At 64.1% G+C, this 57,671-nt stretch carries 44 protein-coding genes and 1 tRNA gene (1 of these 45 running past the window's edge); 21 read left to right on the top strand and 24 right to left on the bottom strand.

Going from position 1 to position 57,671, the window contains the following annotated elements; translation table 11 throughout:
• The 3 genes in view from rutB to V9L21_RS23440 are tightly spaced (at most 51 nt apart) and all read right to left on the bottom strand, a layout consistent with a single transcriptional unit that may run on beyond the window.
• Nucleotides 1-410, bottom strand: partial view of a pyrimidine utilization protein B gene (rutB, locus tag V9L21_RS23450; protein WP_337315234.1) — the 5' portion only. The gene continues 382 nt to the left of window position 1, outside the view; only the first 410 of its 792 coding nucleotides appear in the window; it begins with the start codon at nucleotides 408-410; its stop codon lies off the left edge, out of view.
• Between the two features lie 14 nt (nucleotides 411-424).
• Nucleotides 425-1,537 carry a pyrimidine utilization protein A gene (gene rutA / locus V9L21_RS23445; RefSeq protein WP_337315233.1) on the bottom strand — a complete coding sequence of 371 codons (1,113 nt, stop codon included), beginning with the start codon at nucleotides 1,535-1,537 and terminating at the stop codon, nucleotides 425-427.
• Nucleotides 1,538-1,588: 51 nt separating this feature from the next.
• Complete coding sequence (locus V9L21_RS23440; RefSeq protein WP_337315232.1) at nucleotides 1,589-1,732, bottom strand: hypothetical protein; 144 nt, start codon at nucleotides 1,730-1,732, stop codon at nucleotides 1,589-1,591.
• Between the two features lie 23 nt (nucleotides 1,733-1,755).
• Here V9L21_RS23440 and V9L21_RS23435 point away from each other — a divergent pair, with 23 nt between their 5' ends.
• The 3 genes from V9L21_RS23435 to V9L21_RS23425 are packed head-to-tail and all read left to right on the top strand — an operon-like array spanning nucleotide 1,756 to nucleotide 3,821.
• Entirely contained in the window at nucleotides 1,756-2,208 is a 453-nt protein-coding gene (locus V9L21_RS23435) for a YybH family protein (protein WP_157616167.1), read from the top strand.
• Nucleotides 2,209-2,244: 36 nt separating this feature from the next.
• Nucleotides 2,245-3,237: a YheT family hydrolase gene (locus V9L21_RS23430; RefSeq protein ID WP_337315242.1), complete on the top strand. Its 993-nt coding sequence runs from the start codon at nucleotides 2,245-2,247 to the stop codon at nucleotides 3,235-3,237.
• A 35-nt stretch (nucleotides 3,238-3,272) separates the two neighbouring features.
• On the top strand, nucleotides 3,273-3,821 hold the full coding sequence (locus tag V9L21_RS23425; protein ID WP_337315231.1) for a DUF2946 family protein: 549 nt from the start codon (nucleotides 3,273-3,275) through the stop codon (nucleotides 3,819-3,821).
• A 67-nt stretch (nucleotides 3,822-3,888) separates the two neighbouring features.
• On the opposite strand, the gene V9L21_RS23420 is transcribed toward V9L21_RS23425, so the two are convergent.
• From V9L21_RS23420 to V9L21_RS23405, 4 genes are all read right to left on the bottom strand, one after another.
• A complete protein-coding gene (locus V9L21_RS23420) occupies nucleotides 3,889-4,506 on the bottom strand; it encodes a c-type cytochrome (protein ID WP_337315230.1) in 618 nt (205 codons plus the stop codon).
• 205 nt (nucleotides 4,507-4,711) lie between these two features.
• Nucleotides 4,712-6,127, bottom strand: a complete 1,416-nt coding sequence (locus V9L21_RS23415; RefSeq protein WP_337315229.1) for an efflux transporter outer membrane subunit — start codon at nucleotides 6,125-6,127, stop codon at nucleotides 4,712-4,714.
• Nucleotides 6,120-9,284 carry an efflux RND transporter permease subunit gene (locus V9L21_RS23410; RefSeq protein WP_337315228.1) on the bottom strand — a complete coding sequence of 1,055 codons (3,165 nt, stop codon included), beginning with the start codon at nucleotides 9,282-9,284 and terminating at the stop codon, nucleotides 6,120-6,122. The genes V9L21_RS23415 and V9L21_RS23410 overlap by 8 nt, the downstream gene beginning before the upstream one ends.
• An 18-nt stretch (nucleotides 9,285-9,302) precedes the next feature.
• On the bottom strand, nucleotides 9,303-10,592 hold the full coding sequence (locus tag V9L21_RS23405; protein ID WP_337315227.1) for an efflux RND transporter periplasmic adaptor subunit: 1,290 nt from the start codon (nucleotides 10,590-10,592) through the stop codon (nucleotides 9,303-9,305).
• A gap of 178 nt (nucleotides 10,593-10,770) precedes the next feature.
• On the opposite strand from V9L21_RS23405, the gene V9L21_RS23400 reads away from it, so the two are divergent.
• Together V9L21_RS23400 and V9L21_RS23395 are read left to right on the top strand one after the other, a co-directional pair.
• Complete coding sequence (locus tag V9L21_RS23400; RefSeq protein ID WP_443305476.1) at nucleotides 10,771-11,439, top strand: TetR family transcriptional regulator; 669 nt, start codon at nucleotides 10,771-10,773, stop codon at nucleotides 11,437-11,439.
• Between the two features lie 43 nt (nucleotides 11,440-11,482).
• Nucleotides 11,483-11,557: transfer RNA gene (locus V9L21_RS23395), tRNA-Arg, on the top strand.
• Nucleotides 11,558-11,874: 317 nt separating this feature from the next.
• Here the strand turns inward: V9L21_RS23395 and V9L21_RS23390 are convergent.
• From V9L21_RS23390 to V9L21_RS23375, 4 genes are all read right to left on the bottom strand, one after another.
• Nucleotides 11,875-13,407 (bottom strand): hypothetical protein, encoded by a 1,533-nt coding sequence (locus V9L21_RS23390; protein ID WP_337315225.1) that lies wholly within the window; start codon nucleotides 13,405-13,407, stop codon nucleotides 11,875-11,877.
• On the bottom strand, nucleotides 13,404-18,248 hold the full coding sequence (locus V9L21_RS23385; RefSeq protein ID WP_337315224.1) for an ATP-binding protein: 4,845 nt from the start codon (nucleotides 18,246-18,248) through the stop codon (nucleotides 13,404-13,406). The genes V9L21_RS23390 and V9L21_RS23385 overlap by 4 nt, the downstream gene beginning before the upstream one ends.
• Before the next feature lie 1,251 nt (nucleotides 18,249-19,499).
• On the bottom strand, nucleotides 19,500-22,832 hold the full coding sequence (locus V9L21_RS23380) for a hypothetical protein (RefSeq protein ID WP_337315223.1): 3,333 nt from the start codon (nucleotides 22,830-22,832) through the stop codon (nucleotides 19,500-19,502).
• 410 nt (nucleotides 22,833-23,242) lie between these two features.
• Nucleotides 23,243-23,485 carry a helix-turn-helix domain-containing protein gene (locus tag V9L21_RS23375; protein WP_337315222.1) on the bottom strand — a complete coding sequence of 81 codons (243 nt, stop codon included), beginning with the start codon at nucleotides 23,483-23,485 and terminating at the stop codon, nucleotides 23,243-23,245.
• Nucleotides 23,486-23,705: 220 nt separating this feature from the next.
• On the opposite strand from V9L21_RS23375, the gene V9L21_RS23370 reads away from it, so the two are divergent.
• Complete coding sequence (locus V9L21_RS23370; RefSeq protein ID WP_337315221.1) at nucleotides 23,706-24,380, top strand: hypothetical protein; 675 nt, start codon at nucleotides 23,706-23,708, stop codon at nucleotides 24,378-24,380.
• A gap of 32 nt (nucleotides 24,381-24,412) precedes the next feature.
• Here V9L21_RS23370 and V9L21_RS23365 read toward each other — a convergent pair whose 3' ends face one another.
• Complete coding sequence (locus V9L21_RS23365; protein ID WP_337315220.1) at nucleotides 24,413-25,300, bottom strand: LysR family transcriptional regulator; 888 nt, start codon at nucleotides 25,298-25,300, stop codon at nucleotides 24,413-24,415.
• Between the two features lie 111 nt (nucleotides 25,301-25,411).
• Here V9L21_RS23365 and V9L21_RS23360 point away from each other — a divergent pair, with 111 nt between their 5' ends.
• Both V9L21_RS23360 and V9L21_RS23355 read left to right on the top strand, forming a co-directional pair.
• On the top strand, nucleotides 25,412-26,044 hold the full coding sequence (locus V9L21_RS23360) for an FMN-dependent NADH-azoreductase (RefSeq protein ID WP_337315219.1): 633 nt from the start codon (nucleotides 25,412-25,414) through the stop codon (nucleotides 26,042-26,044).
• Between the two features lie 54 nt (nucleotides 26,045-26,098).
• Entirely contained in the window at nucleotides 26,099-26,827 is a 729-nt protein-coding gene (locus V9L21_RS23355; protein WP_337315218.1) for a glutathione S-transferase, read from the top strand.
• 2 nt (nucleotides 26,828-26,829) lie between these two features.
• Here the strand turns inward: V9L21_RS23355 and rsmI are convergent, their stop codons facing one another.
• The gene (gene rsmI, locus V9L21_RS23350) at nucleotides 26,830-27,792 is read right to left on the bottom strand and encodes a 16S rRNA (cytidine(1402)-2'-O)-methyltransferase (RefSeq protein ID WP_337315217.1); all 963 of its coding nucleotides are present in this window, start codon (nucleotides 27,790-27,792) and stop codon (nucleotides 26,830-26,832) included.
• A 45-nt stretch (nucleotides 27,793-27,837) separates the two neighbouring features.
• On the opposite strand from rsmI, the gene V9L21_RS23345 reads away from it, so the two are divergent.
• The 3 genes from V9L21_RS23345 (at nucleotide 27,838) to V9L21_RS23335 (ending at nucleotide 29,703) form a co-directional block, all read left to right on the top strand.
• A complete protein-coding gene (locus tag V9L21_RS23345) occupies nucleotides 27,838-28,203 on the top strand; it encodes a YraN family protein (RefSeq protein WP_258502590.1) in 366 nt (121 codons plus the stop codon).
• Nucleotides 28,204-28,294: 91 nt separating this feature from the next.
• The gene (locus V9L21_RS23340; RefSeq protein ID WP_337298862.1) at nucleotides 28,295-28,939 is read left to right on the top strand and encodes an SIS domain-containing protein; all 645 of its coding nucleotides are present in this window, start codon (nucleotides 28,295-28,297) and stop codon (nucleotides 28,937-28,939) included.
• The gene (locus V9L21_RS23335) at nucleotides 28,936-29,703 is read left to right on the top strand and encodes a BON domain-containing protein (protein ID WP_337315216.1); all 768 of its coding nucleotides are present in this window, start codon (nucleotides 28,936-28,938) and stop codon (nucleotides 29,701-29,703) included. The genes V9L21_RS23340 and V9L21_RS23335 overlap by 4 nt, the downstream gene beginning before the upstream one ends.
• A gap of 53 nt (nucleotides 29,704-29,756) precedes the next feature.
• Here the strand turns inward: V9L21_RS23335 and V9L21_RS23330 are convergent, their stop codons facing one another.
• The 3 genes from V9L21_RS23330 to V9L21_RS23320 are packed head-to-tail and all read right to left on the bottom strand — an operon-like array spanning nucleotide 29,757 to nucleotide 32,914.
• Nucleotides 29,757-30,665, bottom strand: coding sequence for an NAD(P)-dependent oxidoreductase (locus tag V9L21_RS23330; protein ID WP_337298860.1), 909 nt, complete (start codon nucleotides 30,663-30,665; stop codon nucleotides 29,757-29,759).
• 41 nt (nucleotides 30,666-30,706) lie between these two features.
• Nucleotides 30,707-31,843, bottom strand: coding sequence for a PilT/PilU family type 4a pilus ATPase (locus tag V9L21_RS23325; protein WP_126749074.1), 1,137 nt, complete (start codon nucleotides 31,841-31,843; stop codon nucleotides 30,707-30,709).
• A gap of 27 nt (nucleotides 31,844-31,870) precedes the next feature.
• Nucleotides 31,871-32,914 (bottom strand): type IV pilus twitching motility protein PilT, encoded by a 1,044-nt coding sequence (locus tag V9L21_RS23320; protein ID WP_015867574.1) that lies wholly within the window; start codon nucleotides 32,912-32,914, stop codon nucleotides 31,871-31,873.
• 51 nt (nucleotides 32,915-32,965) lie between these two features.
• Between V9L21_RS23320 and V9L21_RS23315 the strand changes: the two genes are divergently transcribed.
• Entirely contained in the window at nucleotides 32,966-33,667 is a 702-nt protein-coding gene (locus V9L21_RS23315; protein WP_337315215.1) for a YggS family pyridoxal phosphate-dependent enzyme, read from the top strand.
• Nucleotides 33,668-33,852: 185 nt separating this feature from the next.
• Here the strand turns inward: V9L21_RS23315 and V9L21_RS23310 are convergent, their stop codons facing one another.
• The 5 genes from V9L21_RS23310 to V9L21_RS23290 all read right to left on the bottom strand — a co-directional run bounded on the left by V9L21_RS23310 (nucleotide 33,853) and on the right by V9L21_RS23290 (nucleotide 40,566).
• Complete coding sequence (locus tag V9L21_RS23310) at nucleotides 33,853-34,476, bottom strand: hypothetical protein (protein WP_337315214.1); 624 nt, start codon at nucleotides 34,474-34,476, stop codon at nucleotides 33,853-33,855.
• Between the two features lie 205 nt (nucleotides 34,477-34,681).
• On the bottom strand, nucleotides 34,682-37,495 hold the full coding sequence (locus V9L21_RS23305; protein ID WP_337315213.1) for a hypothetical protein: 2,814 nt from the start codon (nucleotides 37,493-37,495) through the stop codon (nucleotides 34,682-34,684).
• Nucleotides 37,492-37,956: a hypothetical protein gene (locus V9L21_RS23300; RefSeq protein WP_337315212.1), complete on the bottom strand. Its 465-nt coding sequence runs from the start codon at nucleotides 37,954-37,956 to the stop codon at nucleotides 37,492-37,494. The genes V9L21_RS23305 and V9L21_RS23300 overlap by 4 nt, the downstream gene beginning before the upstream one ends.
• Before the next feature lie 64 nt (nucleotides 37,957-38,020).
• Nucleotides 38,021-39,796 (bottom strand): type IV secretory system conjugative DNA transfer family protein, encoded by a 1,776-nt coding sequence (locus tag V9L21_RS23295; protein WP_337315241.1) that lies wholly within the window; start codon nucleotides 39,794-39,796, stop codon nucleotides 38,021-38,023.
• 296 nt (nucleotides 39,797-40,092) lie between these two features.
• On the bottom strand, nucleotides 40,093-40,566 hold the full coding sequence (locus tag V9L21_RS23290) for an Lrp/AsnC ligand binding domain-containing protein (RefSeq protein WP_337315211.1): 474 nt from the start codon (nucleotides 40,564-40,566) through the stop codon (nucleotides 40,093-40,095).
• A gap of 88 nt (nucleotides 40,567-40,654) precedes the next feature.
• On the opposite strand from V9L21_RS23290, the gene V9L21_RS23285 reads away from it, so the two are divergent.
• From V9L21_RS23285 to V9L21_RS23270, 4 genes are all read left to right on the top strand, one after another.
• Nucleotides 40,655-43,639, top strand: coding sequence for an L-glutamate gamma-semialdehyde dehydrogenase (locus V9L21_RS23285; protein WP_337315210.1), 2,985 nt, complete (start codon nucleotides 40,655-40,657; stop codon nucleotides 43,637-43,639).
• A 159-nt stretch (nucleotides 43,640-43,798) separates the two neighbouring features.
• Nucleotides 43,799-45,070 carry a Glu/Leu/Phe/Val family dehydrogenase gene (locus tag V9L21_RS23280; protein WP_337315209.1) on the top strand — a complete coding sequence of 424 codons (1,272 nt, stop codon included), beginning with the start codon at nucleotides 43,799-43,801 and terminating at the stop codon, nucleotides 45,068-45,070.
• Between the two features lie 30 nt (nucleotides 45,071-45,100).
• A complete protein-coding gene (locus tag V9L21_RS23275; protein ID WP_337315208.1) occupies nucleotides 45,101-45,754 on the top strand; it encodes a nucleoside/nucleotide kinase family protein in 654 nt (217 codons plus the stop codon).
• 98 nt (nucleotides 45,755-45,852) lie between these two features.
• Nucleotides 45,853-46,545 (top strand): DUF2242 domain-containing protein, encoded by a 693-nt coding sequence (locus V9L21_RS23270; RefSeq protein ID WP_337315240.1) that lies wholly within the window; start codon nucleotides 45,853-45,855, stop codon nucleotides 46,543-46,545.
• 28 nt (nucleotides 46,546-46,573) lie between these two features.
• Here the strand turns inward: V9L21_RS23270 and rocF are convergent, their stop codons facing one another.
• Nucleotides 46,574-47,497 (bottom strand): arginase, encoded by a 924-nt coding sequence (gene rocF, locus V9L21_RS23265; RefSeq protein WP_157616132.1) that lies wholly within the window; start codon nucleotides 47,495-47,497, stop codon nucleotides 46,574-46,576.
• On the bottom strand, nucleotides 47,494-49,578 hold the full coding sequence (locus V9L21_RS23260) for a prolyl oligopeptidase family serine peptidase (RefSeq protein WP_443305467.1): 2,085 nt from the start codon (nucleotides 49,576-49,578) through the stop codon (nucleotides 47,494-47,496). The genes rocF and V9L21_RS23260 overlap by 4 nt, the downstream gene beginning before the upstream one ends.
• Before the next feature lie 148 nt (nucleotides 49,579-49,726).
• Here V9L21_RS23260 and V9L21_RS23255 point away from each other — a divergent pair, with 148 nt between their 5' ends.
• The 5 genes from V9L21_RS23255 (at nucleotide 49,727) to V9L21_RS23235 (ending at nucleotide 54,217) form a co-directional block, all read left to right on the top strand.
• Nucleotides 49,727-51,418, top strand: coding sequence for a WS/DGAT/MGAT family O-acyltransferase (locus tag V9L21_RS23255; protein WP_337315206.1), 1,692 nt, complete (start codon nucleotides 49,727-49,729; stop codon nucleotides 51,416-51,418).
• 139 nt (nucleotides 51,419-51,557) lie between these two features.
• A complete protein-coding gene (locus V9L21_RS23250) occupies nucleotides 51,558-52,112 on the top strand; it encodes a hypothetical protein (protein ID WP_337315205.1) in 555 nt (184 codons plus the stop codon).
• 23 nt (nucleotides 52,113-52,135) lie between these two features.
• Nucleotides 52,136-52,672 carry a phasin family protein gene (locus tag V9L21_RS23245; RefSeq protein ID WP_337315204.1) on the top strand — a complete coding sequence of 179 codons (537 nt, stop codon included), beginning with the start codon at nucleotides 52,136-52,138 and terminating at the stop codon, nucleotides 52,670-52,672.
• A 41-nt stretch (nucleotides 52,673-52,713) separates the two neighbouring features.
• A complete protein-coding gene (locus V9L21_RS23240) occupies nucleotides 52,714-53,349 on the top strand; it encodes a TetR/AcrR family transcriptional regulator (protein WP_337315203.1) in 636 nt (211 codons plus the stop codon).
• Nucleotides 53,350-53,443: 94 nt separating this feature from the next.
• Complete coding sequence (locus V9L21_RS23235) at nucleotides 53,444-54,217, top strand: esterase/lipase family protein (RefSeq protein ID WP_337315202.1); 774 nt, start codon at nucleotides 53,444-53,446, stop codon at nucleotides 54,215-54,217.
• A 15-nt stretch (nucleotides 54,218-54,232) separates the two neighbouring features.
• On the opposite strand, the gene V9L21_RS23230 is transcribed toward V9L21_RS23235, so the two are convergent.
• A complete protein-coding gene (locus V9L21_RS23230) occupies nucleotides 54,233-57,454 on the bottom strand; it encodes a bifunctional cytochrome P450/NADPH--P450 reductase (protein WP_337315201.1) in 3,222 nt (1,073 codons plus the stop codon).
• Nucleotides 57,455-57,671: the final 217 nt, after the last annotated feature.

Genomic DNA, 57,671 nt, shown 5'->3' with positions numbered 1-57,671 from the left:
TTGGCGAGGAACTTGCCTGCGAGCTCGGGCTTGGCGCGCATGGTCTTGAGCGCGTTCGACTTGTGCCAGTTGGGCGAGCCCGGTCCGCCGGCCTCGACGTAGGCGGCGTCCCAGCCGTTCTGAAGAAACACGACCAGCATGCCGGCTGCGCGCGCCGCCGCAATGGTGCGCGCGATGTTGGCGATGGTGCCCTGCGCGCCGGAAATATCGAAGCCTGCCGAATCGACATAGCCGCCGATGGAGGCATAGGCGTTCTGCATGTCGACCACGATCAATGCCGAGTCGGTGGCATGCAGCGCCAACGGTTCGGGCCGGGCCGGCAGCACCAGCGGCGCGGGTGTGCCGGGCAGGCGTGGCGCGCCGACGGGCGTGGTCGAGGTGAGCGTGGTGTTGCGTGCGGGCGTGGCCATGCGCGTGTTTCCTTTCAGGCCGCAAGGCGCTCGGGTTCGGCCTGCGAGGCCACAGGGCTCTGCACATGCGCGCGGCTCTTCATGAGCGGCTGGATGCGCTCGCCGAATGCCGCAACACCCTGCAGAAAGTCGTCGAAGGTGAGCAGCACGCCTTCGGTGCCCGGCACTTCGGCCATCTCGTCGAGCAGGCGCGCAACTGTGGCGTAAGAGCCCACCAGCGTGCCCATGTTGATGTTGACGGCCGAGGTCGGGTCGGCCATCTGGCGCACATTGGTGTCGGCGCCCGACTTGGTGTCGGCCGCGCCCTGCTGGCCCAGCCACGCAATGGCTTCGTGGTCGGCGCCCGCCTTGTAGTGCTCCCACTTGGCGCGCGCGGCTTCGTCGGTTTCGTCGGCAATCACCATCATCAGCACGTAGGTGGTCACGTGGCGGCCGGTCTTGCCCGTGGCCTCGATGAGCTTTTCGGCCGCAGGCGCAAAGGCCTTGGGCGTGTTCACGCCTTTGCCGAAGCAGAAGTTGTAGTCGGCGTATTTCGCGGAAAAGTCCATGCCGGCGTCGCTCTGGCCCGCGCAGATCACCTTCATGTCGGCTTGCGGCCGGGGGCTCAGGCGGCAGTCGTCCATCTGGAAGTGCGCGCCCTTGAAATCCGATTGGCCGGTGCCCCACAGGTCGCGCAGCACCTGGATGTATTCAGACAGGTATTGGTAGCGCGTGCCGAAGAACTGGTCGCCGGGCCACATGCCCATTTGCGAGTATTCGGGGCGCTGCCAGCCGGTGACGAGGTTCAGGCCAAAGCGACCGTTGGAAATCGAGTCGATGGTCGATGCCATGCGCGCCACGATGGCCGGCGGCATCACCAGCGAGGCCGCGGTGGCAAAGAGCTTGATCTTGGTGGTAACGGCCGCGAGCCCGGCCATGAGCGTGAACGACTCGAGGTTGTGGTCCCAGAACTCGGTCTTGCCGCCAAAGCCGCGCAGCTTGATCATCGACAGCACAAAGTCGACGCCGTAGCGCTCGGCCGTGAGCGTGATCTCCTTGTTGAGTTCGAAACTCGGCTTGTACTGCGGTGCGTTTTCGGAGAGCAGCCAGCCGTTGTTGCCGATGGGAATGAAGATGCCGACGTTCATGCAGAAGCTCCAGTTGCGGGGTCGCAAAGCCCTATGCATGGCCCGTGCCAGTTAAAAAAGTCCTTTCAAATCAACGCCTTGAATGTTTTCTAATGTTTCTTTTTGACCATTTGGTCCAAAGTGGAGCAGATGAACCGCCCGGCTTGCGGCAGCACGGTGCGCGGCAAGGCCAAACCGGTGCAGCGCCGGCGTCATGGATCGCGCGGCAAAATCACCCCATGCCCAAGACCCCACTCCGTGCCGCCGCTGCCGTCGGCGGTACTGCAGACGACATCGAGGCCGCGTTTTATGAGGCGCTGCAGCGCGGCGACATCGAAGCGCTGATGGCGTGCTGGGCCGACGAGGACGAGGTGTTCTGCGTGCACCCGGGCGGCCCCCGCCTGGTGGGCGCCACGGCGATCCGCGCGGCTTTCGAGCAGATGTTCGGCAACGGCGCCATTCACGCGATGCCCGCGCGCGTGCGCAAGATCGAGTCGCTCGCAAGCGCGGTGCACAACGTGCTCGAACGCATCGAGGTGCTCACGGCCGAGGGCCCGAAGCACGCCTTTGTGCTGGCCACCAACGTCTATCACAAGACCGCCGAAGGCTGGCGCATGGTGGCGCACCATGCAAGCCCCGGCAGCGCGCGGGAACCCGTCGACGCGAACGACCCGCCCCAGATCCTGCATTGAGAAATGCCTGACGACGTTTCTTCCCCGCATTCATCGATGGGCTACGTGGCGCCGCGCTGGCTGCCCGGCGGCAACCTGCAGACCATCTGGGCGGCGCTGTATGCGCGCCGCTTCGACGGACCGGCGCCGGTGTACCGCCGTGAGCGCTGGAACGCGCCCGACGGCGATTTCATCGATGTCGACTTTGCCGATTCGGCCCTGGTGGGCACAAGCCCCGGACCGCGCCCTTTGCTGGTGCTGTTCCACGGCCTGGAAGGGTCGTCCCGCAGCCACTATGCCGAAGCCTTTGCCGTGTTTGCGGCCGAGCGGGGCATGGACTTCGCAGTGCCGCATTTCAGGGGCTGCAGCGGCGAGCTGAACCTGGCGCCGCGCGCCTACCACTCGGGCGACTACGAAGAAATCGACTGGATCTTGCGGCGCATGCGCGAGCGGCAGGCCTCCCACGAAGGCGGCCCCGTGCTGGCCGCGGGCGTTTCGCTGGGCGGAAATGCGCTGCTGCGCTGGGCTTGCGAGGCCGGCGACTCGGCCCACGCCTCGGTGGCTGCAGTGGCCTCGGTGTGTGCGCCGCTCGATCTGGCGGCCGGCGGCGAGGCAATCGGCCGCGGCTTCAACCGGCTGGTCTACACGCGCATGTTCCTGGCCACCATGAAGCCCAAGGCGCTGGCCAAGCTGGCCCAGTTTCCGGGGCTGTTCGACCGCGAGCGGCTGCTGGCGGCGCGAGACCTCTACACCTTCGACGACGTGTTCACGGCGCCGCTGCACGGCTTTCGCAACACCGACGACTACTGGGCGCGGGGTTCGTCCAAGCCGCACCTGAGCGCGATTCGCGTGCCCACGCTGGTGGTGAACGCGCTGAACGATCCGTTCATTCCGGCCCGCAGCCTGCCGGGCCCGGGCGAGGTGGGCCGGCACGTCACGTTGTGGCAGCCCGCGCACGGCGGCCATGTGGGCTTTCCGCTCGGCGCGCCGCCGGGCCATGTGCGCGGCATGCCGGAGAGCGTCGGTAGCTGGCTCGGGCAATTCGCCTAGCCCCGACTGCCGCGCGGGCGCGCAGAATAGCTTTCATGGACGACATCGTTAAACAAGCGCTCGCCAAGTGGCCCAACGTGCCGCATTGCTACGGCTGGCTTGGCCTGGACGCGCGCGGCAACTGGTACATGCGCGACGACCGCACCCAGGCCCAGGGGCCGTTTCCGGCCGCCAAGGGCTCGATGCTGCGGCACGAGAAGCTCATCGACTTCATCCACCGCAACTACGACCACGACGGCGAAGGGCAGTGGTTCTTCCAGAACGGCCCCCAGCGCGTCTATGTCGAACTGGAGGCGGCGCCTTTTGTCTGGCGCATTGCCGACGACAAGGGCTTTGCCGTCACCGCCCATACCGGGCAGGCGGTCGAGGTTTCCGGGTGCCTGCTCGACGAGGAGGGCCGCCTCTACCTGGCCGCGCCGCTCGGCCTTGGGCTGGTTCACACGCAGGACGTGGGCCTGGCCGCCGAAGCCATCGACCAGGGGCTGTGGACGCCCGAGCCGGTGCGCTCGGCCGACTTGCCGCAGCGCTTCGGCCATGTGCTGAGCCCCGCGGCACGGCAGCCCGCGGCGCTATCAAAACAGTAGCTGTTCAGGTTGCGCGCATGAAAAAGCCGGCTCGAGGCCGGCTTTTTTATTGGGGCGAAGCCCTCGCTTACTTGCTGGCGGTGGGGGCGGCCGGTGCGGCGGCCGAAGCAGCGCCATCGGCGGGTGCCGCTGCCGCGGCGGGGCGCTCGGGCACCGGGAACTTGGCGCCGCCGGCGTTGGCCAGATAAACCACGGCACGGCCGATTTCGAGGTCTTCGAAGTCGCCGCCGCCCTGGGCCGGCATGGCGCCCTTGCCATGCAGCGCATGGTCGAGCAGCGTTGCGTAGCCCTGGCCGATGCGCGGGCCCCAGGCTGCGGCGTCGTTCAGGTGCGGAGCGCCGGGAATGCCGGGCGGCGCATGGCAGGCGGCGCACTGGGCCTTGAACACGGTCTCGCCAGCCGCAAGGGGGCGGTTGGCATCGCGGATTTCGATGGTGCCGACCTTCTTGAGCCGCTCGGCCACTTCGCGGTTGCGCGCGTCTTGCGACACGCCGTAGAGCGCCATGTTGTCGCCCTCGGCCGTGCCCGCGGGCTTGTTGCCCGAAACCACATAGGCCACAAGGCCCACGATGATCAGGATGGGGGCAAGAAAAGAGAAAAATACCGCGAGCAGCAGTTGCTTCGGGTTCTTGATCGGGCCGGTGTGGGCTTCTTCTGTGGCCTGGTAGTGCGGGTCTGCGCTCATGGCGTCCTCAATAACGGGGGCTCGTCGGGGGGCTTTTTCGAATCAACCGGCGATTATAGAGAGGCCCTCCGCCCAAAGGACGGAAGGCCTCTCCGCGATGCTTCAATGCAACGAGCTCATTCCAGTGCACCCGCGGAACCGGCTTTGCCGGGCCGCCGGGTGCGCCCCCCAGTGGGGGGAGGCGCCGAAGGCGCTTCGGGGGGTGTCAACCAGCCTTTGCCCAACCGCCGCCCAGCGTCTTGTAGAGCGTGACCTGGTTCTGCAGCTGCAAGAGCCGCGTGGTCACGGCCGATTGCTGCGCCGTGTACAGCGAGCGCTGTGCGTCCAGCAGGTCGAGCGCGCTGGCAATGCCGTTGCGGTAGCGCATGTCGGAGAGCTTGAAGCGCACCGCTTCGGCGTCGGCCTGCGCGCGTTGCGCCCGCACCTGTTCGCCCAGCGTGGCACGGCCGGCCAGGGCGTCCGCCACTTCGCGGAAGGCAGTCTGGATCGACTTTTCGTACTGCGCCACGGCAATCTCGCGCCCGGCCTTGGCCGAGTCGAGCCCCGCAATGTTGCGGCCCGCATCGAAGATGGGCAGCGTGATCTGCGGCGAAAAGGCCCAGGCCTTCGATCCGCTGTCGAACAGGCCCGAGAACTCGCTGCTGGCGGTGCCGATCGAGGTGGTGAGCGACACACGCGGAAAGAACGCCGCGCGCGCCGCGCCGATGTTGGCGTTGGCCGCAATCAGTTGCTGCTCGGCCGAGCGGATGTCCGGCCGCTCGGTCAGCAGGTCCGAAGGCAGGCCCGCGGGCACATCGGGCATCGGCTTGATGCCGTCCAGCCCCTTGGCGCCGCCGGCCGTGGCTTCTGCCGGCACCGGCGCGCCGAGCAGCAGGGCGAGCGCGTTCTCGTCCTGCTGGCGCGTGCGCAGTTGCTGCGCATAAGAAGCACGGGCGGTTTCGGCCAGCGAGTTCGCGGCCTGGAAGTCGAGCTCCGACGACACGCCGTTGTCGAAGCGCAGCTTGGTCAGGCGCACCGATTCTTCGCGCGTGACCATCGTCTGGCGCGTGAGCTCCAGCAGTTCGTCGTCCGCAATCAGCGTGAGCCAGCCCGTGGCCACGGCCGCGATCAGGCTGATTTGCGCGGCCTTGCGCGTTTCTTCGGTGGCGAGGTATTGCGCCAGCGCCTGGTCCTTCAGGCTGCGGATGCGGCCGAAGAAGTCGATCTCCCAGGCGGTGATGCCCAGGTTGACGCTGTACTGCGACGACACGCTGCCCGCGCTGCTGTCGAAGGCCTGCAGCTGGTTGGGGCTCGAACGCGACCCGCTGCCCGTGAGGCCCAGCGCCGGAAAGAGCGCCGAGCGCTCGATCTGGAATTGCGCGCGCGCCTGCTCGATGTTGAGCACCGACACGCGCAGGTCGCGGTTGTTGGCCAGCGCGGTCTGAATGAGCCCGGTCAGGCGCGGATCGGTGAAGAAGTCCTGCCAGGGCAGGGCGGCCGCGGCCTGGCCCGCCGGCTGCGCCGGGTCGCCCGGAAAGGTGGTGGGCACCGGCGCGGCGGGGCGCTCGTAGGTCGGAATCAGCGAGCAGCCGGCCAGCAGCATGGCCGCGGCCAGGGCCGTGGGAATCAGTTTCTTAGTCATGTGTCTTTTCCTCCGTGATGCCGGCGGCTTCGGCATGCCGCTTGTCGGCTTCATGCTGGCGTGCGCTGCCCTTGAACAGCGTGCGCACCACCACGAAGAACACCGGCACGAAGATCACGGCCAGCACCGTGCCCGTGACCATGCCGCCCAGCACGCCGGTGCCAATGGCGCGCTGGCTTGCCGAGCCGGCGCCCGAGGCAATGGCCAGCGGCACCACGCCCAGGCCAAAGGCCAGCGAGGTCATGATGATCGGGCGGAACCGCAGGTGGGCGGCGGCCAGCGCCGATTCGACGATGCCCTTGCCCTGCGCCTGCAGGTCCTTCGCAAACTCGATGATCAGAATCGCGTTCTTCGCCGACAGGCCGATGATGGTGATCAGCCCCACCTGGAAGTACACGTCGTTCGAGTAGGCGCGCAGCATGGTTGCCAGCAGCACCCCCAGCACGCCGAGCGGCACCACCAGAATGACCGACAGCGGGATCGACCAGCTCTCGTACAGCGCGGCCAGGCACAGGAACACCGCCAGGATTGCGAAGCCGTAAAGGATGATGGCCTGCGAGCCCGCGAGCTTTTCTTCGCGCGACTGGCCCGTCCATTCAAAGCCGAAGCCTTGCGGCAGTTGGCTTGCAAGCTTTTCCATCTCGGCCATGGCCGCGCCCGTGCTGAAGCCCGGCGCCGCGTCGCCGCTGATGCGGATGGCGGGGTAGCCGTTGTAGCGCACCGTTTGCGTGGCGCCCGTCACCCACTTGGTAGTGGCAAAGGCCGACAGCGGCACCGGCTGGCCCTGCGTGTTGCTGGCGTTCAGCTTCAGCAGGTCGTCCGGCTGCATGCGGGCCGGCGCATCGGCTTGCACCACCACGCGCTGCAGGCGGCCGCGGTTCGGAAAGTCGTTGATGTAGCTCGAACCCAGGCCCGTCGACAGCGTGGCGTTGATCGCGTCGAAGCTCACGCCCAGTGCGTTGGCCTTGTCGCGGTCGATGTCGATCTGCAGCTGCGGCGCGTCTTCCAGGCCGTCAGGGCGCACCTGCGTCAGCACCTTGCTCTGGCTGGCCATGCCCAGCAACTGGTTGCGCGCGTTGATGAGCGCGTCGTGGCCGGCGCCCGAACGGTCTTGCAGCCGGAAGCTGAAGCCGCTGGCGTTGCCCAGTTCAGGAATGGGCGGCGGGCTCAGCGGGTAGATGAACGCATCGCGAATGCCCGAGAGCGCACCGAAGGCGCGGCCCGCGAGGGCGCTGGCCGAGTGGGCCGGGTCCTTGCGCTCTTCCCAGTCTTTCAGCGTGACGAAGGCAAGGCCGGCGTTCTGGCCCTGGCCAGAGAAGCTGAAGCCCATCACGCCCACCATGCTCTGCACTTCAGGCTGCTTCAGGATGAAGCCTTCGACCTGCTGCATGACCGACAGCGCGCGCTCTTGCGTGGCGCCCGGGGGCAGCTGCACGTTCACGATGATGTTGCCCTGGTCTTCTTGCGGCAGAAACGAGCTTGGCAGGCGCATGTACGTGAACACCACCGCGCCGATGATCACGGCGTAGATGATCAGGTAGCGCGCGGCGCGGCGCAGAATGCGCGCGACCATGCTCTCATAGCCCTTGGCCGTGCGCGTAAAGCCGCGGTTGAACCAGCCGAAGAAGCCGCTCTTTTCGTGGTGGTGGCCCGCTTCGACCGGCTTGAGCAGCGTGGCGCACAGCGCCGGCGTGAGCGACAGCGCCATGAAGGCCGAGAAGGCAATCGAGGTCACCATCACGGCCGAGAACTGGCGGTAGATGTTGCCGGTGGAGCCCGCAAAGAACGCCAGCGGCACAAACACCGAAATCAGCACCACCGTCACGCCGATGATGGCGCCCGAGATCTGCCGCATGGCCTTGCGCGTGGCTTCGAGCGGCGACAGCCCCTCTTCGCTCATGATGCGCTCGACGTTTTCGACCACCACAATGGCGTCGTCCACCACGATACCGATCACCAGCACCATGCCGAACATGGTCAGCACGTTGATCGAGAAGCCCAGCGCCAGCAGCGAGGCAAACGTGCCCAGCAGCGCAATTGGCACCACGATGGTCGGAATGATCGTGTAGCGCCAGTTCTGCAAGAACAGGAACATCACCACGAACACCAGCGCAATGGCTTCGAGCAGCGTCTTCACCACTTCGGTGATGGAAATCTGCACGAAGCGCGAGCTGTCGTACGGAATGTTCCACTTCACGCCCTGCGGGAAAAAGCGCTCGAGCTCCGCCATCTTGGCGCGAATGGCCTTGGCCGATTCGAGCGCGTTGCCGTTGGGCGTGGGCTGCACGCCGACACCCACCGCCGGCACACCGTTCAGGCGGGCAGAGGTGGCATACGACTGGCCGCCCAGTTCAACGCGGGCCACGTCCTTCAGCCGCACGGTCGAGCCGTCGGGGTTGGCGCGCAGCACAATTTCCTTGAACTGCTCCACGTTGGCCAGCTGGCCGTTCACCACCACGGTGGCCGCAATAGCCTGGCCTGGAACGTTGGGCAGGTCGCCCAGGGTGCCTGAAGACACCTGCGCGTTCTGCGCGCGAATCGCGTTGTTCACGTCGGTGGCCGACAGGTTGAAGCCCTGCAGCTTGGCCGGGTCGATCCAGATGCGCATTGCGTTTTCAGAGCCGAACAGCTGGGCCTGGCCCACGCCGACCACGCGCTGCAGCTCTGGCACCACGTTGCGCGCGGCGTAGTCGCCGAGTGCAATGGGGTCGAACGCCGGATTGTCCGAAGACAGCATCACAAACATCAGGAAGTTGTCGCGCGACTTGTCCACGCGCACACCCTGCTGCGTTACCGCCGCCGGCAGGCGCGGCGTGGCGCGCGAGAGCCGGTTCTGCACGTCCACCTGCGCAAGGTCGTCGTTGGTGCCGGCCTCGAAGCTGATGGTGATGGTGCCGGTGCCGTCGGCCTGGGCCACCGATTCCATGTAGATCAGGCCCGGCGAGCCGTTCATTTCACGCTCGATCACGGACAGCACGCTGTCCTCGAGCGTCTGGGCCGAGGCGCCGGGGTACGCCACGTTGATCACGATGGCCGGCGGTGCCACCGGCGGGTATTGCGAGATCGGCAGCTGCGTAATTGCCACGCCGCCCATCACCAGGACGAACAGGGCAATCACCCAGGCGAAGATCGGGCGGTCGATAAAGAATTTGGCCATGCGGGCGCGCTCCTGCTATTACTTCTTCTCGGCCGGCGCAGCCGCCGCACCGCTGGCTGGCGCCGCCGCGGCAGACGCCGCCGGCGCTGCCGGTTGTGCCGCACCGTTAGGCGCGGACTTTTGCCAAGGCACCGCCTTCACCGGCGTGCCGGGCGGCATCATCTGCAGCTTCTGGAAGCCGTCGACCATCACCTGTTCGCCCGCCTTCAGGCCGTCGAGCACCACCCACTGGTTGTCCTTGGCGGCGCTGATCTTCACCGTGCGCTGGCTGATCTTGCCGTCGGCACTTACCACCGACACCGTGTCGCCCTGCTGCGTGCGCGTAACCGCCTGCTGCGGAATGGTGATTGCGTTGGTGGCCTGCGCCTGCTCGAGCTTTACGCGCACATACAGGCCGGGCAACAGCTCGCCCTTCGGGTTGGGCACCTCGGCGCGCAGCGTGACCTGGCCCGTGGCCTGGTCGACCGTCAGGTCGGAGAACAGCAGCTTGCCGGGCAGCGTGTAGTCGGTGCCGTCTTCGAGCACCACCGTAACGCTGGCGGCCTCTTCGCCGCTCGCGCGCTTGTACTGGCCGGCGGCCAGTGCGCGGCGCAGCTTCAGCACGTCGGAGGCCGATTGCGTGAAGTTCACGTACATCGGGTTGATCTGCTGCACCACGGCCAGCTCGGTGGCGTCGCCCTGGCCCACCAGTGCGCCCTCGGTTACCAGCGCGCGGCCAATGCGGCCGGCAATGGGCGAGGTTACGTCGGCATAGCCGAGGTTGATCTTGGCGGTTTGCACCGCTGCGCGGCCCGCGGCCACGTCGGCCTCGGCCGTTTTTTGCGAGGCCACGGCGTTTGCATATTCTTGCTTGCTTACCGCATTGGCCTCGACCAGCGGCTTATAGCGGTCGGCCAGCGCCTTGGCCTGCACGGCGTTGGCTTCGGCGCGCGCCAGCGTGGCCTGCGCGTTTTGCGATGCCGCCACCAGCGGCGCCGGGTCGATGCGGAACAGCAGCTGGCCCGCCTTCACGTCGCTGCCTTCGCGAAATTCGCGCTTCAGCAGGATGCCCGATGCGCGGGCGCGAACCTGCGCCACGCGCGAGGCTTCTAGCCGGCCCGGCAGCTCGGTCACCAGGCCCACGTCCGTCGGCGTGGCAACCACCACGCCCACTTCGGGCGCCGGGCGGGCGCCGCCACCGGCTGCGCCGCCTTGGCCCGCGGGCGCATCGCCCTTGGAACAGGCCGCGAGCATCAGCACCACAACGGCGGCCACGATCGCGAGGCGCGGCGAGAACGAAGATTGACGCGAAACATGCAGGAGAGGCATGCGAATCCTTTGAAGCAAAGACGGGAGATGGCGCGTTCGCAGAAAGCGAACAGAAAGCCAGCATAAATAGCCGGGCCATCGGGGAAGCCCGATAGTTTACATACATTCATGGATGTATAGTGACAGCATGGAATGGCCCCACGATGCGGAAAGGGCTTGGGTTTACAAATCAGGAGACTTGGTGGCACGTCGTACGAAGGAAGAAGCATTGGCCACGCGGCATCGGTTGCTCGATGCCGCGGAGCTGCTGTTTCAGGCGCAGGGCGTTTCGCAGACCTCGCTGCAGCAAATTGCGCAGCAGGCCGGCGCGACGCGGGGCGCCATTTATTGGCACTTCAAGGACAAGGCCGACCTCTTCAACGCCATGATGGAACGCGTCATCCTGCCGCTGGAGGCCGGCCCCCGGGCCGCCGCGGCGGCGGGCAACGACGACCCCCTGGCCGAGATTGAAGAGGGCATGGTGCATGCGCTCAACCTCATGGTGACCGACCCCCAGGTGCGCCGCGTGTTCGACGTGGCCACCCACAAGGTCGAATACACGCACGACATGGCCTCGGTGCAGCAGCGGCACCTGGACGCGCGCAACGCCTGCGTGGCCGACTTTGAAAAAGCCCTGCGCCTGGCGGCCCGCCGCGCCAGCATCAAGCTGCCCGTGCCCGGCCATGTGGCCGCGCAGGGCTTGCATGCGCTCATCAGCGGGCTCATTCAGAACTGGCTGCTAGACCCGGCCGCCTTCGACTTGGTGCAAAGCGGCCGGCGCACCTTTCGCGTTTACCTGGCCGGACTGGGCTTTGGCCGGAACTCGACCCCAGGCGTTGAGAACGAAGCTGAAGAAGTCGCCGCCTGATAGGCGATAATGCGTGGCTCCGGTTCTGCCGGAACCCAGATTCCTCGCTGTATTTCAACGGATAGAATTCGGCCCTCCGAAGGCTGAGATCCAGGTTCGATTCCTGGCGGCGGGACCAAATATCAAAGACCGGAAGCTTCAAAGGCTTCCGGTCTTTTTGCTTTCTTGTCTGGGGCTTTCTATCGCCAGGTTGACCCGCGAAATTTCACGGAAGATCCAATGGTGGTTGGGGGCGCCAGTCGAGCTACAAAAATCGAGTTCGTCTTAGCGGGCGCAACGATGACGAAGGATCTTGACAAGCGGTCTTGGTCAGTGCGATCAGGTCCGCCGCAAAGTCGGCTTCAGACTGACTGCAGTCTGTCATTCGCCGCGCGAGTAACGAATGCTGGCACCAGCAGTCATTGAGGGCCACTCGTCGGCCTAAGCCTGCTAACCCTAAGGCGCGGCCTGCACTATCACAGCAGTTGTCGTGCTCGTCGGGACCGTCGGACACGGAAGAGGCGCACGATCATTGCCCCAACACACTTGCTCGAATACACAGGCACGACAGCAAAGATGAGTCTCGATTGTGTCCAACTGGCAGCGACGAGTTCGTACCGCCCGATGATCTCCATGAGCGCAGTGGCGGGCCTGGGCGTCATGGGTGAAAGAGTCGTGGGTGTAGGACATCGGAGCCTGATCGGAGGCCACGCCGCCTTCCTTGGCTGCTCTCCACAGGTGATATGCGCATTCAGGCCCCATCGGCTCGTTGAGCTTATAGAACCAAGCCTCGCCCGTGATGATTACAAACTCACTGTCGACTCCTGCCTCGCCGGTGATATTCACAAGGCGTTTCACTTGGAGGTCGCCGCCAGCAAGCGCAACACTAGAACCGGCCTCAACTGTCACTCTTTCGCGCATCAACGTATTCGCCACAGATGCGCGCAATCCAATAAAGGCAGCCAACGACTTTGGCGTCGCTGTAGGTCCGATCACGCTGCGCATTCGCTGCTCAAGAGCTGTACCCTTTGCCTGCATAGCATCGAGAAGATAGGCAATGTCGTCAATTTCCATCTTCTCTTCGATCGCCGGTGTGTCGTAGTCGGCGACGATAAACACTCGGTTTCCGGTCTCGATGGCCAGCGCGGGATAGATTGATCGAGTGGGGTAAGGGCGCCTCTTGGCACCACTTCTAGTAGTGGCGACCACTGCAGCACGTAGATAGCCACTCACATAGTCGTTGCGCATCCAACGAAGAGCATCCGCGACAGACGTGGTGAGCGGGATGTCGTCCACCAGGCATTGCCGATGAAGCAACAAGTAGATTTGCTCGACCTCTGCCTGTACGTCCTCGATGCTCGAAAAGAAGTAAATGCTGTTTGGGTCCGGCATTCCGTTGTCAACGAAAGTTGAAACGGGATCACTAAAGATTGCCAGCCATTTTCCGGTCGTAATGACAACCCGTCGAAGACTAGCTCTTCCCATAGTATCGAGGGACTGGACGTAGGTCCGAAGGTCACCAAGATAGCTTCGCCATTCAGCAGTGATACGAGATGAACCGTCCGAACCCTTTGAGATCGCAATTTCCCTCGCCAAGAACTTTGCCGTATCTACCGCGCTCAGTATCCCCCCATTCTTTGGCCGGGGAGCGTCAATATCAGCGCCCTTAGCTTCCACGATCAGGACTGGCGTACTAGCATCGCTAGAAAGTCCAAGATAGTCGAAATAGAGCGGATCACCTGTGCCCGACGATGATCGGGCTTCCTCGCGTACTGCGGTCGGGTCAGCGACGTTCCAGCCCAGAGCCCTCAAGATGCCGTCGACAAGAAAGCGACGTGTTCTTCGTTCCAGCATGTCGCTCGCTTGTGCCGATGCACCTTGTTGTGAGCGCGAGAGTTCTTCACGAAGGATCCGTTCGGTTTGATTGAATGCTCCAAAGCACTCAGCGAGTGCTCTTCCCACCTGCTGTATTTCCGCGAGTGCGCTCATCGCAGCAGGTCCGGAAGTTCATACAGCAGGCGCAGCGCCTCAGGAGCTCCAGCCCTAGAGAATAGTTCGAGAACTTTTACGAGTTGTTCCCGTCGAGCGTTGTCTGCAAACACTGATCGATAGTCAGCCAAGTACATCTGCACGAGACGAACCAGTGCAGTTTCGGCGAGGCTCTCGAACTGATACCCATCGCGGGATGCTGGACCGATTAACAGCTCAGCGATTCGATCGAACACAACCTCCGGTGACGCTTCCGCCAAGAATTCGTACAACTCGACCAAGTGGTAGACGATCGAAGAGATTCCCGTGTCACCGATTATCCGTAGGATGTCCCCATACTCGACAATGAATTCTTCTTTCCGCTGCTTGTTGCTCAAGCTGTTGGAAAAATTCGAATTTCCGCGCGTCGCAGAAGAAGCGCCTGAGCCGAAGTACAGCTGATTCGCCGCATGCTCAAGCTGCTGACCACTGCGGCGATAGAGTTGCGCCGCCAATTCCTGTTCGCCTTGAAGAAACAGAGCTTTCGCCTCATTCAAGTCTGCAATCTGGGCATCTACGATCACTGACAACAGATCCTTCGACCTGTTCTGAATCGCCGCGCTGCGACCCGCTTCAATCTTCTCATCCCATTTCACGAAAAGCGGCCTTCTAAGTTCGGAAATAAGCCGTCCCACAAACCTGCTGCCGACCGAAAGATTAGCGACCCAGCCATTTATCCACTGCTTCGCCGTCGCATGACCTTGGCCCAACCATAGATGCGCCGCGATCCCCGCGACGGCCTCGGCCAATTCGCTGCGCCCCCCTTCCTTGATCACGGCATTCGCTTCTGCCAATCTAAGAACCTTCGATACGATAGCGGCGCAGCGATCCGGGGCTGCGCCGACCGTCCTCCTCATTGGGCCGCTAACAAAGAACGCAAGCACTTCGGGATGGGTTTCATGTTCGGCGACGAACTCCATCAGTTGCCACATCGTGGGCTTCGCTACATCCCACAAAGCATTGAGTGCACAGCTAATTTGATGGCGAACGGCGGGCACAGGATCAATAAGCATCCTGCGAAATCTGGGTTCAAAGGAGGCATCTTGTCCTTTCCGTGCAAGCGCCAAGTAGCCTTGGGCGGCATACACCCGCACATCCCAATTTCCCCAAGCCATGGTTCTCGAGTGCTCACTTGAGGCCTCCGGGTATGGACTCTCCGATAGTCGATCTAGCAAGGTCAGAAGCTGATCTGTCGCTGGATTTCCTTCGTCGCCTGGCTTATACGCATCGCTCTCGGCGATGCGCACAGCACCGTTACTTACGTACCCCCACGCCGCACGCCCAGTCTCAGGGTTTGCCCCGGCGCCGCCTTGCCTGTCGATTGCTACGACGACGTTCTGTATGTGCGTCCAGATCGTTGTGACACCGGCGCGATCCAGACTCTCAGCGCTAGCTTTGAGGCACGCCTTGAGGGGGCGAACCGATTCCATCAGCGTCCCGTCCGGGCCAGCGTTCGTGTCTACGCCCTGACGGTGCAACAGGGTGTCAACGATGTCCTCATCACCGCCTGCCCAGGCAGTCGAAATCGATATGTAGGCAGGATTGCCTGTTAGGTCGCCTTGCTCAGAGAGTTCGGTTTGGTATACCCCCAGTTCCGGCGAGAGTAGGTTGGTGGGTTCGATTAGGGAAAGGAGGCGCTTAGCGCGGTACTCCCACTGCTCCCTTACGTCGTCATCCGAACTCCTAACCCTCTCGAGAAGCCGTCGCTCAAACGCAACTCGCTGATCCGTCGGCCTGATAGGTAACACGGAAGCAATGTAGGCAATGGCGTCGCGCGACAGGCGCCAGCTGAGCATGACCTCGTCGTCTGTGGCAACAGGCCACAGCCTGTCGTCGGCAACGCCCGGCCGTTCGGCAGCGACTCCGAATAGGCGCGCGACCACCGACGAGGAAACAGGTGCACCTAGCGCGGCATCCGTGCAACGACGGAAGTCGTCCTCTGAGCAGGATCGCAGGAAATCCACGAACGCCGTAAGCACTCTCCTCTCGGTTCCCTCGTGTTCCTCTGCTTCTCGCCACTCTTCCAGCGAGAAACTGTCGTCGACGATGGTAAGCGTGGTGGCCGCCCCTTGCACCGGTACGTGGGTCAGTTGTTCCGCCCCGTCTTCTTGTTCTTCAGCTGCAAGCCCTATGACACAACTGCTAACGGCGCGTGTGGCGTGCGTAGGCGAGGCTTGCAGGAACTTCGGAAGTACCTGCTCCAAGTGCCAGCGGGCATGTTCATAATCTTGCTTGTGATTCGATCGAAGCGGAAGAATTTTGCTCGGACCGCCGAGAAAGGTGTCCCCTTGTTGGGGGGACTCCTTACCAAACAGACTCGCATAGATCTGTTCCACAAACGCTGGGGCGGTGTTCAGCATGTAGCGAGCACCTTCGGCAAGCCAAGGGGCTTCCTGCGATGCGTGGCTGGAGAAGTGGGGCTCGGAGATCACCTGCTGCAAGAGCCGCTCCGATGCGGCAGGATCAGATTCAAATGCGCGCGCTACAAAGCGAATCGCAGTGCTTGAGTACCCCGAAAGCTTCTCATCGGACCAGACTGTCGCAAGCATCAAGCGTGCGGCAGCACCGAAAGCAGTAGCGAAATTCGCATCCTCGAAGTTGCCTCTCTCCATCAGCGTCAGAAGAAGAATCCGCACTCCATCAAGGTGCTCTGTTGCGCCCGTCATGGCGGCGCGGTGCGCAGCCTCCGCCCATGCGAGCGTGGGAGCGGCACCAGGGTCAGCTTGAGAGAGAAGATTCACTCTCACAAACCTCGATGCTCTTGAAAGCACATATCCCGTCTGAGGCCAACGATCGCGCAGGCTCACGAGGACCGACAGCGGCTGCACATCGTCTAACGTCTGCACGCTATCGATTACCGTGCGTAGTGCAATGCTGCCGAGCACCGGGTCCATGTCGTTGTGGGAGGCCAAGCCTGCAGCTAGCTGCCATGCGGCTTCCTTTCCGATGGGGCCTGTTTCCCATTTGTCCATGATCGCGAACCGTAGGCCCGGACCTAGCAGCAGGCCGATCGCAGGCTGACCTGCAACCTGCGCTGTGAGCGCATCCGCGTCATCCAGGTCTAGATAAAAGCGCCCGACAGCATGATCGAACAGAACGTGATGCGCAAAGGAGACGCGGTCCTGCGGCGCCTGAATGAGAACTCCGGTGGCGATCACTTCGTCCAATGCGTCGTTCAGTATGCGGTCCTGTTTGACCACGAGATGCTCTTGGCGGGCCATCTCGCCGACTACCTCGGCAGCCACACGTCGCAGCCGATGAGTGTTCAGGCGCTCATCCTCATATCGCGATATCAGCTGACTCTGACTGGTGAGACCTTGGATCGCCTCTGGCGCCAAACCCCCACTCACCAACTCGGCCGCGAGCGACAGATTGAAGACGTTTCCCAACAGCTTTCGGATGGGTGTGGGCGCGGCCGACAGCAATCGTCCGAGTGTCGGATTGGCTTCGCCGATGAACGTCAACTCGGCGTCAACGAGCCTCGGAATCGAAAAGTGACGAACAGACTCAAGGCCGGCCTCGGCGTATTTCTCATCGGGCGGCTTTCCCTGCATGAGCGCGCGTAGTCGCTTTCCGTGCCGTAGATCAAATGTGCGAATCGAGGCAACAACAGACCACCGCTCGCCAAGTTTTTTAACTACGCCTTCGATCAGTCTTGCAAATACTGCCTCTGATGCGCCACCTCTTGATGCGTCCAGCGCGTCAATGACCAGGACTGCCGGAGAAGTCCCGGGCCATGCGCCCAGTACATCGAGGAGGTCGTTCTCGATGTCGAGCGCCCGCCGAAGCGCGGAGGCGTCAGTGGTAGCGGAAAGATCATCGACCGAGAGGAAAACGATTGGTGCTCCGCCGGCAAACAACTCCCTCGCGTAACGCACCAGCACGCCGGTTTTTCCTGCACCCGGCTCACCAACAACCAAGAGACTTCCGTTCTCGATAGCTTCTCTCAGAGGAGGTAGGCACTGACGAGGAATCTCCGCATCACCGGCCAAAAAGGCATGTCGCTTCAGCCGGTCGAGTTCTGCTGAGGTCCATTGGCGAAGCTGTTCAATGTCAGCGTCAAACCCAGGCGCGCGGCGGTCGTGGATACCTGCCTTACGAATGGAGCGCAGCCAGCCGTCTCTGTCGGATGGCGCCCCCTTGCGGATCAGCTCTTGGGCGACACGCTGAAGCTCGGCCATTGCGGTCTCGCTCGTTGCCGAGTCTCCGAAAAGCCCGTTTTGCAGCGTCGCTGCCGCCTCGCGCCAATCCGCGCCTCCTGGGTCGATATCAAATCGCACCAAGCGGAACAGGCGCGCCATATCTGCCAGTGCTGCGTCAGGGCAAGGATCGTTCGATGCATTGGCCCACAAGCGTGCTATGTGGTGGCGAAAGATGTCGAGCGCACCCCGCTCACTTTTATTGACTCGGACATAGACCTCTGCCCATGCGCCTCCGAAATCGAACATTCGACAGGCTCGGTTTAGGTCATCCAGCGAAGCGGGCGCACCCACTGAGACGGCCAAGACCCCGGTGGCGACCTCCCCCGTCGTCGAAACGGTCCGATACAGACTTATCAGCTGTTTGACCACCGACGCCAAGTCGGAGCCGTCCGCACTGGACAGCGCCACATTGGTCTTGCACTGAACGCTGACCAGACTCCCGTCAGACAGATGAACCTCAATGTCATCGAGATTTCGCCCCGTCTCGAACTGGAGGCGTTCCGCGACAGCGCCTCTTCCCTGCCCGAAGCGAGTACCAATTGCCACCCGACTTAAAAGATGGGCGGCGAACCACGCGCTCACACCGGCTTGGAAGCTCATTCCGGCCTGGGTAGCCCGCCCACCGGCTACCGGCGAAGACAGCGACATCTCTTAGTTCTCCCTAGGAACTTTAAGCAACTACCTCGATGCCGCGCGTTCTCACGAGATGCAGCAGCTTGAGCGCAGTACCATTGGCTTCCTTTGACCAATCTCCCACTCTGTACCGTTGACACGCTGATGTTCAACAGCGCGGCAAAGACAGCTTGGCTCACTCTCGATTTTTTCCGAATGCCCTTGATCTAAGCCGGCGCCAGAGGATCGACGGAAGGACGACACAGCCGGTCGAATTCTCGAAGCGTAACCTGATCCATCACGCACGCTTGGCACAGGCCATACGCCGTCACACGCACAGTATCCAAGATTATTGATCTACTCGTCCTCTTGACACTTCACATCCCAACGCACCCGCGACAAGCGCCTCGCCGATCGCCGTTGTTGTGAACAAGAGTAGATGCGTAGCCAGCTTTTTAGAGCCCCCTCTTCGTCCTTTCGATATCGCTGCCTTCGTCCTTAGGAAAGCCAAAAAAACCAGCGACTCAGTTCTTCGCGACCAGTATTGGAAATCCACTGCTATTGCCTTGTCCTGACCAGTCAATTTGCCTCTTCGAAAGGCCTCCGCCCAAGTCAACGTCGCAGAGACCGGCGGCCATCTTTGCACCATTTTGCAGAGGCCTGCGGTCATCAAATCTTCATGCAAGCTCAACGACTGAACTATCGGCTCCTATAGACATACACGCTGTTCTGCTCCTATGTGTAGCACTTGGCACTACCTTTCGCAAGATTTTTTTGCTGTCAGGATGGATGCCGTCGAAAGGTCTTTTTCTGTGCCGGGCCGCTGCACAGTTCATGCACCCAGCTCATTGCAGCAGTCAGCGTTGGTCCTAGCCGGGCGCGAGTTCGGGTTGGCGGTTTGTCCGTTCCCCTCCGGTGACCCGGCCGCTGGTTTGCCTGACTCTAGCCTCTGCGTTGTTGGATCGAAAAGCAAGGAGAACGAAAGTGGAACAGAACCAAGTTCCAGCCGCACCAGCGACACAGCATGACATGCTGCTCAGACGCTTTTGCGCCACTGTATCGGGCGGCTGTCGCACACGACCACCCGAGGTTGCGCCGAGCATCGCCATGCACCGCAAAGCAGTCGGAGGACTCAGGCGGTCAGACGACCACTATCGCTGCGAAGCGGATATCCGCGACGGCTGAGTGAACGGGGGCAAAGAGCCAATCAGAGTCACTGGAGGAACTCGAAAGCAGACGTTAGTCTGCCCCCGGGAGGAAGCCGCCCTGCCAGCTCAAATCGAATATCAAGCGATCGTCGCCATCGGGGTGCCAATCAATAGACAAAGCGCTGTCGGTTCCCGAGCCGGCGAGCGCCAAGGTTCTAAGCATTACAGCGGGCAAAACGAAGCAGTCGCCATGGGGGGTTTCAAGCTCGTATACAGGAACTCCGTTGATGAGCGCGATCGAATTCCCTAGGTTTACGTTCCCAGTCGTGACAATGACACCCATAGGAAGCGGGCACCTCCAGTGTTCATTTCCCCATCGATATTCATGTAGCAATGCCGCTGCCTCCGAGCGACCGACCACCACGACGGGCTCGGCACCGCTCGATTTAAGTGCGGAGCACTGCGACGCAATCGCCAAGAGATAGGCTTGCATGTCTGCGTGGGATGCATCGTATTCATCACGAAGGCTCGGCTCATTTACCGGCCGCAATCCGGCATCTCTGACCACCTTTTCGAAACTCCGCGCGATAAGAACCGCGCGAACTCTCTCGCCCATCAACTCGGCCAATCCGGTATCCGAGCCCAGGTCGATGTTCTCAACATAGCGCTTTTTGGCGTCACGGAAGCTTTCCTTCATGGTGGGCATGGAAAGTCCCGGCATGAAATTCAGCGCGCCGATAGGTGGAGAAATCTTCGTTCTGTCGAGAGCGTGAGCAGCAATTCGATCCGAGAGCCCTCGCACCTTCTTGGCGTCGACAGCGAGCGCCCTGAGCGTGATCCTGCGCTCAGTTTGAGAAACTGCCTCTAACTGTCTGAGCGCAGCTACCACGGCCAACCGGCCGAAGCGAGGTCGGTGCGACTTGGCCAGCAAGCCAATGAGGCAAGAAACTGTGGCTTGCATGTCGCTGAATGATTCAGATCGTATGTCCTCCCGCAGATCAACGCAGAACTTCTGAACCTGCTCAAGCTTGTCGACGTCCTTCCACCATCGCTGTATTAGTTTCTTACCATAGAGAACAATGTTCCTCCGCGTGCTTGCGAGTGATACAAGCAGCACTCCCTGGGCGCGCTTCATTGACTCGAAATCCATGGGCGTGCCCGACCAGCTATATATCCAACCTGAGACCACCGGTGCATCCCTGTCCTGATGGAGTCTTTCCGCGAATTCGTCGATTCGCCTAACGACGGTTTCGATCCCAAAGACATTCTCGAGGACGCTTCTCAAGACGGCATCAATGGTGGCGAGTGGACGAGCGTCGACGGTTCCACCGTCCCGAAGTGCAGCGCCTTGAATTAGCGCGGCAGCGTAGCGGAGTTCACGGCTTTCTGCAGTGGGCTTTGATCCTGCGTTTTGAATGAGCAGCAGCACCATGAAAAGACGCATGCTTTCCCAGTACCTGCAAATCGCAAGGCTTAGCGCCATTTCTGCGAAAACGATGGTTACGGGTTCGGACCCATCCCATAGAAATTCCTGAGCCGCAGCCCAGTTCTTATCCGCTAAGGTCATGGTGACATGACGAACCCTAAATTCTTTTTCGACACCGGCGCATTTGAGTTCGTACTTGCGATTTCCCCACCACTTGAGCAGGCTGTCGAGCAGCCAGACGGACCCCGTGTCGTCTCCTCGAGACACCGCCTTCATAAAAAGTTGAGCAGAGCTCTCAATGTGCTTGGCGTAAACAACGGCACGCCCTGTGATGGCCTCCCACATTTGTGAATCGTTAAGCTTGCCAGCCTTCGGGACCTCGACGCGGAACCCTCCCCAACTCCCGATAAAAGCGATCACAGCCTGCTCGTACGCCTGGTCCAACGGCGCTGGCAATCGGCCGCTGAAAGTTGCCCCTGGGGCCAGGCTGGCGTCGGCCTTACGAGTCCACCAACCGGCAAGTTGATACGCTAGGTTTGTTCCGACGAGTTGAGCGTCTATGAGGAGTTTTTGAGGCCGAGAGGGCAAGTCCCTCGCAATGCTTGCAGGGACCGCGGCAAGGGTTCTAAACAGCCTCCCGTCCTCGTCGAGTCGGTTGACCGCGATGCGTCCAATGTCTCGGTAAGGCCTTAGCCATTCCATGTCAAAACTGCTGTCTCCCCAAGAATAGGGTGAGGTGCCGATGGTGGCCGCATTGCCCGAGACGCTTTCAGCGTCAGCAGCACTTGCTTGCAGCAGCGTCTTGTGAAGACGGAGCACGTCACGAAGGCGCTCCTCTGCGGCCCCGAAACGCTGCTGCTCCGCCGCAGCCTCAACTTCGCCGCCGATCTCTTCAAGCATTTTCCGCGAGGAGAGAGAGAGCGTGCCTCGCCTAGCGGGTCGGTAAGCAAAGGCTGCTCGTACAAGTAGTCGTTCCAAGCGACGCAGAGGTGGGCCATCTTCAATCGTACATAGGATGGTTTCGCCGGAAACGGCCGCGCCGACCCTCGGGGGGAAGAAGAGAGTTGGCGCCTTGCCCTTAGCCGCAGATGCCCACTTGACCGCCCGCCTGCGCCAAGAAACGGCGACGAGATGCAGTAGTCGAAGATGTACATCGTGAAGAACCAAGCTCCCCTTCAGATCGCGCTTCACTTCCGGGCTTCCCGATCGGAGTGCAAACATGTGCACCTGAGGGGCCAATTCATCATCGGCGCTGATTTCCGGGAATCGCCAGTCTGACTGTGCGGCACTGACGAAGATGTGCTGCTTCACCGACGACGTCAATTCGCTTCGCAGCGCTACGTCGACTGCAATCCGCGTGAAAGCATGTCGCTGCTCTTCTTCCTGAATGAACCGGATTGTTCGACTAAGAAAAAAGCCCGTTAGCAAAAGATTGATAAGCAGCCAAGCTCCGTCCAATGCCAATAACGGTGCCATGTACTCTTCGAGGAATTCTGGCGTGCTGTATGGCGTTGCGAAGTACTGGACCCCCATGGCCACAAGGAGTCCGATCGAGCTAGCGCCCGCTGGGACCACGGCCGAATCCAAGACATAGACCCGCAAGGCCACTGTGGAATGAGCTTTGCGTTGAAGCAGTAAAGCGATGAAGGACAGCACTATGGGATAGACCAACGCCACAAGCGTGGCTTGGACGCCCCATGGCACGCCGGTGTAAGCGGCAATGTCGAAGTCGGCCTTCAACTTCGGTGGGTGAAGGTTCCAGGGCGCGGCCCATCCCTGCATTGCCGTTAGGTAGGCGATGCCCGCGGCAGCCAAGCCGCTTAATGTCGCAAATACAACCGGGTGATCAGTGCTCCAGATGAGAAAGCGACGAAACCGCCCGTACTGTAGCGTTCTTAAGGTGGCGTTGTTCTTGGTCCAAGTACGAACCTCTTGTCGAGCCCTTGGACCGATACGGCCTGTAAGCCAACCGGGAAAGATTGCCAGTAAACGTGCCAACACAAGTCGCGCCTCCCGCCGTCGAATGTTTTTTCCCGTGGCATCGTGCCGCCCACCTTGTTTTGAGCGGCACAACACCTTGAAGTGAGACAACTGTCAAGAGAAGGCAGCCAGGCTCCCGGTTCTATCTATCTTGTAGAACTGTGCCAACGGTTCGAGCTGTTCCACCAGTAGCCGAGTTGAAATCAAGCGATACGATGATGGTGTATTCAATGACATCCTGGCATGCAAAGTAAAGGGCTCGTTCGGATGACCGATATCGGCCGCAGGCGGAGTCTAGCCTCGAGCGGCGATGGTCCGCTTCCGCTGCCTACGAGTCACTACCCCACCGTGGCCACAACAGAAGAAGCGAAGTGGCGGAACTTCTTACTAATAACCGCCGTACTGCTCGCGATCGAATCGTTGGCCCGCTAGATCTGCGCCCCTACTAACTTGTCCAACGTCTTGCCCGGCTTAACCCCGCAGGCCGAGCACCACCGCGCAAACAGCAGCACGTCGACGAAGTTCTCGCCACGTTCAAGCTTCGAAACGTAGGACTGCCCCACGCCCAGAGCCTCTGCCATTTGCACCTGCGTCAGGCCAGCCTTCACCCGAACGTCGCGCATCAGGTTGCGCAGCGCCTCGTATTCGGAGTGATAAAGGGAAACGGACATGCGTTCATCGTCTAGTCCGATACGGAATAGTCGTAACGCGACTTTTCGAGATACGATCCAGCATGCGTCGGCGAAGACCGAGCGATGTAAAAAAATCAACCAGGGATTGGATCGAAATGACAAGCGGGATGTTTCTCGCAGGCGCAGCCTTTGTGCTGACAGCCTGCAGTGCGAACGGCGAAGTCGATGGAGCAGCGAAGGGGATCGGAAGGCCGTCGCCATGAAGCGGCCTGAAGGCTTGCTCAAGCGGCTTGCTTGCTTCTCTCCAGATACAACCTCCGACAGGGCTTACACGGAATGCCAGACCTTGGCGCAATTGGCGGGCTGGTATGACCGCTGCACGGCATTCCGTCGCCAGATGTCGGGCGACGAGCTGGGCCTTCTCGTCGAGCATGTCTCCCACCTCCGGGCGAGGGAGAAGACGGCGCGGAGCAAGCGGGCAGCAGAGAAGAAGGCCGATGAGTTCGCTGAATTCTTCTATGGCCGGGACCATCGCAGCTTCGGTGCAATCCGCGCAAGGCAGATCGTGATCGAAGAGGCGCGGCTCGACGAGGTTCCGCGCCCTACGATCTGGACCCTCGGCTCGAGGCTTTGGTGTCTGTGGGTGCCGAAGGAAAGCTCTGCAACCGCATCTACCCACACGCTGAAGCTCATGGAGCTTGGCGGTCAACTGATTCGCGGCAGCTTGAGGAGCGCCGAGCACGCGGAGCCGCTGATCTCGGCATTCGCACAAGGTGTAGTCCTAGGGTTCTTCTGGCTCGCGAAGATTGACATCACCAATGCCTTGGAAGGCTTGGACGTCTGGCGGGGTTGCGAATTGGCCAGCATCTACGAAGTAGGAGTCGAGCACGGCCAGCGGATTCGCGCGCAGGATGATCGAAAGCCGAGCCGGTAAGTTGTCAACAATGCAGCGCCGCTCGCACAGCGCTATATCCCTGTCGCTCCCGCACGCGACCCTCTCCACCGAAAGCAGGCCTCCCGCACCTCATCAACCAGCGCCGAAAGCGCCTCAGGCGCCGTGCCGCTCCCACCGCGCTGAATCACAAACCGCGCCGGCGGCAGCACCGGCAAAAAGCTCCCCGCCGGAATGGCCTTCAGCCCCGGCGACATGCCCGACGGCGTCAGCACCGTGATGGCCAGGCCGGTAACGGCCGCTGCCGTCAACGCGCTCGAGCCCTGCGCAGTCAGCACAATCTGCCAGTTGGTCGCGCCATGGCCCGCCAGCGATGCCAGCGCGGCTTCGCGAAAAGGGCAGGGCTCCGAAAGAAAGGCGAGCGGAATCGGCCCCTCGGGGTCGAGCAGCGACTTTTCTGAAAAGGCCCAGACCAGCGGTTCCATCCAGAGGGTTTCGGTGTCGCTCCCGGCATCGCACACGGTGCCGACCATCAGGTCCAGCGAGCGTTCGCGCACCTGCCTGGCAAGCATGGTGCTGATGCCGCAGGTCACTTCCACATGCACGCTCGGCCTGCGGCTGCGAAAGCTCGCGAGCGCGGCAAACAGCCATTCGCTCGGAAATCCTTCGGAGCACCCAAGGCGCAGCGTGGTCGGCGCATGCCGCGGCGCCGCAACTCTGGAGACGGCCTGCTGCTGCAGGCTGAGAATGCTCCTGGCATAACTCAGCAGCACGCTGCCTTGCGCGGTGAGCTGCAGCGATCGCGTGGTGCGGTCGAACACGCGGCAACCCAGCTGCTCTTCCAGCCGCTTGATCTGCGCGCTCACGGCCGATTGGGTCAGGTGCATGGCGTCCGCCGCGCGGGTCACGCTGGCGTGGTCTGCAACCGAGACAAAGGCGCGCAGCAGTTGAGAGTCGAGCATGGCTTCTATTTCAGTGCGGTTCGTTCTGAATGGGTGCAAATTATGTTGCTTGTGTGCTTTGTTCGGCGTGCCTAGCCTCGGCGGACCACAACCACTCACCTCGCACACGCCATGAAAGAACTGCTGTACATCGAAACCTCGCCAAGAAAAACGCGCTCCGCCAGCACCGAGGTGGCCGGCGCTTTCATCGACGAGGTGCGGCGCATGCACCCGCAATGCCGCCTGACCACGCTGAACCCCTGGACGATGGATTTGCCCGAGCTGTCGCAAGACATGCTCGACGCCAAGTACGCCGGCATCAATGGCGTGCCGCTCACCGCCGCGCAGCAAACGGCGTGGGACGAGGTGCGGCGCGTTGCCGCGCCCTTTTACGCAGCGGACCACATCGTGCTTGCCGTGCCGCTGTGGAACTTTGGCATTCCCTACAAGCTAAAGCACCTGATCGACGTGGTCTCGCACAAAGATGTGCTGTTCCGCTTCGACGCATCGGGCCTCTCGGGCATGCTGCAGACGCGCATGGCAACGGTGGTCTGCGCGCGGGGGCTCGACTATCCGCTCGGCAAAAACGGCTCCGCGCATGAACTCGACTTTCAGCTGCCGTACATCGAAACGTGGCTGCGCTTTATCGGCGTGCGCGAAGTGCGCTCCGTGGTCGTCGAAAAAACGCTGATGGAGCCCGAGGTCGATGCCGGTGCAAGAGCCGATGCAAAGCGCAGGGCCACAGAGCTTGCCGAGGGGCTCTAAGGGGCTAAGAGCAGGGCGGTTGCAGGGCCGCGCAGACCCTGACACCATGGCCGCATGACCTACCAACTTCACTACTGGCCCACCATCCAGGGCCGAGGCGAATTCGTGCGGCTCGCGCTCGAGGCGGCCGGTGCAGACTATGTCGACGTGGCGCGGCTGCCTGAGTCGAAGGGCGGCGGCGAATCTGCATTGGGCGAGCGGCTCGATGACCCGGAGATCGTGCGCCCGGCCTTCGCGCCGCCCTTTCTCATCGACGGCGACATCGTCGTAGGGCAGACCGCGGCCATCCTGCTGTACCTCGGGCCAAGGCTGGGGCTCGCGGGCGTGGGCGAATCGGACGGCCTGTGGACGCATCAGCTGCAACTCACCATTGCCGACGTGGTGGCCGAGGCGCACGACACGCACCACCCCATTTCCACCGGCGCCTACTACGAAGACCAGCGCGACGCGGCCGTGCAGCGGGCGCGCGCCTTCCGCGAAGAGCGCATTCCAAAGTTCTTGAACTGGTTCGAACGGGTGCTGCAGCGCAACCCCGCGGGGTCTTCGCACCTGGTGGGCGACGTGCTCACCTACGCCGATCTGTCGCTATTCCAGCTGGTGGACGGCCTGCGCTATGCGTTCCCGAAGGCCGCCGCACGGGCGCTGGCCGACACGCCCCGGGTCGAGAAGCTGCACGACAACGTCAAGCGCCGCCAGCGCGTGCACGACTACCTGCAGAGCCCGCGCCGCATCGCGTTCAATGAAGACGGGATCTTCAGGCGCTATGCGGAGCTGGATGGCTGAGGCTATTCGGCGTCGTCGTCCGCCGAGCCGCCATCGTTGCGGATGCGCAGCGCCGTTTCATACAGCGCATTGCGCGGCGCGCCGCTGATCTCGGCCGCCAGGCGCACGGCGGTTTTCACCGGCAGCTCGGCCAGCAATAGCCGCAGCACGCGCTCTCCCTCGGCGCCGTCGTCGCCGGCCACTGCCATGGGGTGCAGCACCAGCGCAAACTCGCCGCGCGTGCGGTCGCGGCCGGCCGCAAACCAGTCGGGCAGGGCATTGGCCGGCACGGTCGCTATTTCTTCGAATTGCTTGGTGAGCTCGCGCCCCACGGTAATGGGCCGCTCGCCCAGCACCGCGAGTGCGCGGGCCAGGGTTTCGATGCGGTGCGGCGCCTCGAGCAGCACCACGGCGCGGGGCTCTTGCGCAAGCGCCTGCACGGCGGTGTCGCGCTCGCCTGCCTTGCTCGGCAGGAAGCCCGCGAACACGAAGGCGCTGCTGGCGTTGCCGTCGCCGCCGTCGGCCACCAGCCCGGCTGCACCGATGAGCGTGGTCACGCTGCTGGCACCCGGCAGCGGCAGCACGCGCTGGCCGGCCGCGCGCACGGCCGCCACCAGCCGCGCGCCGGGGTCGCTCACGCCGGGGGTGCCGGCGTCGCTTACGTAGGCAATGCGCTCACCCTGGGCGAGCCGCGCGGCCACGGCCTGGGCCGCCTCGGCCTCGTTGTGCTGGTGCACGGCCAGCAGCTGGGCATTGGGCCGGTCGATGCCGTAGGCGCGCAGCAGGCTTTGGGTGTGGCGCGTGTCCTCGCAGGCAACGGCGTCGACAAGCTGCAGCACATGCAGCGCCCGCAGGGTGATGTCGGCCAGGTTGCCGATGGGCGTGGCCACGACGTAGAGCGTGCCCTGCGGATAATGCTGCGCACCCGAAGCGTCGTGCGCGGCCGCAAGGGCGGCGCCGAAAGATGCGGGTGCGAGTGAAGCCAATGGGTTTCTCCGAAGAAACAAAAAGAAAGCCGGCAGGGAGCAAGCATGAAAACCATCACGACGAAGCATCGGGGCGATGCGGCGGAAGACGCCGCGCTCGACCATCTTCAGAACGCCGGCCTCGCGCTGGTTGCCCGCAATTATCGAACGCCCGGGCGCGGCGGCGGCGAGATCGACCTGATCATGCGCGATCCGCGCGACGGAACGCTGGTGTTCGTCGAGGTTCGCCAGCGCAGCACGGCCTCGCATGGCGGGGCCGGCGGCAGCATCACGGGCGTGAAGCAGCGGCGCATCGTCTTTGCGGCGCGGCATTACCTGAACGGGCTGCGCACGCTGCCGCCGTGCCGCTTCGATGTGGTGCTGGTCGAAGAGCGCATCACCTGGCTGAAGGGGGCGTTCGACGCTGGCTAGCGTCTTGGCGGCGGCGCGGGAACTCGGCGCGCGCCGAAGGCTCCACACCGCAAACGTCTTGTTTCATTGCCCCCCGGTATCATCCCGCCCCATGCTCGAGCAACGGATTCAGCAACATTTCATCGATAGCGCCGACCTTAAATACCAGGCCGGCCCAGTCCTCAGCAAACCCATATCGCAAGCCATGCAGGCCATCCTGGCGTGCGTGACGAGCGGCGGCAAGGTGCTGGCCTGCGGTGCGGGCGTGTCGGGCCTGCTTGCCGCGCAGTTCGCGGCGCAGTTCGTCGGCCGCTTCGAGCGCGAACGGCCCGAGCTGGGCGCCATTGCGCTGCCCGGCGACAGCACCGACCCCTTGGCCGACAGCGCCAACGCTATAGACGCCGACCGCTTTGCCCGCCAGGTGCGCGCGCTCGGCCAAGCCGGCGACGTGCTGCTTGCAATCAGCGCCAGCGGGCAATCGGCCGCGGTGCTTGCCGCGGTGCTGGCCGCGCATGAGCGCGACATGACTGTTGTGGCCCTGCTCGGCAATGCCAGCATCGGCCAGCCGGCCTCGCCTGCCGCGGGCAGCACCGGAACCGGCGGCGCCATTGGGCGCGCGCTGCGCGAAACTGATGTTCAGATTGGTGTGTCGCACGAGCGTGCGGCACGCATCCACGAAGTCCACCTGCTCGCACTGCATTGCCTGTGCGACGGCGTGGATGCCCAGCTACTCGGAGAACAGGAAGCTTCCACATGACGACGACACCATTCCAACGCCTCGCCATTGCATTCGCCTCGGGAGCCGTGCTGGTTGCCGGGCTTTCCGGCTGCGTGCCGCTTGTGGTGGGCGGCGCGGCCGCAATGGGCGTGGGCATGGTGGCGACCGACCGCCGCAGCTCCGGCGCCCAGCTGGACGACCAGGGCATCGAGCTGCGCGCGGCCGCCCGCGTGCGCGAGATTGCCAACGACAACATGTACGTGAGCGTGACCAGCTACAACCGCCAGGTGCTGCTGACCGGCGCCGTGGGCAACGAGGCCGACCGCCGCCGCGTCGAAGAGGTGGTGCAGCGCGTGGACAACGTGCGCTCGGTGGTCAACGAGCTCACCATCGGCCAGCCCAGCACCTTCCAGGACCGTTCGAACGACGTGTTCATCAGCGGCAAGATCAAGGCCTCGCTGCTCGATGCCAAGGACATCTTCGCGAATTCGTTCAAGGTGGTGACCGAGCGCGGCGTGGTCTACCTGATGGGCATTGCCACGCGCCGCGAGACCGACCGCGCAACCGAAATTGCGCGCGGCATCTCGGGCGTGCAAAAGGTGGTGCGCGTGGTCGAGATCGTGAGCGAGGCCGAGCTGGCCAACCAGGCCCAGCGCGGCGGCACGGGCGCTGCTCCCGCGCCGGCGCCGACCTCTGTGGCTCCGGCGCCTTCTTCTTCATCGTCGCGCGTGCCGCTGCCGCCGATGGAGCCGCTGCCGCCGGCCGGCCAGCCGGGCAGCGTGACCACCTCGCCTGTGCGCTGATCTCTGGCCAGCACCAGCCAGGCAGAAAAAAAGCCCGCTTGCGCGGGCTTTTTTCATTTGAGCCGGATGATCAGGCTCGACGTGTCCCAGCGGCTGCCGCCGGCCTGCTGCACGTCGGCATAAAACTGGTCGACCAGCGCGGTTACCGGCACGCGCGAGCCGTTGCGCTTGGCCTCGTCGAGCACCAGGCCTAGGTCTTTGCGCATCCAGTCGACCGCAAAGCCGTAGTCGAACTTGCCTTCGATCATGGTCTTGCCGCGGTTGTCCATCTGCCAGCTTTGCGCTGCGCCTTTACCGATGACTTCGAGCACCGCCTTCATGTCGAGGCCGGCGCGCTGGCCGAAGGCAATGGCTTCGGAGAGGCCCTGCACCAGGCCGGCAATGGCGATCTGGTTGACCATTTTTGCCAGCTGGCCGGCACCGCTGGCGCCCAGCAGGGTAACTGCGCGCGCAAAGGCGTTGATCACCGGCTTCACGCGCTCAAAGCTTGCCTTCTCGCCGCCGCACATCACGGTGAGCGCGCCGTTCTGCGCGCCGGCCTGGCCGCCGGAAACCGGTGCGTCGATGAAATGCAGGCCCAGCGCCTGTGCCGCGCTCGAGAGTTCGCGCGCCACGTCGGCCGAAGCGGTGGTGTGGTCGACGAACACGGCGCCTTTTTTCATGCTCGCAAAGGCGCCGTTGGGGCCCAGCACCACGGAGCGCAGGTCGTCGTCGTTGCCCACGCAGCTGAACACGATGTCGGCGCCGGCGGCGGCGTCGCGCGGCGTGGCGGCGTAGCGGCCCGGCGGGCCGAATTCGGCAACCCAGGCCTCGGCCTTGGCCGGTGTGCGGTTGTAGACCGTAACGTTGTGTCCGGCCTTGGCCAGGTGGCCGGCCATCGGCCCGCCCATGACGCCAAGGCCCAGAAAGGCCACCGTCTGCGCGGGGGTGGATTCGTAGGTTCGGGTGTTGATGCTGCTCATGGGCGAGAGCTTAAGCCCAACGCCGCACCCGAGTCACGCGGCTAGACGATCGCGAAATGCTCCGTGCCCGCGGAGAGGTCGGTGCTGCGCGCGCGCTGGCTGTTGAGCTTGATCTGCAGCCGCAGGTCGTTGGCCGAGTCGGCGTTGCGAATCGCGTCTTCGAAGGTGATCGAATGGCTCTCGAACAGGTCGAACAGCGCCTGGTCGAAGGTCTGCATGCCGAGGTTGCGGCTCTTCTTCATGATCTCCTTGATCTCGCCGACTTCGCCCTTGAAGATCAGGTCGGAAATCAGTGGCGTGTTCAGCAGCACTTCCACCGCGGCGACACGGCCTTGGCCGTCTTCGGTGGGAATCAGGCGCTGCGAAACCAGCGAGCGCAGGTTCAGCGACAGGTCCATCAGCAGCTGCGCGCGGCGTTCTTCGGGAAAGAAGTTGATGATGCGGTCGAGCGCCTGGTTGGCGCTGTTGGCGTGCAGCGTGGCCATGCAAAGGTGGCCGGTTTCGGCAAAAGCCACCGCGTGTTCCATGGTTTCGCGGTCGCGAATTTCGCCCATCAAGATCACGTCGGGTGCCTGGCGCAGCGTGTTCTTGAGCGCGGCTTCCCAGCTGTCGGTGTCAATGCCCACTTCGCGCTGCGTCACCACGCAGTTCTTGTGCGGGTGCACAAACTCCACCGGGTCTTCCACCGTCACGATGTGGCCGTAGGAGTTTTCGTTGCGCCAGTCGATCATGGCCGCCAGCGTGGTCGACTTGCCCGAGCCCGTGGCGCCCACCATGATGGTGAGGCCGCGCTTGGTCATCGACACGTCTTTCAGCACCTGCGGCATGCCCAGGCCGTCGATGGTCGGCAGCTTGGCCGGAATGGTCCGCAGCACCATGCCAACCTTGCCCTGCTGCACGAAGGCGTTCACGCGGAAGCGGCCGATGCCGGTGGGCGAAATGGCAAAGTTGCACTCCTTGGTGCGCTCGAACTCCGCCGTCTGCCGGTCGTTCATGACCGAGCGCGTCAGCGCCAGCGTGTGCTGCGCGCCCAGCGCCTGCTGCGACACCTTGGTCACCTTGCCGTCGACCTTGATGGCGGGCGGAAAGTCCGCGGTAATGAACAAGTCGCTGCCGTTGCGGCTCACCATGAGCTTGAGCAGGTCGTTGATGAACTGGCTGGCTTGATCGCGTTCCATGATGTCGGTACTCCGAAGGGCTGTGGATCAGCCTGGGAAATTCTCGGGGATCTTGGCCTTGCCGCGTGCTTCCGCCGCCGAAATGGCATTGCGGCGCACGAGGTCGGTCAGGTTCTGGTCCAGCGTCTGCATGCCCGCGCCCTGGCCGGTCTGAATGGCCGAATACATCTGCGCCACCTTGGCCTCGCGAATCAAATTGCGGATGGCGGGCGTGCCCAGCATGATCTCGTGCGCCGCCACGCGGCCCTGGCCGTCCTTGGTCTTGCAAAGCGTCTGCGAGATCACGGCCTGAAGCGATTCGGACAGCATGGCCCGGATCATTTCCTTTTCTTCGCCCGGGAACACGTCGATGATCCGGTCGATGGTCTTGGCGGCCGACGAGGTGTGCAGCGTGCCGAACACCAGGTGGCCCGTTTCGGCCGCGGTCATCGCCAGGCGAATGGTTTCCAGGTCGCGCAGCTCGCCCACCAAGATGGCGTCCGGGTCTTCGCGCAGGGCAGAGCGCAGGGCGTTCGAGAACGACAGCGTCATCGGCCCGACTTCGCGCTGGTTGATCAGGCACTTCTTCGATTCGTGCACAAACTCGATCGGGTCTTCCACCGTGAGAATGTGGCCGTACTCGTTTTCGTTCAGGTAGTTGACCATCGCGGCCAGCGTGGTCGACTTGCCCGAGCCCGTGGGCCCCGTCACCAGCACCAGGCCGCGCGGCTTGAGCGCCAGTTCCGCGAAAATCTTGGGCGCGTTGAGCTGCTCCAGCGTCAGGATCTTCGAAGGAATGGTCCGGAACACCGCCGCTGCGCCGCGCGCCTGGTTGAAGGCGTTCACCCGAAAGCGGGCCAGGCCGTCGATCTCGAACGAGAAGTCGACCTCCAGAAACTCTTCGTAGTGCTTGCGGTGCGTGTCGCTCATGATGTCGTACACCATGGCGTGCACTGACTTGTGGTCGAGTGCATCGACGTTGATGCGCCGCACGTCGCCATGGACGCGAATCATGGGCGGCAGGCCGGCCGACAAATGCAGGTCGGAGGCTTTGTTCTTGACGCTGAATGCCAGCAGCTGGGTAATGTCCACGGGGATCCTCGACTCGAGTTCGGTGACGTTTTGATACGATTTTGGACGATTATGACGATGATTGGCGACGACCTCCAGCAAGTAAAGAACCGGATCGAAAAGGCCTGCGCCGCCGAGGGGCGCAACCCGGCCGAAGTCCGGCTGCTGGCGGTGTCCAAGACCTTCGGTCCGGAGGCCGTGCGCGAGGCCCATGCGGCGGGCCAGCGGGCGTTCGGCGAGAACTATGTGCAAGAGGGCTTGGACAAGATCGAGGCGCTTTCGGATCTGCGCGCGGAGCTCGAGTGGCACTGCATCGGCCCTCTGCAAAGCAACAAGACGCGGCCCGTGGCCGAGCATTTCGACTGGGTGCACAGCATCGATCGGCTCAAGATTGCCGAGCGCCTTTCGGCGCAGCGGCCGGCGCATTTGCCGCCGCTGCAGGTGTGCCTGCAGGTCAATGTGGACGGCGGCGCCAACAAGTCAGGCGTGCCTCCGGAAGAGGCTTTGCCGCTTGCGCGCGCTGTGGCGGCTTTGCCACATTTGCAGCTGCGTGGGGTCATGGCCATTCCCGAGCCGGCGGCGGATTACGCCGCGCAACGCGAACTGTGCCTGCGCGCGCGTGCGGTTTACGACGCCATTCGCGCGGCGGGCATCGAAGTCGACACGCTTTCGCTGGGCATGAGCGCCGACCTGGAGGCGGCCGTCAGCGCGGGTAGCACGATGGTTCGCATCGGCACGGCCATCTTCGGCGGGCGGCCGCAAAAACCTGCCTGACGACCCGGCTGGCGCTAGCGCCAGCGCGCCGAAATCATGTTCCTCGGGTGGCCGCGATCGTGTACAGGTCCGCCAGTGCGTTCAGCCCGTGGTTTCACAGCATCGCCACCCTCGTGGGCCGCGCATCACCGATCCCTGCTGCTGGTTGGCTTGCACTGCCGCCTGTGTCCTGGGACTTAATTTAATCACGCGCTGCTGGTTCTTTTTCTGATCCAGAAAAAAGCCCCAATGGCAAACAGCAAGGGGGAGGTCAAAAGCATTTTTGCGATGGGCACTTCCGTCACCGCCGTAATCTGACCGAGCGTCATAGGCGTAGTTCTGCTTATAGAGGCAGGGAGTTCCGAGACGATTGTCAATCTTAGTTCTGTCAGCATGTAATCTTTGTATACCGCTAAGACGCCTAACGAAATGAGGATTGATATTAAAAAGAATGAACTTGTGGCCAATGCATATCCGGCGAAGTTTTCTCGAAAGTACCAGCCTAGTAGCAGTGGAACAAAAACAAATATCGTTGTGGTTGCAAAAACTTTAAAAGGAAACAATTCCACAAGGATCGGACTCTCGGCGATGGTTGGCGTGGACTGAAGCAGCCTGAGTAATATTTGTTGTGCAACTAAAAAGTCAAATTCAAATGCAGTGAATCCTGCGCTAATTGAAATTGTGCCAATCAGACAAAAGAACCAAGTTTTCGGATGAGAAACGCTCTTTGATTTCATTATCTTTATATCGATGTCGGTTTTAAGATGTGATGATCCATGTGCGTGAGAGCTGGCGGTGGGCGCCGAAACAAAGGCCGCAGACGGTGCCATATCCCTGCTTGCGCGTCAGGCCCAGCAACTGGGCCGTGGCCAAAGTCTCATGCTCACCACTCTCCCTTGGTAACGCGCTGCAAGGCCGCAGCATCGATCCGATGGAAATGAGCCCGATTGACTGCGGCCGCCGCAAAGGTGGGAGTCGGCTTGTGCATGGCAAGGCGCGACATGGATTGCGCCGGCACCCGGAGAGCAGCGGCGGTCAGGCTAGCGCCGGCCCCTGCTGCTGGTTGGCTTGCGCTGCGGCCTGTGCCTGAGATTGGGCGCGATCGGCTGCGCGTTGCTGGTCGAGTTGCTGCACGTCCTGCATGGTCTGCTGCACGCTGGGCGTGGGCTGCGTGACGTCGACGGTGGCGATGTGACTGAACAATGAGTTGGAACGCATGTGAAGCTTGCCTTCCCTGCCCACTACATCGCCCAGATCGCCGGGCTGCTTGATGCCTGACTTGTAGCAGGCCGCCGTCACATGCGAGAGCCACGCCGGATCCGTGCGCTCTGGAAGCCCCGCTTTGAGAGTGTTGTACAGCGCGTTTTGGGGATGGCTCGGGTCGCTGAAATCGCGCAGAAGCGGGCGGCTCGTGTCAGCCACAGCCGTTGCGGCAGTTGCGGATATCGGATCGCTCTCTCGCCGCTCCAGGCCGTCTGGCCTGCGCTGCTCGGCCAGGTGTGCCACCTGCTCCCGCATCGCGGCCAACTCGGCCTGCGCCGCAGCCGCCCGGGCCTGTGCCGCAGCGGCCTCGGCTTGCGCCGCCGCCATGGCCGCTGCAGCGGGTTGGGCCATCGGCTGCGAAGCCGGGGACGTGGCGGCGCGTTCCTCAAGGGCACTTTGACGGTTCGGCACAGGCTCTCCTCTGCTTGGGGCCGGCGCCTGTTCCTGCACGCGTTCCTGCATGCGTTCCGGCGTACGCTCCTGCGTGCGCTCCACCGAAGGCTGCTGTGTCCTTTGAGGGCTCGGTTCGTTCTTGAACCGCTCCCTGTCCTGCGCCAGCGCAATCTCCAGGTCGCGCATATGGGCCTGCTCCTGCGCCAGGTGCATCCGGTACAACCGGCTGCCCTTGTCCATCTGGGATGTATCCAGCTTGCCCACGGGCCGCAACGAGCCCGGGGAAATCTGCTCGGGTTCGTCGCGACGCCGGTGCGCCTCGGCAAAGCTCATGCCGCCCGGCGTGGGCACGATGCGCGATTCATGCGTGGTGATGCGTTCGATCTGCTGAGGTGTCAGGTGGCCGCTCGCGGGCTGCGGCTGCGCAGGCGTGTGCCGGGGCGTGGCATGGGGCTCCTCGCGCACATGGCCCTGGGCGGCGTGGGTGACGGCCTCCGGCACCGGGCCGTGCTGCTTCCATCCATGCTGACCATAGGCCTCCAGATAGCGCTGCGCGATGGCTTGCGGGCTATGGACGATGTTGTCCGCGATGACGCGCTGTGCCGCTGCGTCCAGCTGCCGGCTCTGCTCCGGGGTGGCCGTGACGGTGCGCTGAACCGGCATGCCGTGCGTCAGGGGCGTGGCCGGCGCGATGGCCTGACGCGTCCAGGCATGGCTTTGCGGATCGCGTAGCCACGGATGGCTGGCGCCGATGCCCGGGCGCACCGTTTCGCCGATGCGCTCGGGTGCTTGCCTGAACGGGTCTTGGGGTGCCCGCGGATGGGTGAGCGCCAGTTCGACGGCGGTGCTGCTGGCCTTGTAGTTCAGCTCATCGGCCAGGAGGGCATTTGCGCGCACCGCCCGCACGGGCATGCCGGCCCGCCCGGGGCCTTCGTCAGCGCTCATGCGCATCCAGCCCTGTCCGGGGCGTTCGTCGTAGTACCAGCTGTTGCCGTCGCTGCCGCGCTGGGTGTGGATGTGCTGCTGGTCTGCCGCGTCCAGAAGCTTGTCGCCGCCGAGGACGCCGGCGGCGCCGCCCAGGATGCCGCCGCCTACCGCACCCCAAGGGCCGGCAACCGCGCCACCGAGGGAACTGCCCGCCACTGCACCCGCCGCGCCGCCACCGGCGCGTCCGGCGAAGTGCAGGATTTCGGATTGGGCGCCGGTGGTGTTGCCCTGGTTGAGGAGGTGGGCGACTTTTTGGCCGGTGGTGAGAATGTCGTAGCCGACGGCTGCCGCGCCGCCAGCAGCGCCCAGAATGACCGCACCGCGTGCGGCGGTCGCACCGCTCAGGCCCTTCGCAGGGCGCACCGGCTGTACGCCGGCATCGAGCGCGATCTGAGCCTGCCAAGTCTGAAGGTGGGCCTGACCAGTGCTCGCCATCGCGTTGGGTGGCCCCATCAAGTCACCCATGCTGCGGGCGACGGCGGTGGAGGTCTGCGTCTTGGCTTGAGCGGGCGTGCCGTGAAGATAGGCGCGGCTGTCGAGCAGTAGCGCGCCGTTCTCTTTGATCGGCATGCCCGAGGCGTTGACCGCCGCGCGCAGGGTGCCGACGTTCTCATGGGACTTTGCAACCATCATCTCGAAGGCGGGTTGCAGACCTTTTTCGGCCACGACCTTCGCCAAGGTCTGGCGCGGTATGCCTTCGATGGTGGTGACCTGCGGGTTGGCGATGACGCGTGGCAATTCGACGGCGCCGAACACCCGGTCTGGTGCGGCGCCGCTGACCACCGCGCGCACTTCGCCTTTGGTCAACTCGGCAAAACGCGCCGAGGCATCGGCCCATGGGCCTTGAGTGGGGTGGTAGAGCCAGTCACTGGCGGGCCCTCGGTACTTGCCATTTTCTAACTGTCGGGAGTCGGGTAGGCCATGTGCTTTGGCTACCGCACGATAGAAATCTTCCGACTTCATGAACTTGGCAGCTTCGCTTTTATCGATAATTCGCACGTCTTCGCCTGCGGCCTTCATGCCCTCAATGACATCGGTAGACCACACGCCCTTGCCCACCCCGCCGCTGTATAGCACGGTCAGGCGCCCCGTGGCATTGGCGTCGACCCGAGCGGCCAGCGTCCGAATCTGATCCGGCGTCGTGTATGCAGCCGGGTTCTTGTGCAGCAGGTCGATGGCTTGATCGGAGGTTAACGGCCCGCTCACAGCTCGCACTCCGAATCAACGTCCAGCGTGACGCTGTAACTCGTGTAGTTGCCTGAATAAACGCCAGCGCCTTGGTAGGTCGTCAAGGCGTCTTTGAGATCAGCCAGGATTTCGCGCCTATGAGGTTTTAACGGTTCGGGTAATCCATTGCCGCCGTTGAACCACACCAACACCAGCCGCCAGTGCGACCAACCGGGCTCGCCGTCCCCTCCACTGCCATCGAGCAAATCCAATCGCATCGATAACTCGTGGCCCTTCCAGTAAAAAGTCCATTTGAGTTGGTTGCGAACTTCAATGTCTGAGCCCCCAGCGCGCGCCACATGACGCAGGTATATATCGCGCTCCCTATTAATCGTCCATTGACGAGTGGAGGTAGTTCCAAACTCAAATTTCTTGTCGATCTGCTTAAGGCCGTACTTTTCAACATCCTCGGGCGGAGTGAATTCGTTGATAAAGGTCATGAGAGTTCTCCTGCATTTTTCAGTGATTGGGACGAGGTCTTATGCGGCCGCGACCTTCGCCGGCTCAATGTCGTTTCGAATGGACCTTGGCCTCCCACGCGGTTTGAGTGATGTCATCCAGCGCAAAACTACTCACCGATGGCTGCCTGCTGGGTGCCATCGTCTTGATCTGCGCCGGCCCCATACTCGCCCGCTCCTTGAAAACCTTGTCCTTGAAGAACCAGTTCTTGTTCGCCCGGATGGGCTTGCAGCCTTCATAGAAGATCAGTTCCTCGTCGGCGGGCAGCTCCTTGATCTCCTGCGGCAGAAACAGGGCCCGGCGCTCTTCGGTGTAGTTGGTCGAGACCTGATTGGAGCCACCGCCTCGGCTGGTGCTGCGGTGCTCCTTGCGGATGGTCTTGTAGCCCAGCATCTCGCTGTATTCGGCCGCATCGCTTTGCTCGCGTGGCGCAAACACGATCTGTGCGCCATGGTTGGTGATGAAGTTCTGCGCGTCGTTGTCGCCATAGGCCGAGCGCAGCTGCGCGCGGCTTTGCACGATGCACAGGTCGCGCACGCCGTAGCTGGCCGAGATCGAGATGCGCTTGGCCCACACATCCACTCGCCCCATGGCGGTGAATTCGTCCATCAGCATGAGCATCTGGTATTTCAGATCCGGCTCGTCACCCAGTTGCTTGGTGAGGTTGTTGCCGATCACGCTGCTGAAGAAGATGTTCAGCAGCTTGCCGCTTTCGTCGAGCTTGTTGGTCGGGATGTCGACGTACAGCGTGGTCGGGCGTTTGCGGATGGCCGTGATGTCGAAGTCGGTGGCGTTGGTGGCGGCGGCCAGCACCGGGCTGAGAAACTGCTGCAGCGGCGCCTGCATGGTGGCAATCACCGAGGAGAAGGTTTGTTCGGCCAGGCCCGCGAGGTTGCCAAAGACCGTGCGCGTTTGCGTGCTGATGAAGCCCGACTGCTCCGGGTCGTTCAATATGTCCTTGAGCATTGCCAAGGTGCCCTTGCCATCGGCGCCGCTGGACAGGTGCAGGATGCGTTCAAGACTGGGAAAGCTCTCGTCGGTGTTGGGGTCCTGGGCGCGCCCGAGAATCCGACCCCAGTTGTCCCACACCTCGAACATGTAGGAGGCGAAGGCGGTGAAGGCGGCGCGGCCCTGGCTCGTCCAAAAGGGGTCTTTGCCTGGCTCGTCCGGGTAAAGAATGGCGGCGATGGTCTGGATTTCGCCAATGCGCTTGCCCGCATCCATGCCCACCAGCAGGGTGAAGGCGTTGAAGCGATGGGTCTTTCCCTGGTCGTCATACGGGGCCCACACATAGATGGTGTGACCCTGTGTCTCGCGCCAGCCGCTGGTGGCTTTGCGCAGTTCGCCTTTGAGGTCGAGCACGACCATGGAGTGCAAATACGACAACAGCACCGGGATGGCAATGCTGGTGGTCTTGCCTGAGCGAGTCGGACTGACCGTGATGACGTGCTGGGCGCCGCCCAGCCACAGGTACTGGCCTTTGTACTTGCCAATGAGAATGCTTTGCGGGGTCTGCTCGAGCAGGCCGGCTTTCTTCAGATCGGCAAGTTCGGCGAAGCTGGCGTCGCCGTGCAGGGATTCGGCCTTGGCTCGAAAGAGCGGGATGAGCAATGCGGCCCAGCCCAGCAGCGGTACGCCGAAGCCTATGGCGCCGCTGAGCTTGATCTTGGTGGCGTAGGGCGCGTACTGCGGCAGGTCTGCCGCCTGAATGTATTGCCACCACGTGTTCCAGGCCAGCGGTGCGTCTCGCAGATCGAGGATGAGCAGAACAAGGTAATTGGAGAGAACCCAGCCGCCTGCCAAGACCCCCAAAAGTGTCACCAACGCGATAAGTAGCCTGCTTTTGCTCATATCCTGAGTCATCTCCCTATTAATAAGGAAAGACTTATACAAGCCGGGGCAATCTCAGCAGGTTGTGCAATGGGCCATCGAACATAAGACTGCGGCCCTGTTGCCAACTTCTTCACGCATTCGAGTTGCCTGCGATCTGGTGGGCAGCCATAAAGGCCGGAGCAATGAGGTTGAGGCTGCATGGCTGCGGCTGGGCACGCTCACCAGGCGCATGGAAAACACGACGGACTGAGTGGCCGCCGCTACCCTTTGCTCGCGTTGTCGCGCTATATGCCCAGCGGCAACCGCGCGCTGCTCTTCACTTCTTCCATCACGGCGTAGGTGCGCGTTTCTCGCACGCCGGGCAGTTGCCACAGCACCGTGCCGGCGAACTCGCGGTACGCCGCCATGTCGGCCATGCGGGTCTTGAGCAGGTAGTCGAAGCCGCCCGCAACCATGTGGCACTCCATGATTTCGTCGCGCACCTGCACCGCGGCCTTGAACTGGTCGAACACGTTGGCGGTGGTGCGGTCGAGCAGAATTTCGACGAACACCGTGAGCCCGCGCCCGAGCTTGTGCGGATCGAGCCGCGCCTCGTAGCCCTGGATGAAGCCGTCGCGCGTGAGCCGCTGCACCCGCGCCAGCACCGCGGTGGGCGAGAGCGCCACCGCCTCGGCCAATTTGAGGTTGGTGATGCGTCCGTCTTCCTGAAGAATCTTCAGCAGCCGGAGATCGATGCGGTCCAGGTCCAGGTCGGGCATTGGTGAATTATCCGGTTCGTGTCTTGTTTTTTGGCAAAAGATTCGGCCTATATCCAAAGACCATAGGGGATAGAACCAAGGAACTGCCATGCACCTGCCTCCCCCTTACCGCCCTGAAGCGGATGTCGTCTCTCACCGGCTCGCCTCGCTGGAAGGCGCACTCGACTGGGCTGCGGCGGCCGCTGCCGCCAAGCCGTGGGTGGAGGCGGTGCGCCGCCACCCGCCGCCGTTCTGGGCCATGGAAAGCCTGCTGCGCGAATACCCGATTTCCAGCGCAGAGGGCCTGGCGCTCATGCGCTTGGCCGAGGCACTGCTTCGCGTGCCCGATGCCGCCACGGCCATTGCGCTCACGGCCGACCAGCTGGGACGCGCCGATTTCGAAGGCACCGCCGATTCGACGCTGTCGCGCCTGTCTTCCGCCGCCATCGCAATGTCGAAGAAGTTCTTGCCCGAAGGCGACAACCCGCCCGGCCTGATGGCCAAGCTCGGCGCGCGCACGGTGGTGGCCGCCACGCTGCGTGCGGTGCAACTGCTCGGGCGCCAGTTTGTGCTGGGCCAGACCATTGCAGAGGCCATGGACGAGGCCCGCTCGGCGCACCGCAAGCAGGATGCGCTGCGCTTCAGCTACGACATGCTGGGCGAAGGCGCGCGCACCGATGCCGATGCGCTGCGCTACCTCGACAGCTACACGCACGCCATCGGCGCCATTGCGGCCGGTGCCGATGCGGCGCGTGCGCCCGAGCACAACGACGGCATTTCCATCAAGCTGAGCGCGCTGCACCCGCGCTACGAATATGCACAGCACGCGCGAGTGATGCGCGAGCTGGTGCCACGCGTGTGGCAGCTGTGCGAGCTGGCGGCGGCTGCCAACCTCAACCTCACCATCGACGCCGAAGAGGTCGACAGGCTGGAGCTTTCGCTCGATGTGTTCGAGGCGCTGGCCGCGCGCGTGGCCGCCGAACAGCCGCAGTGGCGCGGCTTTGGGCTCGCGCTGCAGGCCTACCAGACGCGCTCGCTCGAACTGATCGAGCACGTCACATCGGTGGCGCGCAAACACGGCCTGCGCCTGATGTGCCGCCTGGTGAAGGGCGCCTACTGGGACGCCGAGATCAAGCGCGCCCAGGAGCTCGGCCTGCCGCACTACCCGGTCTTCACGCACAAGCATCACAGCGACATCAGCTACCTGGCCTGCGCGCGTGCGCTGCTTTCGGCGCCCGATGCGGTGTATCCGCAGTTCGCCACGCATAACGCGGGCACCATCGCGGCCATCCTGCAGATGGCCGAGGCGGCGCAGGCACCTTTCGAACTGCAGCGCCTGCATGGCATGGGCGAGGGCGTCTACCGCGAAGTGATGAAGAGCACCGCCGCGCCGGTGCGCGTGTATGCGCCGGTGGGCCAGCACAAGGACCTGCTCGCGTACCTTGTGCGGCGCCTGCTCGAGAACGGCGCCAATTCGTCGTTCGTGAACCAGCTGGGCGACGAAGACGTGGACATCGATGAGCTGCTCATGTCCCCGCTCTGGCTCGAACCGACGAACCCCGCCTTGCCGCTGCCGCCGGCGCTCTTCGGCCCGCCGCCCGCGCGGCGCAACAGCGAGGGCGTGGACCTTGCCGTCGAGTCGATGCGCGCGCCGCTTCTCGCGGCGCTGGATGCGACCGCCGTACCCCGGGTCGAAGAGTTCGATCCGACCAGCGCGACGAAAGCCGTCGTCGCCAGTGCAGCCAGCTTTCGCCACTGGCGCAAGACGCCGGTCGAGGCCCGCGCAGCCATGCTGCGCCAGGCCGCCGATGCACTGCAGTGCGAGTTGCCGCGCTTCTGCGCACTGCTGGTGAAAGAGGCGTTCAAGACCTGGGGCGATGCAGTGGCCGAAGTGCGCGAGGCCATCGACTTCTTGCGCTACTACGCGGACGAGGCCGAGCGCATCATGCAGCCCGTGGCGTTGCCCGGCCCCACGGGCGAGAGCAACGAACTGCGGCTCACCGCGCGCGGTCCCTGGGTGTGCATCAGCCCGTGGAATTTTCCGCTGGCAATCTTCATGGGCCAGGTGGCGGCCGCGCTTGCCACGGGCAACACCGTGCTGGCCAAGCCGGCCGAGCAGACACCCGCCGTCGCGCTCGAAGCCGTGAAGCTGCTGCATGTCGCCGGCGTGCCGGCCGATGCGCTGCAGCTGCTGCACGGCCCGGGTGAAACCGTGGGCGCCGCACTGGTCGCCGCGCCGGGTGTGGCGGGCGTCGTGTTCACCGGCTCGACCCAGGTGGCGCGCGTCATCCACCGCGCGCTCGCCGCAAAAGACGGCCCCATCGTGCCGCTGATTGCGGAGACCGGCGGCATCAACGCGATGCTGGTCGATTCGAGCGCGCTGCCCGAGCAGGTGGTCGATGCCGTGGTGCAGAGTGCATTCCGTTCGGCCGGCCAGCGCTGCTCGGCATTGCGGCTGCTGGTGCTGCACGACGGCATTGCCGACGCGGTGATCGAAATGATCCGCGGCGCGGCCGGGGAACTGGTGGCCGGCGATCCGGCGCTGCTGTCGACCGATGTGGGCCCGGTGATCGACAGCGAAGCGGCCGACAACATCCGGCGCCATCTGAAGCGGCTGGATTCGGAGGCGAAGCGTCTTCTGGCGCCGGCTACTTCTTCTTCTTCAACAGGTGCGGAAGGCAACATGATCGCGCCGCAGGCCTACGAGGTGCCTTCCATCGAAAGCGTGACCAGCGAGATCTTCGGCCCGGTGCTGCAGATTGCGCGCTGGGGCCACGGTGCGCTGAGCGACCCGGCGGAGGTGATCGATCGCATCAACTCGCTGGGGTACGGCCTCACGCTCGGCATTCAGACCCGCATCGATTCGCGCGCCCAGGCGCTGGCCTCGCGTGCGCACGTGGGCAACATCTACGTGAACCGCAACATCATCGGGGCGGTGGTGGGCGTGCAGCCCTTCGGCGGCGAGGGCCTGAGCGGCACCGGGCCCAAGGCCGGCGGGCCGCACTACCTGTACCGGTTCTGCGCCGAGCAGACGGTCACGGTCAACACCACCGCGGCCGGCGGCAATGCCGCGCTGCTGAGCGCCGTTGCCTGACGCGGCGGAAGGAGCGCCTTTGTTTTCGCCGGGCCGGAACGGGCGCCCGCAGGGTCAAACCTCTCTTGCATAACCGCCTTCGCGGCGCGCATAAGCCATGGCGCGCCGGGCGCGAGAGGTCTATCGTTGCGGCCATCCGTTCAAACCAAGGGTTCTCTCATGAGTGAAAAGCTCTCCTTCGTCAATCCGACCGCCAACAGCCCCTGGGGCACCTACCTCTCGCAGGTCGACCGCGTGGTGCCGTATCTCGGCCCGCTGGCCCGCTGGGTCGAAACGCTCAAGCGCCCCAAGCGCGCGCTGATCGTCGACGTGCCGATCGAGATGGACGACGGCACCATCGCCCACTTCGAGGGCTACCGCGTGCAGCACAACATGAGCCGCGGCCCGGGCAAGGGCGGCGTGCGCTTTCACCCCGACGTCACGCTCGAAGAAGTGATGGCCCTGTCGGCCTGGATGACCATCAAGACCGCCGCGGTCAACCTGCCGTACGGCGGCGCCAAGGGCGGCATTCGCGTCGATCCGAAGAAGCTCTCGCTGCAAGAGCTCGAAAAGATCACCCGCCGCTACACCAGCGAGATCGGCATCATCATCGGCCCGCACACCGACATTCCCGCGCCCGACGTCAACACCAACGGCCAGATCATGGCCTGGATGATGGACACGTATTCCATGAACGTTGGCGGCACCGCCACCGGCGTGGTCACCGGCAAGCCGCTGCACCTGGGCGGCTCGCTCGGCCGTGTCAAGGCCACGGGCCGCGGCGTGTTCGTTACCGGCCGCGAGGCGGCCCGCCGCCTGGGCATGGACCTGCGCGGCGCGCGCATTGCGGTGCAGGGCTTCGGTAACGTGGGCTCGGTTGCGGCCGAACTCTTTGCCGAAGCGGGCGCCAAGATCGTGGCCGTGCAGGACCACACCGGCACCATCGTCAACACCAACGGCCTCGACCTGGCAAAGCTCATTCCCGTTGCCAACAAGGAAGGCGTGGTCGCCTTCAAGGGCGGCGACGTGGTGCCCAACGAAGCCTTCTGGGACACGGCGTGCGACATCCTGATTCCGGCCGCGCTCGAAGGCCAGATCACGGCCGAGCGCGCGCAGAAGACATCCGCCAAGCTGGTGCTCGAAGGCGCCAACGGCCCCACGGTGCCGCAGGCCGACGACATCCTGGCGGAACGCGGCGTGCTGGTGGTGCCCGACGTGATCTGCAACGCCGGCGGCGTGACGGTGAGCTACTTCGAATGGGTGCAAGACTTCTCGTCCTTCTTCTGGGACGAGGACGAGATCAACGTGCGGCTCGACCGCATCATGATGAACGCGCTCAACCAGATCTGGGACACGGCGGACAAGCACAAGATCACGCTGCGTACGGCGACATACGCCGTTGCTTGCGAGCGCATCCTGATGGCTCGCCAAGAGCGCGGCCTGTACCCCTGATTCGCTGAAGCAAGGCTGTACGCTCGGGGGATGAGCACCACCCCCGAGCGACAACTCCCCTCGATTCCCGCAGACGGCCTGGCCCGCCTGCAGGCCCTGATGGCCGGCGGCCAGCGCAAGCTGCTCGGCCTCGTCGGCGCGCCCGGCGCGGGCAAGTCCACGCTCGCAGCGGCACTGCTCCGCGCCGCAGGCGCCGACCGCGCGCAGGTCGTGCCGATGGACGGTTTTCACCTGGCCAATGTCGAGCTGCAACGGCTCGGCCGCGCCGGCCGCAAGGGCGCCCCCGACACTTTCGACAGCGCCGGCTACGTCGCGCTGCTGCAGCGGCTGCGCGGGCAGGGGCCGGGCGACCCCATCGTCTACGCGCCCGAATTCCGCCGCGAGATCGAGGAGCCGATTGCCGGCGCCATCGCGGTGCTGCCAGAGACCCAGCTGGTCATCACCGAAGGCAACTACCTGCTGCACGATGCCGGGCCTTGGGCGGACGCCGCGGGCATGCTCGACGAGGTCTGGTATGTGGACATCGACGATGCGGTGCGTGAAGAGCGCCTGCTGAAGCGCCACCAGCAGTTCGGCCGCAGCCCCGAAGCCGCACGCGACTGGGTGGCCGCCACCGATGCGCCCAACGCGCGGCTCATTGCCGCAACGCGGGGGCGCGCGCACTTCGTGCTGCACTGGTCCTGAAAATTCTCCTGCGTTGCCGGGAACACCGGCGCGGCGCAATGCTCGAAGCTTCGCCGGCGGCGCTGCAATGCCAGCCGGTTAGCATTCGCCGCCGCTTCATGACGACCATGCACCCCAATTTCTCTTCTCCTGCCTTTTCTGCTTTTCGTTTCAAGGTTCTCGCGCTCGGGCTGCTGTCAGCCCTGGTGCTCGCCGGTTGCGGCAGCAGCTCGCGCCGCGTTTCCTACGAGACCGAGGAGTTCGACTCCACCACCACCCATACCCGCACCTATACCGCCACCGAAGCCCAGACCTGCGAAGCCGCACGGCGTGCGCTGCTGAGCCAGGGCTACATGATCAACGCCGCCAACACCGACCTGGTGACGGGCCGCAAGAGCTTCCAGCCGGCGGCCGAGGTGCATGTGGAAGTGGAGTTTCGGGTGGTGTGCGCGCGCGAAGGCGGCAAGTCCGGCAAGCGGAGCACCGTGGCCTTTGCCACCGCGCTGCAAGACCGCTACGGCATCAAGAAGGTCAATAACTCGGCCAGCCTGGGCGTGGGCGCCATCGGCTCGCTCTCGCTGCCTTTTGCGGGCAGCGACGACGCCATGGTCAAGGTGGCCAGCGAAACCCTCACGGACGAGCTGTTCTACGACCGCTTCTTTGCGCTGCTCGACCGCTTTCTGGAAGGCCAGGGCGGTGAAGAGCCCGAGGCGCCCAGCGTGGCGCCCGAAGCGCCGCGGCCTGCCGCGCCGCTGAACCCGGGAGCGCCGGCCACCACCTTTCCGGTGAAGCCGGTGCCCAGCCCGGGCTGACCGCGCGTTCACGCCCGCGCCAGGGCGGTCAGCGCACCAGCGTCGACTTTCCGAAAAGGCTCTCGATCAGCTCTACCGCCACTTCGCCGGTCTGGTTGCGAACATCGAGCGCGGGGTTGAGCTCCACCACGTCGAGCGAGCCGAGCCGGCCGGTGTCGGCGATCATCTCCATGCACAGCTGCATCTCGCGGTAGGTGGGCCCGCCGCGCACGCCGGTGCCTACGCCGGGCGCAATGTTCGGGTCGAGGCAGTCAAGGTCGAAGCTCACGTGCAGGTGGGTGTCTTCGTCCACGTCCTGCAGCGCCTCGGTCATGGTGGTGCGCATGCCGTGCTCGTCGATGTGGCGCATGTCGAACACGTTGAGCCCCAGCGTGCGAATGGCCTCCTTCTCGTCGGCATCGACGCTGCGGATGCCGATGAAGCGGATGGCGTCGTGCTCCAGCGCTGCGCGCTCGCCGCTCCAGCCGGTGAGCACCGCGGGCCCGTGGCCGAGCAGGCACGACACCGGCATGCCGTGCAGGTTGCCGCTCGGGCTGGTGGTTTCGGTGTTCACGTCGGAGTGCGCGTCCAGCCACAGCACGCGCAGCTTCTTGCCGCGCTTGCGCGCATGCCAGGCCACCGCGCTGATGGAGCCGATGGCCAGGCAGTGGTCGCCGCCCATCATCAGCGGCACATGGCCAAGGCCCAGTGCCGTGTCGACCGCGGCATACACCGAGCGGTTCCACGCAATCACTTCGTCCAGGTGGCGCAGGCCGTTGGCAGGGGCAGTCCACGGTGTGGCCGGGCCCGCAAGGTTGCCGCGATCGAGCACCGCAAAGCCCTGCCGCGCCAGCGCCTCCGGCAGGCCGGCCACGCGCAGGGCGTCGGGGCCCATGCCGGCGCCGCGCACGCTGGCGCCGATGTCGGTGGGCGCGCCGATCAGTTCGAGGGTGATGCCGTTGTCATTGCTCATGTCGATGGCCCGATGTGCTTCCACAGGTAGGCGTAGCCCAAGGCGTCCATGAAGGCGGATTCCTTGTTGTCCGTTGCCGCGCTGTGGCCGCCTTCCATGTTCTCGTAGAAGCTGGCGTCGTAGCCCATGGCCGCCAGCTTCGCGTACATCTTGCGCGCATGCACCGGCCCCACGCGGTCGTCGCGGGTCGATGTGGTGAAGAGCGCAGGCGGGTAGGGCTGGCCCTTCTTCGCGTTCTCATACGGCGAGAAGGCCTTGATCCACGCCCATTCTTCCGGCTGGTCGGGGTCGCCGTATTCGGCGATCCACGAGGCGCCGGCCGACAAGTGCGTGTACCGCTTCATGTCGAGCAGCGCCACCTCGCTCACGATGGCGCCGTAGAGCTGCGGGTACAGCGTGAGCATGTTGCCCATCAGCAGGCCGCCGTTGCTGCCGCCCATGGCGCCCAGGTGTCGTGGCGAGGTGATGTTGCGCGCGACGAGGTGCTCCGAAACGGCCGCGAAGTCTTCGCAGGTGCGAAGCCGGTTCTCTTGCAATGCGGCCTGGTGCCAGCGCGGGCCGTACTCGCCGCCGCCGCGGATGTTGGCGACCACGTACACGCCGCCCTGCTCGAGCCATGCACGGCCGATGGCGCCGCTGTAGCTGGGCTGCAGCGATATTTCGAAGCCACCGTAGGCGTATTGCAGAGTGGGGTTCTTGCCGTTGGCCTGCAGGTTCTTCGGCGCAATCTCGAAATACGGCACGCGCGTGCCGTCCTTCGAGGTGGCGAAGTGCTGGCTCACGCGGTAGCGCGAGGCGTCGAAGAAGCCGGGGCTGTCTTTCAGCGGCTCGGGCTCGCCCTTGCCGATGGTGCCCATGTACAGCGTGGTCGGCTGCAGGAAGCCGCTCACCGTCAGAAAATAGTCGTCGTTCTCGTCTTCGTCGATGCCGCCGGCCGCAATGGTCGAAAGCTCGGGCGCGCCGCCCAGGCTCTCGCGCTTCCATTCACCGGCTTGCGGGGTGAGCACTTCGAGCTTGTTCACCACGTCGTGCATCACGTTGAGAATCAGGTGGTTGCGGGTCCACGAATGGTCGTCGAGCGCGGTGGTGTCATTGGGCTCGAAGAGCACGGTGAGCTCGCGCTTGCCGGCCATGTAGTCGTCGAACTTCGCGGCCAGCAGCGAGCCCGGCTTGTAGGTGGTGCCGCCCACGGTCCAGGGGCTGCGCGGCTCGACCAGCATCCACTCGCGGGTGATGTCGGCGTTGGCATCGTCGGGCACGTCGATCTTCACGAGCCGGCCGTCGGCATGGCGCAGCCAGGTTTCGCTGTCGTAGAAGTCCATCTGGCGCGAGACGAAGTCGCGCTCGAAGCCCGGCGTGTTGTCGCGCCAGGCGCTCACGGTCATGTCGTCGGCGCCGCCTTCGTACACGGCCAATGCGCTCTCCAGCGGCGTGCCGCGCTTCCACTCCTTGACGATGCGCGGGTAGCTCGAGCTGGTCATCGAGCCCGGGCCGAAGTCGGTGGCCACATAAAGATGGTCGATGTCTTTCCATGCCACGTTGCTCTTGGCCTCGGGCAGCGTGAAACCGCCCTCGACAAACTGCTTGAGCTCCAGGTCGAACTCGCGCACCACGTTGGCGTCGGCACCGCCGCGCGAGAGCGAAACCAGGCAGCGCTTGTACTCTGGTTGCAGGCATTGCGCGCCGTGCCATACCCAGTTTTCCTTGTCGGCTTCGGCCAGCGCGTCCAGGTCGATCACGGTTTCCCAGGCGGGCTGCGGCTTGCGGTATTCGGCCAGCGTGGTGCGCCGCCACAGGCCCTTGGGGTTCTTCTTGTCGCGCCAGAAGTTGTAGAACAGCGGGCCGATCTTGCGCACCATCGGAATGCGGTCGTCCGAATCGAGCACTTCGAGAATGCCTTTCTCCAGGCGCTCGAAGGAGGGCGACTGCGCGTAGCGCTGCACCGTCTTCGCGTTGTGCTGCCGGGCCCAGTCGAGCTGTTCGCCGCCGTCGATGTCTTCGAGCCACAGGAACTCGTCGGTCTGCATGGAAGAGGTTGAGGTCATGGCCGCAGTGTACGAATCCGGTGTGAAAGCGTGCATGCCCCCTGCGGCAGGGCGGAAGCTATTGAATTCATAGCGCGTGCATGAGCTCGGGACAAACCCGCGTTCGACGTTTTCGCCCCGGTCCGCGAGGCTGCCCACGGGTATCCTGCCGAACGGCGCCTGCGCACACAAGGAGACATGTCACATGAAACACCTGAGCGGTCTTGATGCCACCTTCCTGCACCTTGAGACCCCGGAGATGCCGATGCACGTGGGCTCGCTCAACGTGCTCGACCTGCCCAAGGGCTACAAGGGCGACTTCTACGAAGACGCCAAGCAGTTCATGGCCAGCCGCATCCACCTGGCCGACGTGTTCACGCGCAAGCTCGCGCTCATGCCCTTCGACATGACCAACCCGGTGTGGGTGGAAGACGACGACATCGACCTCGACTACCACGTGCGCCACATCACGCTGCCCAAGCCCGGCACCAACCGGCAGTTGCAGCAATACGTGGCGCGGCTGCATTCCACGCTCATCGACCGCAGTCGCCCGATGTGGGAGTTTTTCATCATCGACGGGCTCAAGAGCGGCCAGGTGGCGCTGTACACCAAGGTGCACCATGCAGGCATCGACGGGCAGGCCGGCGTGGCGCTCGGCAAGGCCATCTTCGACCTGGAGGCGACGGGGCGCGTGGTGAAGCCGCCGCGCGCACGCCCGCGCAGCAGCGGCTACCAGCTTGGCATGGCCGAGCTTGCGACCGCGGCGCTGCGCAACACGGCGCAGCAGTACGTCAAGCTCTTCAAGATGGCGCCGGCCATTGCGCGGGCACTTGGCGGCCTGGCCAAGCCCGACGAAAAAGCGGCCGAGAAAGACGCCGCCACCGCGCCGAAGAAGTTCAACCTGTTTGCGCCGCGCACCTCGCTGAACGTGTCGATCACCAACCAGCGCACGTTTGCGGGCCGCACCATCTCGCTGGCCGAGACCAAGCACATCGCCAAGCACTTCGGCGTGTCGCTCAACGACGTGGTCATGGCCACGGTGGCCGGCGCGCTGCGCCACTACCTGGCCGACAACAACGAGTTGCCCGCCAAGCCGCTGGTGGCCGGCGTGCCCGTGAGCCTGCGCGAAGCCGGCGACGAGACCGCCAACAACCAGGCCAGCATGATCCTGGTGAGCCTGGCCACCGACATCACCGACCCGGTGCAGCGGCTGAAGGCGATCAACGCGTCGTCGAACGCATCGAAGTCGACGATGAACCGCTTCAAGGCCATGATCCTGGACGACTTTCCGACCTTCGCGGCGCCTTGGCTGGTGTCGGGCATTGCGTCGATGGTCGGCCGCTCGGGGCTTGTGAACCTGCTGCCGCCGGCGGCCAACGTGGCCATTTCGAACGTGGCGGGCGCGCCGTTCCCCATGTACTTTGCGGGCGCATTGGTCACCAGCTACTACCCGGTGTCCATTGCGAGCCACGGCACGGCTTTGAACGTGACGGTGCAGAGCTACAACGGGCGGATGGACTACGGCCTCATCGCCTGCCGCCGCGCGGTGCCGGACATCACCGAGATCGGCGACTACATGCTGGCCGAGCACAAGCTGTTGATGGACCTGACGCAGACACATCCGGCGGGTGCGGGTGCTGCGCCCGCGAAGGCGGCGGCTCCCGAGCCGGCGCCCGTGGTGAAGGCTGCGGCCAAGCCCGCTGCAAAGGCCGTCCCGAAGGCCGTGCCGAAGCCGGCTGCGAAAAAGGCCGCGGCGAAGAAGCCGGCGGCGGCAAAGACAACGGCCGCCAAGGCGCCCGCCAGGAAGGCGCCAATCAAGACGGCCCCGGGCAAGGCCGCGCCGCGCAAGCCCGCCGCGCCGGCTGCCAAGCGCGCCAGGGTGGCTGCTGCGGCATGATGATCGGCAGGCCCTTGGCCGGAAATTGGGGCAGTTGGACTAGTTTTCCCACAGTTCTAGTTTTTCAGGCCTAGGCACTCCGGAAGAAGATCACCCCATCGCGAATCCCGCGAACGTTCAACTTCCAGGAAATCGACACATGACCACGCAAGCTTCTTTCTCTTCCGCCGCCATCCACGTCATCGGCCAGTACAACGACGCCGGCAAGACCCTGGTGGGTGCCTACCGCGCCGGCGTGCATCGCCTGCTTGGCGGTGCTGCTTCGCGCTACAGCGAATTCCTGGGCAGCCGCCAGATTCCGCTGGTGAGCGAGCAGGTCAAGGCCAACCTGATCGGCGCGCAGGAGAAGATCAACGGCTTCCTGGCCAACCGCCTGGACATCGACACCGGCCGCATCGTCTCGGTGATGGACCGCGTGGCCGCAGGCACGACCAGCGGCATCGAAGCCGTGGCAGGCCGCGTGGCAGGTGTCGAGTCGCCTGTGGTCACCTCGGTGGTCAAGACCTTCAACGCGCTGAACCAGCCCATCGCCAACGTGTCGGTGCAAATCGCCGACAAGGTCGCGGCCGGTGCCAAGCAGATCGAAGTGCGCGTGAGCGGCACCGAAGAAGCCAAGCCCGTGCGCACCGTGAAGGCCAAGGCGGCCGCCGTCAAGAAGCCGGTTCGCCGCACCGCCGCCCGCAAGGCAGCCTGACCTGACCCTGGAGCAAACAACGCATGGCGACCCGACCCCGTTCGACCGATCCGACTGACGATCTGAAGAAGAAGAAGAGGGCGGCGCCTGCGAAGAAAACCTCCGCGGCCAAAAAGGCGCCCGCAGCCAGGAAAACGGCTGCGGCAGCCAAGAAAAAATCTGCTGCTGTCACACCCAAGGCGCTGCCGGCCCGAAAGGCCGGCGGCGCCGAGGGCCTGCTTCGCGCGGGCCTGAAGGCGCTCGGCAATGTGCGCGACGACGTTGCCAAGCGCCAGGCCAACGTGATCGAAGGCTTGCTCGGCATCGGCCAGGGCAAGTTCGACGCGGCTGCTGGCTCCGCCAAGGCGCCGCTCGCGCGCGGCTTTCCGAACCTCGACAGTTTTGGCCTGCGCAAGTTCGAAGACGTGTTCGACCAGCGCGTAGCTACAGCCCTGGAGCGGCTCGGCATGCCCAGCGCGCAAGAGGTGCAGGCGCTGCGCGCCGAAGTGGCCCGGCTGCGCGAACGCCTTGCCGAGCTCGAACCAAAGAACGCCAGCCCGCGCGGCAGCGGCAAGCGCTGAGCCCCAAGCCCAGCGAACACCGACGCACGCACCAGCCGGTTGTGGCCAGTTCCAACACCACGCGCGATCGCATCCTGCAGACCAGCCTTGCGCTGTTCAATGCAGAAGGCCTTGCAGCGGTGTCCACCCACAAGATTGCCGCCGAGCTCGGCATGAGCCCGGGCAACCTGCACTACCACTTCAAGGCCAAGCAGCTGATCGTCGAGTGGCTGTTCCGGCGCTTCGAGCAGCGGCTCGAGGTGCTCGACGGCTCGTCCAGCTCAATCGCGGCCATCGACGACCTCTGGCTTGCGCTGCACCTGCGCTTCGAGGCCATCGACGAATACCGCTTCATCTACCGCGACATGGCTTTCCTGGCCGGCGAATACCCTGCGCTCGGCCAGCGCGCGCAGGCGCTCACTGCGCAGAACCTGCTCGCGGCCCAGGCGCTTTGCGAAGGCCTGGTGGCCTCGGGCGTGATCCAGACCAGCGCGGAGCAGGCGCGCATCCTGGCGTTGCAGATGGTGTTCACCACCACCTGCTGGCTTTCGTTCGAACGGCTGGTGCCGGGGCGCGACGCGCTCGCGCAGGCCGACCCGGGATTGGCGGCTTTTTACACGCTCACCTTGATTTCCCCGTATGTTTCCAGCGAATCGAGGGCTTACCTTGATTACCTGCGGGGCAAATACCTCGGATAAACATCGCAGTTGTCCGACGAGGCGGTGAAACTTTCGTTCGCCATGCTCGTCCCACACAACAGCGAAACAGAAAATAGACAGGAACGCCGCCCTCATGACCACCGCCACCCGAGACCACATTGCGCCACCGTCGGGCCTGCTGATGCTGGCCGAAGCACGCGCACTCTGGGAAACGAGTGCCGGCGTCGCGATGTGGCCGCTGCTGCAGCTCACGCCGCGCGGCGACGGACACCCGGTGATCGTGTTGCCGGGGCTCGTGGCGGGCGACGGCTCCACGCTGCTGCTGCGCCGCTACCTGCGCAGCCGCGGCTACGACGCGCACGGCTGGGGCCTGGGCCGCAACTTCGGTCCGCGCGAAGGCGTGGAAGACGGCATGCTGGCGCTCCTCAAGTCGCTGCATGAAAAGAGCGGCCAGAAGGTCAGCGTGATCGGCTGGAGCTTGGGCGGCATCTATGCGCGGCTTCTGGCATCTGCCCAGCCCGACCTGGTGCGCAACGTCATCACCCTGGGCAGCCCGTTCTCCGGCAGCCCGCGCGCAACCAACGCATGGCGTGTGTACGAAGGCGTGAGCGGCCAGAGCTCGCACGACCCCCGCCGCATGAAGTTCGTGCAGCCCACGCCGCCCGTGCCCACCACGTCGATCTTCAGCCGCACCGACGGTGTCGTTGCATGGCGCTGCAGCCTTGAGAAGCCCGGCCCCAAGGCGGAGAACATCGAGGTGGTGGCAAGCCACCTGGGGCTCGGCGGCCACCCCGCCGTGCTCTACGCGGTGGCCGATCGGCTTGCGCAGCCCGAGGGCAAGTGGAAGCCCTTCAACCGCGGCCTGCTCGGGCCGCTGGTCTATCCCGATCCAGACCGCGAGGCCTGAGCTGAGCCGCAGGGGCTAGGCCCCCGCCCATACGTCCAGCACGTAGCGCTGGTCGGCAATCATCCTGTCCATCCACGCGTTGCTGTCGTGCCCATGCTCGCGGGCCAGATCGGCGAGCGTGCGGCGCACGTCGGGCTCCATGCGCGAGCCGTCGCCGCACACATAGATCACCGCGCCTGCTTCGAGCAGCTTCCACACGGCCGTGCCCTGTTCGCGGATCAGGTCCTGCACATACACCTTGCGTTCGCCCGAGCGCGAGAAGGCCGTGTGCAGCTTCATCAGCCCGCGGTGCGCCCAGGCCTTGAGTTCTTCTGCATAAATGAAATCCTGCTCCGGGTGCCGGCAGCCGAAGAACAGCATCGCATCGCCAATCGCTTCGCCGCGTTCGACCTGTGCCGCACGCTCCTGCAGAAAGCCGCGAAACGGCGCAAGGCCGGTGCCGGGGCCGATCATGATGAGCGGGCGCTGCGCATCCTCCGGCAGGCGAAAGCCTTCGGCCGTGGTTTCGCGAATCACGCCGTGCACCGTGTCGCCGGCTTCGGCGCGCGCCAGGTAGTTGGAGCACACGCCCTCGAAGGTGCCGTTGCCCGAGAGCGCCGGCGCGCTCACCACGCCCACCGTGACGCTGCACCGCCCCGGTGTCATCGAGGGCGACGACGAGATCGAGTAATACCGCGGCGAGAGCGGCGACAGCATTTCAAGAAACACCGCGAACGGCACCTGGCAGGCGCGGTGCTCCTCGAGCAGGTCGAGCAGCGACTTTCGCTTGTGCAGCACCTCGGCCCTGTAGGCGGCCTGCGAGGCCTCGTCGCTGCCCGAGAGCGCCATGAGCCTGGGCTTGGTGAAAGGGCACTCGGTGTAGGCAGCGAGCGTGGCAATCTGCTTGCGCGTGGCCACGTCCTGCAGCTCGACGTAGTCGCCCAGCAGGCGGTCGACCGCCACCACCTGGTCGACCGGCAGGGCCGCCTTGCGGCCCGCAGCGGCATGGAGCCGCACATGCGCGGAGCGGTCGAACCCGAAGCGCGCCATCGCGCGCTCCACCTGCGCGGGGCTGTTGCGCGGCACCACGCTGAGGTGATCGCCTGGCACGTAGTTGACGCCCTCGGGCAGCATCAGCTCGACATGGCGCGTGGAGCGGCTGCTCCCCGCATCGCTGCTGGGGCTTTGCAGTTCGCGGTTTTCCACCACACGCAGCGCCACGGCGCCGAGCGCATCGACCAGCGCGTTCTTCTGGGGCGGCGGCAGCTCTTCGAGCATGTAGAGCGGCTCGGCCTCCGCGGGCGTGTCCGCCCCGGCCTGGATGGCGAAGGTCTTCACCAGCTCGGGCCAGAGCGCGTCGCTCCAGTCCTGGAACGCGCCGTCCATGTCCTCGCGCGCATCGCCTTCACCGCGCGGATGCACGCGCGTGGCGCCGAGCGCCTCGAGCCGCTCGTCGATGCGCCGCGGCACCGCCTGGTAGGTGGCGGCCCAATCGGTGTTGCCGCAGCCGAACACGCTAAAGCGCACGCCGTTGAGCGCGTCGTCGGCCTTGTCGAGCCAGCGATGGAACTCGGCCGCGTTGTCCGGCGCCACGCCGTTGTAAGAGGCGCAGACGATTGCCACCGCGCCGTTCGCCGGCAGCCGCTCGGCATAGTCGTCGAGCGAAGCCACCTGCGTGGAAAAGCCGCGCAACTCGCCGGCCTCGGCCAGCTGGCGCGCCAGGTCTTCGGCCGTGCCCAGGTTGGAGCCCTGCAGCACCAGCAGCGAGGTGCCGTGGCGCGCGGACTGCGGCTTGCGTGCGGCGGCCTTGGCGGGCGCATCCGGCGCGGCGGCGGCGGCCTCGCCGTTGCCGCGTGCGCGCGAGGCCGGATCGCGCAGCAGCGCCTTGATCTTGAAGTTCTCGGGCTTGATCGTGAGCGCTTCCTTGATCTTGAGCTTGTAGCCGGTGTGATCGACCAGGTTGAAGCGCTGCAGGATCATGCCCAGCGTGAGCACTGCCTCCTGAAGCGCGAACTGCCGCCCGATGCAGGCGCGCTGCCCGTTGCCGAAGGGCTTGAAGGCGTTGACCGGCCGCTCGCGCTCGGCTTCGCGGCTGAAGTTGTCGGGGTTGAACTGGTCGGCGTTCTCGCCCCAGATGCCCTTGTCGCGATGCAGCGCGAGCGCATGCATGATGATCATGTTGTTCTTCTTGATCGTGTACCGCCCGCCGATCGTCGTGTCTTCCTTGGCACGCATCGAGATCGCGGGCGCCGTCGGGTAGAGGCGCAGCGACTCTTTCAGCACCTGCAGCACGTAGGTCAGCCGGTTCACCTGCGCATAGGTGGGCTTCTGCGAGGTGTCGCCGCCGAACACGCTGTCGACCTCGGCCTGCGCCTTGGCCATGGCCTCGGGGTTGTTGAGCAGGAAGTAGATGGCAAACGAGAGCAGGCCGCTGGTGGTCTCATGCCCCGCAATAAGAAACTCGATGCATTCGTCGCGGATCATCTTGTCGGTGAGCTGCTCGCCGCTTTTCTTGTCCACGCCCGCGATCATGTAGCTCAGGAGGTCGGGCTTGGTGGCAATGTCGGCACCGCTCGCGCGCCGCTCCTCGATGATGTCTTCCACCATCTTGTGCATGTAGCGGATGTCCTTGCGCTGCTGCGCAAGCTCCTTCTTCAGCATGAGCTCCTCGAGCGGCAGGCCGCGGCGGTTCTGCACCGTTTCGAGCGTGCGCACCATCGCATCGACGAAGGGGTGAAAACCTTCGCGGTAGAACGAATTGAAGCGGTAGCCAAAGCCGCACAAACCGATGGTGTCGAGCGTGAGCGCGGTCATGTCGCGCACCACGTCCACCTCTTCGTCAAAATTCAGGCGCTCCCACTTGGTGACCAACTGGCTCGCAATGTCCAGCATCATCGGGTGGTAGGCCTGCATTGCGCGCTGGCTGAAGTTGGCCAACAGAATGTTGTGCGGCTTGGACCAGGTTTCCTCGTGCGTGTCGGAGGTAAAGAGCCCGTGCGACGCCGCACGCAACCGCCGCAGTGCACCGCGCGTGCTCTTGTCGAAGCGCGGCTCTTCGCACAGTTCGTCGACCAGTGCGGGCGACGACACCACGATCACCGGCATGCCCGGCATGTCGAGCCAGTAGATCCCGCCAAGCTCCTGCGCAATCCGCCACATGTCGAGCACCGGAGAGTCCGAGCCAATCGACAGCAGGTTGCCGACGAATGGCTTCTTCGCCGGATGAGGGATCGGATGGAGCGAGTTCTTGCCTGCCATGGGTTTGCGCCTTTGGAGTGGACCCGCTTCGGGGTGTCCGGGTGTGACTTCCGGAGTATCTCGGGGGCGTGAGGGCGAGGCAGACGGGGTTTCCCTTAGGCTGATTCAGTGTTTGGGCGGCGCTTGTTCAGGGCGGCGCTCCCGCCGACGGGGTACCTTTCTCCGCGAATGTCCCCCGGCCTGCGGCCTCCTCCTTTATTTCGCTGCGCAAGGCACC

It is taken from the genome of Variovorax sp. CCNWLW235 (assembly GCF_037204085.1).
Taxonomy (GTDB): domain Bacteria; phylum Pseudomonadota; class Gammaproteobacteria; order Burkholderiales; family Burkholderiaceae_C; genus Variovorax.
The sequence above is the reverse complement of the archived record's forward strand: the minus strand, read 5'-3'. Positions and strand labels throughout refer to the sequence as shown.

Bases quoted from the DNA above. Each gene is read 5' to 3' on its own strand.
- rutA (WP_337315233.1), bottom strand. From the start codon at position 1,537: ATGAACGTCGGCATCTTCATTCCCATCGGCAACAACGGCTGGCTGCTC.
- V9L21_RS23440 (WP_337315232.1), bottom strand. From the start codon at position 1,732: ATGACGCCGGCGCTGCACCGGTTTGGCCTTGCCGCGCACCGTGCTGCC.
- V9L21_RS23435 (WP_157616167.1), top strand. From the start codon at position 1,756: ATGCCCAAGACCCCACTCCGTGCCGCCGCTGCCGTCGGCGGTACTGCA.
- V9L21_RS23430 (WP_337315242.1), top strand. From the start codon at position 2,245: ATGGGCTACGTGGCGCCGCGCTGGCTGCCCGGCGGCAACCTGCAGACC.
- V9L21_RS23425 (WP_337315231.1), top strand. From the start codon at position 3,273: ATGGACGACATCGTTAAACAAGCGCTCGCCAAGTGGCCCAACGTGCCG.
- V9L21_RS23420 (WP_337315230.1), bottom strand. From the start codon at position 4,506: ATGAGCGCAGACCCGCACTACCAGGCCACAGAAGAAGCCCACACCGGC.
- V9L21_RS23415 (WP_337315229.1), bottom strand. From the start codon at position 6,127: ATGACTAAGAAACTGATTCCCACGGCCCTGGCCGCGGCCATGCTGCTG.
- V9L21_RS23410 (WP_337315228.1), bottom strand. From the start codon at position 9,284: ATGGCCAAATTCTTTATCGACCGCCCGATCTTCGCCTGGGTGATTGCC.
- V9L21_RS23405 (WP_337315227.1), bottom strand. From the start codon at position 10,592: ATGCCTCTCCTGCATGTTTCGCGTCAATCTTCGTTCTCGCCGCGCCTC.
- V9L21_RS23390 (WP_337315225.1), bottom strand. From the start codon at position 13,407: ATGAGCGCACTCGCGGAAATACAGCAGGTGGGAAGAGCACTCGCTGAG.
- V9L21_RS23385 (WP_337315224.1), bottom strand. From the start codon at position 18,248: ATGAGCTTCCAAGCCGGTGTGAGCGCGTGGTTCGCCGCCCATCTTTTA.
- V9L21_RS23375 (WP_337315222.1), bottom strand. From the start codon at position 23,485: ATGTCCGTTTCCCTTTATCACTCCGAATACGAGGCGCTGCGCAACCTG.
- V9L21_RS23370 (WP_337315221.1), top strand. From the start codon at position 23,706: ATGAAGCGGCCTGAAGGCTTGCTCAAGCGGCTTGCTTGCTTCTCTCCA.
- V9L21_RS23365 (WP_337315220.1), bottom strand. From the start codon at position 25,300: ATGCTCGACTCTCAACTGCTGCGCGCCTTTGTCTCGGTTGCAGACCAC.
- V9L21_RS23360 (WP_337315219.1), top strand. From the start codon at position 25,412: ATGAAAGAACTGCTGTACATCGAAACCTCGCCAAGAAAAACGCGCTCC.
- V9L21_RS23355 (WP_337315218.1), top strand. From the start codon at position 26,099: ATGACCTACCAACTTCACTACTGGCCCACCATCCAGGGCCGAGGCGAA.
- V9L21_RS23345 (WP_258502590.1), top strand. From the start codon at position 27,838: ATGAAAACCATCACGACGAAGCATCGGGGCGATGCGGCGGAAGACGCC.
- V9L21_RS23340 (WP_337298862.1), top strand. From the start codon at position 28,295: ATGCTCGAGCAACGGATTCAGCAACATTTCATCGATAGCGCCGACCTT.
- V9L21_RS23335 (WP_337315216.1), top strand. From the start codon at position 28,936: ATGACGACGACACCATTCCAACGCCTCGCCATTGCATTCGCCTCGGGA.
- V9L21_RS23330 (WP_337298860.1), bottom strand. From the start codon at position 30,665: ATGAGCAGCATCAACACCCGAACCTACGAATCCACCCCCGCGCAGACG.
- V9L21_RS23325 (WP_126749074.1), bottom strand. From the start codon at position 31,843: ATGGAACGCGATCAAGCCAGCCAGTTCATCAACGACCTGCTCAAGCTC.
- V9L21_RS23315 (WP_337315215.1), top strand. From the start codon at position 32,966: ATGACGATGATTGGCGACGACCTCCAGCAAGTAAAGAACCGGATCGAA.
- V9L21_RS23310 (WP_337315214.1), bottom strand. From the start codon at position 34,476: ATGGCACCGTCTGCGGCCTTTGTTTCGGCGCCCACCGCCAGCTCTCAC.
- V9L21_RS23300 (WP_337315212.1), bottom strand. From the start codon at position 37,956: ATGACCTTTATCAACGAATTCACTCCGCCCGAGGATGTTGAAAAGTAC.
- V9L21_RS23290 (WP_337315211.1), bottom strand. From the start codon at position 40,566: ATGCCCGACCTGGACCTGGACCGCATCGATCTCCGGCTGCTGAAGATT.
- V9L21_RS23285 (WP_337315210.1), top strand. From the start codon at position 40,655: ATGCACCTGCCTCCCCCTTACCGCCCTGAAGCGGATGTCGTCTCTCAC.
- V9L21_RS23280 (WP_337315209.1), top strand. From the start codon at position 43,799: ATGAGTGAAAAGCTCTCCTTCGTCAATCCGACCGCCAACAGCCCCTGG.
- V9L21_RS23275 (WP_337315208.1), top strand. From the start codon at position 45,101: ATGAGCACCACCCCCGAGCGACAACTCCCCTCGATTCCCGCAGACGGC.
- V9L21_RS23270 (WP_337315240.1), top strand. From the start codon at position 45,853: ATGACGACCATGCACCCCAATTTCTCTTCTCCTGCCTTTTCTGCTTTT.
- rocF (WP_157616132.1), bottom strand. From the start codon at position 47,497: ATGAGCAATGACAACGGCATCACCCTCGAACTGATCGGCGCGCCCACC.
- V9L21_RS23260 (WP_443305467.1), bottom strand. From the start codon at position 49,578: ATGCACGCTTTCACACCGGATTCGTACACTGCGGCCATGACCTCAACC.
- V9L21_RS23255 (WP_337315206.1), top strand. From the start codon at position 49,727: ATGAAACACCTGAGCGGTCTTGATGCCACCTTCCTGCACCTTGAGACC.
- V9L21_RS23250 (WP_337315205.1), top strand. From the start codon at position 51,558: ATGACCACGCAAGCTTCTTTCTCTTCCGCCGCCATCCACGTCATCGGC.
- V9L21_RS23245 (WP_337315204.1), top strand. From the start codon at position 52,136: ATGGCGACCCGACCCCGTTCGACCGATCCGACTGACGATCTGAAGAAG.
- V9L21_RS23235 (WP_337315202.1), top strand. From the start codon at position 53,444: ATGACCACCGCCACCCGAGACCACATTGCGCCACCGTCGGGCCTGCTG.
- V9L21_RS23230 (WP_337315201.1), bottom strand. From the start codon at position 57,454: ATGGCAGGCAAGAACTCGCTCCATCCGATCCCTCATCCGGCGAAGAAG.